Origin of the sequence: Pseudomonas sp. SH10-3B, from assembly GCF_019891415.1 — a bacterium.
Classification (GTDB): Bacteria; Pseudomonadota; Gammaproteobacteria; order Pseudomonadales; family Pseudomonadaceae; genus Aquipseudomonas.
The window spans coordinates 1-57671 of sequence record NZ_JAFLXD010000026.1 but is presented as its reverse complement, the minus strand read 5'-3'; the positions used below and the strand labels follow the sequence as shown (position 1 = coordinate 57671).

At 60.4% G+C, this 57671-nt stretch carries 47 protein-coding genes and 1 tRNA gene (1 of these 48 running past the window's edge); 10 read left to right on the top strand and 38 right to left on the bottom strand.

What is annotated here, in order from left to right; translation table 11 throughout:
• Nucleotides 1–3274, top strand: the 3' portion of a protein-coding gene (locus J1G35_RS19345; RefSeq protein ID WP_223015750.1) for a membrane-targeted effector domain-containing toxin. It extends 2465 nt beyond the left edge of the window; the window shows 3274 of its 5739 coding nt (coding positions 2466–5739); its start codon lies beyond the left edge, outside the window; the stop codon is at nucleotides 3272–3274.
• 86 nt (nucleotides 3275–3360) lie between these two features.
• Here the strand turns inward: J1G35_RS19345 and J1G35_RS19340 are convergent, their stop codons facing one another.
• Together J1G35_RS19340 and purL are read right to left on the bottom strand one after the other, a co-directional pair.
• A complete protein-coding gene (locus tag J1G35_RS19340; RefSeq protein ID WP_223015749.1) occupies nucleotides 3361–3672 on the bottom strand; it encodes an NGG1p interacting factor NIF3 in 312 nt (103 codons plus the stop codon).
• 4 nt (nucleotides 3673–3676) lie between these two features.
• The gene (gene purL / locus J1G35_RS19335; RefSeq protein WP_223015748.1) at nucleotides 3677–7573 is read right to left on the bottom strand and encodes a phosphoribosylformylglycinamidine synthase; all 3897 of its coding nucleotides are present in this window, start codon (nucleotides 7571–7573) and stop codon (nucleotides 3677–3679) included.
• A gap of 286 nt (nucleotides 7574–7859) precedes the next feature.
• Between purL and mltF the strand changes: the two genes are divergently transcribed.
• A complete protein-coding gene (gene mltF / locus J1G35_RS19330; protein WP_053135563.1) occupies nucleotides 7860–9320 on the top strand; it encodes a membrane-bound lytic murein transglycosylase MltF in 1461 nt (486 codons plus the stop codon).
• A gap of 178 nt (nucleotides 9321–9498) precedes the next feature.
• Here the strand turns inward: mltF and J1G35_RS19325 are convergent, their stop codons facing one another.
• The 5 genes from J1G35_RS19325 to treP all read right to left on the bottom strand — a co-directional run bounded on the left by J1G35_RS19325 (nucleotide 9499) and on the right by treP (nucleotide 16920).
• Entirely contained in the window at nucleotides 9499–9786 is a 288-nt protein-coding gene (locus tag J1G35_RS19325) for a PTS transporter subunit EIIB (protein ID WP_223015747.1), read from the bottom strand.
• A 2-nt stretch (nucleotides 9787–9788) separates the two neighbouring features.
• On the bottom strand, nucleotides 9789–12314 hold the full coding sequence (gene ptsP, locus J1G35_RS19320; RefSeq protein WP_223015746.1) for a phosphoenolpyruvate--protein phosphotransferase: 2526 nt from the start codon (nucleotides 12312–12314) through the stop codon (nucleotides 9789–9791).
• Nucleotides 12315–12375: 61 nt separating this feature from the next.
• A complete protein-coding gene (locus J1G35_RS19315) occupies nucleotides 12376–13596 on the bottom strand; it encodes a carbohydrate porin (RefSeq protein ID WP_223015745.1) in 1221 nt (406 codons plus the stop codon).
• Nucleotides 13597–13760: 164 nt separating this feature from the next.
• On the bottom strand, nucleotides 13761–15407 hold the full coding sequence (gene treC, locus J1G35_RS19310; protein WP_223015744.1) for an alpha,alpha-phosphotrehalase: 1647 nt from the start codon (nucleotides 15405–15407) through the stop codon (nucleotides 13761–13763).
• A 70-nt stretch (nucleotides 15408–15477) separates the two neighbouring features.
• The gene (treP, locus tag J1G35_RS19305; protein ID WP_223015743.1) at nucleotides 15478–16920 is read right to left on the bottom strand and encodes a PTS system trehalose-specific EIIBC component; all 1443 of its coding nucleotides are present in this window, start codon (nucleotides 16918–16920) and stop codon (nucleotides 15478–15480) included.
• A 238-nt stretch (nucleotides 16921–17158) separates the two neighbouring features.
• Here treP and treR point away from each other — a divergent pair, with 238 nt between their 5' ends.
• Nucleotides 17159–17863: a trehalose operon repressor gene (treR, locus tag J1G35_RS19300; RefSeq protein ID WP_053135545.1), complete on the top strand. Its 705-nt coding sequence runs from the start codon at nucleotides 17159–17161 to the stop codon at nucleotides 17861–17863.
• 65 nt (nucleotides 17864–17928) lie between these two features.
• Complete coding sequence (locus J1G35_RS19295; protein WP_223015742.1) at nucleotides 17929–20970, top strand: membrane-targeted effector domain-containing toxin; 3042 nt, start codon at nucleotides 17929–17931, stop codon at nucleotides 20968–20970.
• 69 nt (nucleotides 20971–21039) lie between these two features.
• On the opposite strand, the gene guaA is transcribed toward J1G35_RS19295, so the two are convergent.
• From guaA to J1G35_RS19275, 4 genes are all read right to left on the bottom strand, one after another.
• On the bottom strand, nucleotides 21040–22617 hold the full coding sequence (guaA, locus tag J1G35_RS19290) for a glutamine-hydrolyzing GMP synthase (protein ID WP_053135539.1): 1578 nt from the start codon (nucleotides 22615–22617) through the stop codon (nucleotides 21040–21042).
• 81 nt (nucleotides 22618–22698) lie between these two features.
• The gene (gene guaB / locus J1G35_RS19285) at nucleotides 22699–24168 is read right to left on the bottom strand and encodes an IMP dehydrogenase (RefSeq protein WP_003209646.1); all 1470 of its coding nucleotides are present in this window, start codon (nucleotides 24166–24168) and stop codon (nucleotides 22699–22701) included.
• 104 nt (nucleotides 24169–24272) lie between these two features.
• Nucleotides 24273–24821: a hypothetical protein gene (locus tag J1G35_RS19280; protein ID WP_027605429.1), complete on the bottom strand. Its 549-nt coding sequence runs from the start codon at nucleotides 24819–24821 to the stop codon at nucleotides 24273–24275.
• A 75-nt stretch (nucleotides 24822–24896) separates the two neighbouring features.
• Nucleotides 24897–25664: a sulfite exporter TauE/SafE family protein gene (locus tag J1G35_RS19275; protein ID WP_223015760.1), complete on the bottom strand. Its 768-nt coding sequence runs from the start codon at nucleotides 25662–25664 to the stop codon at nucleotides 24897–24899.
• Nucleotides 25665–25763: 99 nt separating this feature from the next.
• Between J1G35_RS19275 and J1G35_RS19270 the strand changes: the two genes are divergently transcribed.
• From J1G35_RS19270 to leuA, 4 genes are all read left to right on the top strand, one after another.
• Nucleotides 25764–26654 (top strand): LysR family transcriptional regulator, encoded by an 891-nt coding sequence (locus tag J1G35_RS19270; RefSeq protein WP_223015741.1) that lies wholly within the window; start codon nucleotides 25764–25766, stop codon nucleotides 26652–26654.
• A gap of 10 nt (nucleotides 26655–26664) precedes the next feature.
• Nucleotides 26665–28044, top strand: a complete 1380-nt coding sequence (gene xseA, locus J1G35_RS19265) for an exodeoxyribonuclease VII large subunit (RefSeq protein ID WP_053135528.1) — start codon at nucleotides 26665–26667, stop codon at nucleotides 28042–28044.
• 3 nt (nucleotides 28045–28047) lie between these two features.
• A complete protein-coding gene (locus tag J1G35_RS19260; protein WP_223015740.1) occupies nucleotides 28048–28869 on the top strand; it encodes a M23 family metallopeptidase in 822 nt (273 codons plus the stop codon).
• A gap of 324 nt (nucleotides 28870–29193) precedes the next feature.
• Entirely contained in the window at nucleotides 29194–30873 is a 1680-nt protein-coding gene (leuA, locus tag J1G35_RS19255; protein ID WP_053135522.1) for a 2-isopropylmalate synthase, read from the top strand.
• Nucleotides 30874–30989: 116 nt separating this feature from the next.
• Here leuA and J1G35_RS19250 read toward each other — a convergent pair whose 3' ends face one another.
• The 21 genes from J1G35_RS19250 to trmJ all read right to left on the bottom strand — a co-directional run bounded on the left by J1G35_RS19250 (nucleotide 30990) and on the right by trmJ (nucleotide 49769).
• Complete coding sequence (locus J1G35_RS19250; protein WP_223015739.1) at nucleotides 30990–31781, bottom strand: amidohydrolase; 792 nt, start codon at nucleotides 31779–31781, stop codon at nucleotides 30990–30992.
• On the bottom strand, nucleotides 31769–32917 hold the full coding sequence (locus tag J1G35_RS19245) for a pyridoxal phosphate-dependent aminotransferase (RefSeq protein WP_223015738.1): 1149 nt from the start codon (nucleotides 32915–32917) through the stop codon (nucleotides 31769–31771). Before J1G35_RS19245 ends, J1G35_RS19250 begins: the two co-directional genes overlap by 13 nt.
• Before the next feature lie 135 nt (nucleotides 32918–33052).
• A complete protein-coding gene (gene der / locus J1G35_RS19240) occupies nucleotides 33053–34522 on the bottom strand; it encodes a ribosome biogenesis GTPase Der (RefSeq protein ID WP_053135513.1) in 1470 nt (489 codons plus the stop codon).
• Nucleotides 34523–34661: 139 nt separating this feature from the next.
• Nucleotides 34662–35813 carry an outer membrane protein assembly factor BamB gene (gene bamB / locus J1G35_RS19235; protein ID WP_053135510.1) on the bottom strand — a complete coding sequence of 384 codons (1152 nt, stop codon included), beginning with the start codon at nucleotides 35811–35813 and terminating at the stop codon, nucleotides 34662–34664.
• Entirely contained in the window at nucleotides 35806–36447 is a 642-nt protein-coding gene (locus tag J1G35_RS19230) for a YfgM family protein (RefSeq protein WP_027605420.1), read from the bottom strand. Before J1G35_RS19230 ends, bamB begins: the two co-directional genes overlap by 8 nt.
• Before the next feature lie 41 nt (nucleotides 36448–36488).
• Nucleotides 36489–37778, bottom strand: coding sequence for a histidine--tRNA ligase (gene hisS, locus J1G35_RS19225; RefSeq protein WP_223015737.1), 1290 nt, complete (start codon nucleotides 37776–37778; stop codon nucleotides 36489–36491).
• A 23-nt stretch (nucleotides 37779–37801) separates the two neighbouring features.
• Entirely contained in the window at nucleotides 37802–38911 is a 1110-nt protein-coding gene (gene ispG / locus J1G35_RS19220) for a flavodoxin-dependent (E)-4-hydroxy-3-methylbut-2-enyl-diphosphate synthase (protein WP_034115889.1), read from the bottom strand.
• A gap of 2 nt (nucleotides 38912–38913) precedes the next feature.
• On the bottom strand, nucleotides 38914–39909 hold the full coding sequence (locus tag J1G35_RS19215; RefSeq protein ID WP_053135504.1) for a RodZ family helix-turn-helix domain-containing protein: 996 nt from the start codon (nucleotides 39907–39909) through the stop codon (nucleotides 38914–38916).
• Nucleotides 39909–40667, bottom strand: a complete 759-nt coding sequence (gene pilW, locus J1G35_RS19210; RefSeq protein WP_223015736.1) for a type IV pilus biogenesis/stability protein PilW — start codon at nucleotides 40665–40667, stop codon at nucleotides 39909–39911. Before pilW ends, J1G35_RS19215 begins: the two co-directional genes overlap by 1 nt.
• A 12-nt stretch (nucleotides 40668–40679) precedes the next feature.
• Nucleotides 40680–41828, bottom strand: coding sequence for a 23S rRNA (adenine(2503)-C(2))-methyltransferase RlmN (gene rlmN / locus J1G35_RS19205; protein WP_053135498.1), 1149 nt, complete (start codon nucleotides 41826–41828; stop codon nucleotides 40680–40682).
• A 29-nt stretch (nucleotides 41829–41857) separates the two neighbouring features.
• On the bottom strand, nucleotides 41858–42283 hold the full coding sequence (gene ndk, locus J1G35_RS19200) for a nucleoside-diphosphate kinase (RefSeq protein ID WP_017846179.1): 426 nt from the start codon (nucleotides 42281–42283) through the stop codon (nucleotides 41858–41860).
• 92 nt (nucleotides 42284–42375) lie between these two features.
• Nucleotides 42376–42576 (bottom strand): Fe-S cluster assembly protein IscX, encoded by a 201-nt coding sequence (gene iscX / locus J1G35_RS19195; protein ID WP_017846180.1) that lies wholly within the window; start codon nucleotides 42574–42576, stop codon nucleotides 42376–42378.
• 14 nt (nucleotides 42577–42590) lie between these two features.
• Nucleotides 42591–42932 (bottom strand): ISC system 2Fe-2S type ferredoxin, encoded by a 342-nt coding sequence (gene fdx, locus J1G35_RS19190; RefSeq protein WP_015885743.1) that lies wholly within the window; start codon nucleotides 42930–42932, stop codon nucleotides 42591–42593.
• 3 nt (nucleotides 42933–42935) lie between these two features.
• Nucleotides 42936–44798: a Fe-S protein assembly chaperone HscA gene (gene hscA, locus J1G35_RS19185; RefSeq protein ID WP_223015735.1), complete on the bottom strand. Its 1863-nt coding sequence runs from the start codon at nucleotides 44796–44798 to the stop codon at nucleotides 42936–42938.
• Between the two features lie 51 nt (nucleotides 44799–44849).
• Entirely contained in the window at nucleotides 44850–45371 is a 522-nt protein-coding gene (gene hscB / locus J1G35_RS19180; protein WP_027605413.1) for a co-chaperone HscB, read from the bottom strand.
• Between the two features lie 8 nt (nucleotides 45372–45379).
• Nucleotides 45380–45703 (bottom strand): iron-sulfur cluster assembly protein IscA, encoded by a 324-nt coding sequence (gene iscA, locus J1G35_RS19175; protein WP_048722793.1) that lies wholly within the window; start codon nucleotides 45701–45703, stop codon nucleotides 45380–45382.
• A 28-nt stretch (nucleotides 45704–45731) separates the two neighbouring features.
• On the bottom strand, nucleotides 45732–46118 hold the full coding sequence (iscU, locus tag J1G35_RS19170; protein ID WP_010565229.1) for a Fe-S cluster assembly scaffold IscU: 387 nt from the start codon (nucleotides 46116–46118) through the stop codon (nucleotides 45732–45734).
• A gap of 99 nt (nucleotides 46119–46217) precedes the next feature.
• The gene (locus J1G35_RS19165; protein WP_017530022.1) at nucleotides 46218–47432 is read right to left on the bottom strand and encodes an IscS subfamily cysteine desulfurase; all 1215 of its coding nucleotides are present in this window, start codon (nucleotides 47430–47432) and stop codon (nucleotides 46218–46220) included.
• A 50-nt stretch (nucleotides 47433–47482) separates the two neighbouring features.
• Nucleotides 47483–47974: a Fe-S cluster assembly transcriptional regulator IscR gene (iscR, locus tag J1G35_RS19160; protein ID WP_003194020.1), complete on the bottom strand. Its 492-nt coding sequence runs from the start codon at nucleotides 47972–47974 to the stop codon at nucleotides 47483–47485.
• Between the two features lie 239 nt (nucleotides 47975–48213).
• A complete protein-coding gene (gene cysE, locus J1G35_RS19155; protein ID WP_223015734.1) occupies nucleotides 48214–48996 on the bottom strand; it encodes a serine O-acetyltransferase in 783 nt (260 codons plus the stop codon).
• Nucleotides 48997–48998: 2 nt separating this feature from the next.
• On the bottom strand, nucleotides 48999–49769 hold the full coding sequence (trmJ, locus tag J1G35_RS19150) for a tRNA (cytosine(32)/uridine(32)-2'-O)-methyltransferase TrmJ (RefSeq protein ID WP_003210307.1): 771 nt from the start codon (nucleotides 49767–49769) through the stop codon (nucleotides 48999–49001).
• 145 nt (nucleotides 49770–49914) lie between these two features.
• On the opposite strand from trmJ, the gene suhB reads away from it, so the two are divergent.
• Nucleotides 49915–50730: an inositol-phosphate phosphatase gene (gene suhB, locus J1G35_RS19145; protein ID WP_003175971.1), complete on the top strand. Its 816-nt coding sequence runs from the start codon at nucleotides 49915–49917 to the stop codon at nucleotides 50728–50730.
• Between the two features lie 143 nt (nucleotides 50731–50873).
• Here the strand turns inward: suhB and J1G35_RS19140 are convergent, their stop codons facing one another.
• The 6 genes from J1G35_RS19140 to queA form a co-directional block, all read right to left on the bottom strand.
• Nucleotides 50874–51416: a glycine zipper 2TM domain-containing protein gene (locus tag J1G35_RS19140; protein ID WP_015885750.1), complete on the bottom strand. Its 543-nt coding sequence runs from the start codon at nucleotides 51414–51416 to the stop codon at nucleotides 50874–50876.
• A gap of 124 nt (nucleotides 51417–51540) precedes the next feature.
• Nucleotides 51541–52455, bottom strand: coding sequence for a protein translocase subunit SecF (secF, locus tag J1G35_RS19135; protein ID WP_223015733.1), 915 nt, complete (start codon nucleotides 52453–52455; stop codon nucleotides 51541–51543).
• 9 nt (nucleotides 52456–52464) lie between these two features.
• Complete coding sequence (secD, locus tag J1G35_RS19130; protein ID WP_223015732.1) at nucleotides 52465–54336, bottom strand: protein translocase subunit SecD; 1872 nt, start codon at nucleotides 54334–54336, stop codon at nucleotides 52465–52467.
• Nucleotides 54337–54398: 62 nt separating this feature from the next.
• The gene (yajC, locus tag J1G35_RS19125) at nucleotides 54399–54737 is read right to left on the bottom strand and encodes a preprotein translocase subunit YajC (protein ID WP_053135483.1); all 339 of its coding nucleotides are present in this window, start codon (nucleotides 54735–54737) and stop codon (nucleotides 54399–54401) included.
• A gap of 43 nt (nucleotides 54738–54780) precedes the next feature.
• Complete coding sequence (gene tgt / locus J1G35_RS19120; RefSeq protein ID WP_162303237.1) at nucleotides 54781–55896, bottom strand: tRNA guanosine(34) transglycosylase Tgt; 1116 nt, start codon at nucleotides 55894–55896, stop codon at nucleotides 54781–54783.
• 5 nt (nucleotides 55897–55901) lie between these two features.
• Nucleotides 55902–56951, bottom strand: a complete 1050-nt coding sequence (gene queA, locus J1G35_RS19115; RefSeq protein ID WP_223015731.1) for a tRNA preQ1(34) S-adenosylmethionine ribosyltransferase-isomerase QueA — start codon at nucleotides 56949–56951, stop codon at nucleotides 55902–55904.
• Between the two features lie 108 nt (nucleotides 56952–57059).
• Here queA and J1G35_RS19110 point away from each other — a divergent pair.
• Nucleotides 57060–57144 (top strand) — tRNA-Leu (locus J1G35_RS19110).
• The last annotated feature ends 527 nt before the right edge of the window (nucleotides 57145–57671 follow it).

Here is a 57671-nt window from a genome sequence, read left to right as displayed (position 1 = left end):
GCGACGCAATGCGACCCTGGCCATCACTCAGCTCCAGATGCAAAACGCCGGCCTTGAATGCCGCCTGCAGGGGGAGATCGCCGGGGTTGATTGGGCTTGGCTGGAGCGCAGTATCGCCAGCATGGGCGAGACCGCGCCCTCCACGCGCACCACTTATGCCATCCATCGTCTGATGCTGGACGGCGAATGGGTAATGGGCAATTTCCTCTTCAGTCACACCGATTTCCCGACATTGCTCTACACCCCCAATGCACCGGATGGCATCAGTTTTCGCGAGGCTCGGCAGTTCAACTACCTGCTGAAAAAAATCCCCGGCATGGTCGGTTATTTCACCCAGCGGGTGGGTATCCAATCCCAGGTCAGGGTGCGTGCCTTCCTGGATGCCGCCAAGGCACAGCTGCCCGAGGATCTGAACCGAACCGACATCAGCCCGCCACGCTATGACTCGACCCGCGAACAAACGCCGCTGCAGGATCTGCGCCGGGCCCTGTATGACATGCCATTGCAGCGCAAGATCGACGACGTTGAGGGCACCACGAACAACCGCACCCAAATGGTCACTGGCATTCTGTGGACTTGCGTGGAGTGGGTCACCTCCATCGCCACTGCGCCGTTCCCGACTCTCAGCCTGAGCCTGGGCATGCTGTTGGCATTCAAGGACAGCATGCTGGCTCTGCACGCTTATCAGCAGGGTGACAACCAAGCGGCCGTGCAGCACTTGATCGGTTACGTGCTCAACAGCGCCGGCGCGGCGTTCACCGACCTGCGCCCGGCCCTCGCGTCCCTCAAACAGCTTGCACGCCCGAGCTTGCGCCAGGCAGCTAAAAACAGCGCCTCGTCGAGCGAGCTGTTGGACCTGGTCGAGCCCCTGCAACCCAAGCCGCCGGCGCTGCAGAACATGCAGCCCGTGCTGTTCGACGGTGAGGCCCTGTGGGCGAAAAACACCCCGGATCCGATCGGCCGTTATTTGCTCTACCGGCTCGACCCGGCCACCGGCAAGCTGGTCTCCACCACGCGCGTGGCAGCCCCCGATGCGCAAGGCGTGTGGCGCCGTACCGGGGTTACCGGTGGCGCGCCCAAATATGAAAAATTGCCCGAGGCACCGGAACAGCTCATGCCTTATGAGGTTCCGACGAAGCACGCCAGCAAACTGGAGTTGGTCCTCAACCCGGAGGTGCGCGAAGGGATGCTGCTGCGGTCTGAATGGGATTTCGGCTCTCGGGACGTGATGATTGCCAGCGCAGCCAAAGACCTCCAACCCCTGCGCACAACCTACCTGCAGCACGCCAAACGCCTGGCTACCGACGCCGAGGATTTTTTCAAACACCTCGACCCGCTGCCGGCGCGTGCAGAACCCTCGGCCGTAGACGCCAGCACGCCATTCTCGCAACTCGTCGCCAGTGACACCTTCAGCGCCAACAAGAACCTGATGATTGGCGCGATACCCGGCTCCATTGCCAGCAAACAACTGCTGATCACCCAGATGGACACCCTGATCAGCAAAGGCTTCAAGCATCTCTATATCGAGTACCTGCCCACCGATGTCTTCCGCTCGAAACTGCAGAAGCTCAACAGCGGCAAATCCTGGCAACACATCGAAAAGCACCTCAAGGCTGTGGATAAAGCCTTGGGCTTTGCCGAGAACGCCGAGTATTCCTACGTCAGCCTGGTGCGCAAGGCCCAGGAGAAGGGTATGAAGGTCAGGGCCCTGGACGCCTCCACCTCTTACCTGCTGGACGATGCCCTGCAGATGGGCGACACCCCACCGACCCTGCCGCGCAGCAACAGTGTGAGGAATTTCTACTCTCACAAGGTCATCGAGGCCGATGCCCTCAACGAGCAGGGTGAACGCTGGGTAGCCCTGGTGGATCATTCCCGCCTGCGCACGTTCAAGGGCACCCCTGGCCTGGCAGACCTGCAGGACGCCGTCGCACTGCGCGTGGTGGATGTGGGCGCGGATCAGCCCGTCGGCCTGTGGCTCGACACACCGGGCGCCATTGCCGGTGACTCGCTGGCCAAGGGCGATTACCGCCTGACCCTGCAGACCCCGTACACAGCGCCCAAGGCTGCAGCGGTGTCCAGCGCGGTGGCGGACGCGGTGACGCACTACAGCGAATACGACATCGCCCCCGAGCTACATGACAGCATCACCCGCCAGGCGGCGGCGCCGCATGGGCTCGACACTCGCTATGTTCCACAGAATCCGGCCCATACCGAAGCGTTCCTGGCCTTCCAGAATGCCAGGCATCGCTTAAGTACGGATGCGCAAAATTACTTGGCCAACCACGTGCCGCCAACCAGGCCCGCCCCCTCCTCCCTGGCCACAGCAAAGACGCCGGAGGCGTTCCTGGAGAACATCCACCAGAGCGACTTTGCCGGGCTGGTACTCGGAGAAGGGCATAACGCTCAATCCAGCAAGCGATGGCTGCGCGACTTTATGAGGAACCTCAAGGCGCTGGAATTCAAGACGTTGTACGTGGAGCACCTGCTGACCGATATGCACCAGGCACAACTGGACCTGTTCTTGAGTACGCAACGGCTTCCGGACGACCTCAAGCGCTACCTCACACAGCTGGATCAAGGTCATATGCACGGCTACAAAGGCAGCGATACCTATACAGAAGTTGTCCAGGTGGCAGCCAGGCACGGCCTGCGCATCCGCGCCCTGGATTGCACCGCCAGTTACTACGTCAAGGGGCTCGGGGACACAGACGTGTCCCGCAACCAGATGTTCAGCTACTTTGCGTCCAAGGTCATCGCAGCCGATCAGGCGGCGCACGGACCTCATAAATGGGTCGCCTTCGTTGGCAGCGCCCACACCAACACGCACCTGGGGGTACCCGGCCTGGCGGAACTGCAAGGCGCGGTCAGCCTGCATGTCAGGGACACCGCCCCGGCACTGGCCCAGAACATTCGCCCGGGCACCTGGGAGTCATTTGCCGAGGGGATGAGCCCCTACAGGAGAGCCCTGCGCAGCGACTTCACCCTCGACGCCGGCGTCGCCGGTATCCAAGCGCCCGCGCCTTTCGTGCCGGTAGACAGGTCACGCCTGAATCGACCGGGCCTGTTCCTGATCGAACGCCCGTCGCCGTCACAGAACAACCTGCTGCATCGCTCCCGCAGTGGAGAGATCGTATCGACACCGATCAAGATCGATCACGATGGGCTGTTTTATGTCGACCGCTGGGCGCCGATGCAAGGCCAGCGCTTCAGCTACGAAAACACATTGATCGAAGCGTTGCGGGGTGAAGTGGGGTTAATTCCCGCACCGTAAGGCGCTGACCCTGTCTGATTGACCGCCCACAAAAAACCCGCTGGCCAACCTGGCCCAGCGGGTTTCTTGTTAGAACAGAAGGCCGATCAAAAATCCGCCAACTGCCACACTTCATAAGCCGGTGTTTCGTAGGGGTGGCTGAGTTTCAACGCGGCCACAACGGCCACAATCAATTCATCCGCCACCACCAACTCAACCTTCCACTCCTCAACCACTTCAACCTGGCCCACTTGCCCGATAAACGGCTGGCTGCCGTCCAACGCGCGAAACTGGCCCTGGCCCAGCACTTGCCAGGCGCAGCTGTCGTAGTCGCCGATGCGCCCGCCGCCAGCGGCGAAGATGGCGGTTTTCACCGTCTCCACATGGCTGTCGGGCACAAAGAAGGCAAGTTTGTACAAGGCCTTAGTTCACCCACACGCGGGCGTTGCGGAACATGCGCATCCACGCACCGTCTTCGTCCCACTCTTCCGGGCGCCACGAGTTCTGCACGGCGCGGAATACACGCTCCGGGTGCGGCATCATGATGGTGACGCGACCGTCGCGACTGGTGAGGCCGGTGATCCCGCGCGGCGAGCCGTTCGGGTTGGCCGGATAGCTTTCGGTGACCTTGCCGTGGTTGTCGACGAAACGCATGGCCACGCAACCGGACAAGTCGGCTTCGAGCAAGGCTTCTTCGCTTTCGAACTCGGCATGGCCTTCACCGTGGGCGATGGCGATTGGCATGCGCGAACCGGCCATGCCCTGCAGGAAGATCGAGTTGGATTCCTGCACCTGCACCATGGCGACACGGGCTTCGAACTGCTCGGAACGGTTACGCACAAAGTGCGGCCAGAACTCGCTGCCCGGGATCAGCTCGTGGAGGTTGGACATCATCTGGCAACCGTTGCACACACCCAGGGTAAAGCTGTCGTTGCGCTCGAAGAAGCCCTGGAACGCATCGCGGGCACGGCTGTTGAACAGGGCCGACTTGGCCCAGCCTTCGCCGGCACCCAGTACGTCGCCGTAGGAGAAACCGCCGCAGGCCACCAGGCCTTTGAACTCGTTGAGGTCAACGCGACCGGCGAGGATGTCGCTCATGTGCACGTCGATCGCATTGAAGCCGGCGCGGTCGAACGCGGCCGCCATTTCCACCTGGCCGTTGACGCCCTGCTCACGCAGCACGGCAACTTGTGGGCGGATGCCTTTCTTGATGTACGGCGCGGCGATGTCCTGGTTGACGTCGAAGCTGAGCTTGGTGCTCAGGCCTGGGTTGTCTTCTTCCAGGATCACGTCGAATTCCTGCTCGGCGCAGTCGGCGTTGTCACGCAGGCGTTGGATCTGATAGCTGGTTTCGGCCCACTGGCGTTGCAGCAAGCGGCGCTGGCCGGCAAACACGGTGTCGCCGTTGAAGGAGATATTGATCTCGCCGTTGTTGATCGGCTGGCCGATCACCGCGACGCAGTCGTCCAGGCCAGCGGCGCTGAACTGTGCGAGTACGTCTGGGGTAGCATCCTGGCGAACCTGGATGACGGCGCCCAACTCTTCGTTGAAGAGGATGCCGTTGATTTCAGAGGCGTCCTCGGCAACGCTGTCGAGCACGATGTTCAGGCCGCAGTGACCGGCAAACGCCATCTCGACAACGCTGGTCAGCAAACCACCGTCGGAACGGTCGTGGTAAGCCAGCAGGTGGCCGTCGGCGTTGAGGCCCTGGATCACGGCGAAGAAGGCTTTCAGGTCTTCGGCGTCATCCACGTCCGGCGCGTGCTTGCCGAGCTTGCCGTGGGTTTGCGCGAGGATCGAAGCGCCCATGCGGTTCTGGCCACGGCCCAGGTCGATCAGGATCAGGTCGGTGGTGCCCTTGTCCATGCGCAGTTGCGGGGTCAGGGTCTGGCGGATGTCGGTGACCGGCGCAAAGCCGGTGACGATCAACGACAGCGGCGAGGTGACGCTCTTGTCCACGCCTTCATCGTTCCAACGGGTGGCCATGGACATGGAGTCCTTGCCCACCGGAATGGTGATGCCCAGCTCCGGGCACAGCTCCATGCCGACCGCTTTTACGGTGTCGTACAGACGCGCGTCTTCACCGGGGTGACCGGCAGCGGACATCCAGTTGGCCGACAGCTTGATGTCGGACAGCTTGCCGATACGCGACGCGGCGATGTTGGTGAGGGTTTCACCAATGGCCATGCGGCCCGACGCCGGGGCGTCCAGCAGGGCCAGCGGCGTACGCTCGCCCATGGCCATGGCTTCACCGGTGTAGACGTCGAAGCTGGTGGCGGTGACGGCAACGTCGGCCACCGGAACCTGCCATGGGCCGACCATTTGGTCACGGGCAACAAGGCCGGTGATGGTGCGGTCGCCGATGGTGATCAGGAAGCTTTTGCTCGCCACGGCCGGGTGGTGCAGCACGCGTTCAATGCTGTCAGTCAGGTCCAGCGTGCTTGGGTCGAAATCATCGCCCAGCTCGGTTTCACGAACCGCAGAGCGGTGCATGCGCGGGGCTTTGCCCAGCAGCACTTCAAGGGGCATGTCCACCGGGCTGTTGCCGAAGTGGCTGTCGGTGACCGTCAGTTGCGGCTCGGCAGTGGCTTCGCCGACCACGGCAAACGGGCAACGCTCGCGTTCGCAGATGGCCTGGAAGCGCGCGAAGTCTTCAGGGCCGACCGCCAGTACGTAACGTTCCTGGGATTCGTTGCTCCAGATTTCGTGCGGGGCCATGCCCGGCTCGTCGTTTGGAATGTTGCGCAGTTCGAAGCGGCCACCGCGGTCGCCATCGTTGACCAGTTCCGGGAAGGCGTTGGACAAACCGCCGGCGCCGACGTCGTGGATGAAGCTGATCGGGTTCTTGTCACCCAACTGCCAGCAACGGTCGATGACTTCCTGGCAGCGGCGTTCCATCTCAGGGTTTTCGCGCTGTACGGAAGCGAAGTCGAGGTCTGCCGAGCTGGTGCCGGTGGCCATGGAGGAAGCAGCGCCGCCGCCGAGGCCGATCAACATCGCCGGGCCGCCGAGGACGATCAGCTTGGAGCCGACCAGGATCTCGCCTTTCTTGACGTGTTCTTCACGGATGTTGCCCATGCCGCCAGCCAGCATGATTGGCTTGTGGTAGCCGCGCACTTCATCGCCACGCGGGGTGGTGATGGACTGTTCGAAGGTACGGAAATAACCGGTCAGCGCCGGACGCCCGAACTCGTTGTTGAACGCGGCGCCGCCCAGCGGGCCTTCGATCATGATGTCGAGCGCAGTCACGATGCGCTCAGGCTTGCCGTATGGCACTTCCCATGGCTGTTCGAAGCCAGGGATCTGCAGGTTGGACACGGTGAAACCGGTCAGGCCGGCCTTTGGCTTGGCGCCACGGCCGGTGGCACCTTCGTCGCGGATCTCGCCGCCGGAACCGGTGGCTGCGCCCGGGAACGGGGCAATCGCGGTCGGGTGGTTGTGGGTCTCGACCTTCATCAGGATGTGCACCGGTTCCTGCACCGCGCCGTACTGGCGGGTTTCAGGGTCCGGGAAGAAACGGCCGGCAACCGAGCCGACGATTACCGAGGCGTTGTCCTTGTAAGCCGACAGAACGCCTTCGCTGTGCATCACGTAGGTGTTCTTGATCATGCCGAACAGGCTTTTTTCCTGGCTCTCGCCGTCGATGTCCCAACTGGCGTTGAAGATCTTGTGACGGCAGTGCTCGGAGTTGGCCTGGGCGAACATCATCAGTTCGATGTCGTGCGGGTTGCGCGCAAGGCCGGTGAAGGCGTTGACCAGGTAGTCGATCTCGTCTTCGGCCAGGGCCAGGCCCAGTTCGGTATTGGCCTTCTCCAGCGCAGCGCGGCCACCGCCCAGCACGTCAATCGCGGTCAGCGGCTTGGGCTCGGCGTGGCTGAACAGGCCGGCAGCCTGTTCCAGCTGGCTGACGATGATCTGGGTCATGCGGTCGTGCAGGCTGCTGGCGATCAGCTCGGCCTCGGCATCGCTGAACTGCCCTGCTACATAGAAGGCGATGCCGCGTTCCAGGCGCTGGATTTTTTCCAGGCCGCAGTTACGGGCGATGTCGCTGGCCTTGCTCGACCAGGGCGAGATGGTGCCGAACCGTGGCAGAACCAGGAACAAGCGGCCGGTCGGCTCTTGAACGGGAACGCTGGGGCCGTACTTCAGAAGGCGTGCGAGCACTTGCTGTTCGTCGGCGGTCAAGACGCCGGTAACGTCGGCGAAGTGAGCAAATTCAGCATACAGGCCTGTAACCGCTGGAACCTTCTGGCTCAGTTGTTCAAGGAGTTTGCTGTGGCGAAAGGCAGAAAGGGCAGGAGCGCCGCGCAGGATCAACATCTTCGGGACAGCCTCGGGAAGGGGTGTGCTTTGAGGCCGTGCATTCTAGCGTAAACCATCGCCAACGGCACCCGAAACGGCACCGCTGGCTGCTGCCGAACGTCAGTTGGCACGGTTTGCACGGTATCGGGGCACTATCCCAGGCAATCCGTGCAGTTATTTTAACCGTCACAATCGGTCCCCAGGCCACGTTTCTGCGGGCTGCAGCACAGTTTTGGCGGCGCTAGCAGACAAGTCCGCCGCTGTCGAGATATGGCGCCGTGGGCCGTTTGCGTATACTGCGCAGATGTTCTCCCCAACTGCTTTGCGCCCGCGATGCGCCAGATGGCTCATCGCAACCGGACTCTTCCTGATGCTCAGCGCCTGTGTTGATAAACCCAGCACGCTCGAGCGAATCAAGGAGGATGGCGTATTGCGGGTGATTACCCGAAACAGCCCGGCGACTTATTTCCAGGACCGCAACGGTGAAACCGGTTTCGAATACGAACTGGTCAAGCGCTTTGCCGATGACCTGGGGGTGAAGCTGGAGATCGAGACCGCCGACAACCTCGACGACCTGTTCGGCCAGTTGGGCAAACCCAATGGACCGGTGCTCGCCGCCGCCGGCCTGGTCAGCAGCGAGCAGCGCCAGCAGCAGGTGCGTTTCTCCCATCCTTATCTTGAAGTCACCCCGCAGGTCATCTACCGCAACGGCCAGTCACGCCCGACGAACGCGGCGGACCTGGTCGGCAAGAAGATCATGGTGCTCAAGGGCAGCACCCACGCCGAACAACTGGCGGCGCTTAAACAGCAGAACCCTGCAATTGAATACGAAGAATCCGACGCCGTTGAGGTGGTTGACCTGCTGCGCATGGTGGACGAGGGGCAAATCGACCTGACCCTGGTGGACTCCAACGAAGTGGCGATGAACCAGGTGTATTTCCCAAACGTGCGCGTGGCGTTCGATCTTGGCAATGCCAGCAACCAGAGCTGGGCCGTGGCCGCCGGCGACGACAACAGCCTGCTCAACGAAATCAACAGCTACCTGGACAAGGTAGAAAAGAACGGCACCCTGCAACGCCTCAAAGACCGTTATTACGGGCACGTCGATGTACTCGGCTACGTCGGCGCCTACACCTTCGCCCAGCATTTGCAGCAGCGGCTACCCAAATACGAGAAGCACTTTCGCGCTTACGCCAAGGAAGAAAAAGTCGATTGGCGCCTGCTCGCGGCCATCGGCTATCAGGAATCGCTGTGGCAACCGGCGGTCACGTCCAAGACCGGCGTGCGCGGCCTGATGATGCTGACCCAGAACACCGCCCAGGCCATGGGCGTGTCCAATCGCCTGGATGCCAAGCAAAGCATCATGGGCGGCGCCAAGTACCTGGCCAAGATCAAGGACGAGCTGGACGACAAGATCGCCGAGCCCGACCGCACCTGGTTCGCCCTCGCCGCTTATAACGTCGGCACCGGCCACTTGGACGACGCGCGCATTCTGGCGAAGAAGGAAGGCCTGAACCCGAACAAGTGGCTGGACGTGAAGAAGATGCTGCCGCGCCTGTCGCAGAAGCAGTGGTACAGCAAGACCCGCTACGGCTACGCCCGAGGCGGCGAGCCGGTGCACTTTGTGGCGAACATCCGGCGTTACTACGACATCCTGACGTGGGTGACCCAGCCGCAGCTGGAAGGCAACCAGGTGGTGGAAGGCAATTTGCATGTGCCGGGCGTGGACAAGACCAAGCCGCCGGAAGACACCCCGCAGCTGTAAAACTGATCGTCCCAACACCACAAAACCAATGTGGGCGGGGGCTTGCCCTAATGCCAGTCAGTTAAGGCTTTTTGTAGGAGCGAGCTTGCTCGCGAAAAACTCACAGGCGCCGCGTTCATTCAGGAAGCACGCGTTATCGTTGACGTTTTTCGCGAGCAAGCTCGCTCCTACAGGATATCTACTTGGCTTCGAGCCCGATGAGCAAATGGACCACCCCACCCGTCAATACCATCACCCCAGAGACCCCCGCGGCCTTTAACGCCGCAGCATCAAACTTCTCAGCATCCTGCAATTGCACCCTCACCCGCGTCAGCGCCACACGCTGTTGCGACTTGAGGTTATCCGCACCTCCCAACGCACTCAGCACATCGGCCGACAAAAGCCCCTGTGTCGGCACCGCCACCGTCTCGGCAATCAAATCCGGGGTCAGGGCTTTCCAGAACGCCCGCTGCATTTTCTCGAACATGCTCAGTGCTCCACGACAGGTGAGGTTTCAACAGTAGCCGCGTGGTACAGGCGCAAGGCCTCGCGCACCTGGGCAGCTTCTTCCAGGCCCAGTACCTGGCGGGCGATGGTCTGGCAGTCGGCCAGGTCCAGCTCGCGCACAGTGGCTTTGATGGTGGGGATCAGCGGCACACTGACCGACAACTCATCCACGCCCAGCCCGATCAACACCGGCACCGCCAGCGCTTCGGACGCCAGTGCACCGCACACTCCGACCCACTTGCCATGGGCGTGGGCGGCCTTGACGGTGGTGGCGATCAGCCGCAATACCGCCGGGTGAAAGCTGTCGGCCTGGCTGGCCAGCCGTGGGTGATCCCGGTCCATGGCCAGGGTGTATTGGGTCAGGTCGTTGGTGCCGATGGAGAAGAAGTCCACATGGGGCGCAAACACATCCGCCATCAACGCCGCTGACGGTACCTCGATCATGATGCCCAGCTTGGGCAACTCGCTGAGCCCAAGGGCCTGGGCTTCTTCTTCCAGAATCTTGCGCGCCAGATGCAGCTCCGACAGCAGGCTGACCATCGGCAACATGATATGCAGGCGCGCCAGCCCGGCACTCGCAAGGATCGCGCGCAACTGTTCACGCAACAGCTCCGGGCGCTCCAGGCACAGGCGTATCCCGCGCAGGCCCAGGAACGGGTTGGTTTCAGTGTCCATCGGCACATACGCCAGGGGTTTATCGCCGCCGACGTCCAGGGTCCGCACCACCAGATTGCGCTCGGTCCCCAGAGCGCGGGCGATGGCGCTATAGGTAGCGGCCTGCTCATCCACGCTTGGCGCGCGATTGCGATCCAGGTAGAGGAACTCCGAACGCAGCAGGCCGACACCTTCGCCCCCCAGGGTCAGGGATTGCTCCACTTCCTGCAACGACGCGACGTTGGCGGTCACCTCGACGTGATGGCCGTCACGGGTAATCGCAGGCACTGAAGCCTGCGCCACGTCACGCTGACGTCGCAGCACCTGCTGCTTACGCGCAGCTTCCAGCTGTTCGATCTCGGCCAGGTTGGGGTCCAGGTGCAACTCGCCCTTGTCGGCATCGAGCAGGACCTGTTTGCCGTTGGCCAGTGCCAACACCTCAGGCCCAACCCCGCACATGGCAGGCAGGCCAAGGGCACGCGCCAGGATCGCGACATGACTGGTCGCCCCGCCGCCGACGGTGACAAACCCCAGCACCTTTTGGGTGTCGAGGCTGGCGGTTTGCGAAGGCGTCAGTTGCTCGGCGACCAGGATCGCGCGGTCGGGCAGATCCCAGGCGCGGTCTTGAATACCAAGGATCAGTTTCAGCACGCGCTGACCGACATCCGCCAGGTCCGCCGCACGTTCGGCCAACAGGGCATTGCCCAGGCCCTGGAACAGTTGGGCGGTGGCAACCGTGGCGCTGTTCCAGGCAAATGCCGCGCTCTTGCCTTCGGCCAGCAGGCCGTGGGCTTGTTCCAGCAGCGTCGGGTCTTCGAGCAATTCCTGATGGGCGCGGAAAATCTCCGCCTGGGCACTGCCTGCCGCCTGGGTTTGCAGGGCTTGCAGCGCTTCGTTTGCAGCCAACAGGCCACGCGCCAAAGCAGCGCGTTCGAAGGTTTCTCCCTCCCCCTGTTCAGTCACCTTCAGCTCGGGCTCAGCAACCTGAACCACTTGGCCAAACGCCGACCCCGGCGATGCGCAAACGCCTCGCAGCAGCGCCGCCGACGACGCCGGCACGCGCGCTTCAACCTGTGCAGCCGGCGCCGCGATTGCCTCGCCGCAGCCTTCAATTAACAGCGCGACCAGCGCCTTGATCGCTGCATCGGCATCGTCACCGGCCGCACTCACTTGCAAGGTATCGCCCTGTACGGTTTGCAGCGCCATGATCGCCACCAGCGACTTGGCGTTAGCACTCTGGGTCTGCTTGTGCAGGTAAATGCTCGCGTTAAAACCTTTCGCTGCCTGGGCAAATACCGCTGCCGGGCGCGCGTGCAAACCGTTGGCGTTGGGCAAGATCAACGGCTTGGAGAAGCATGCATCGCCCTCCTCCTCATCGGCCTCCTCTACCCGGTTGCCGGGCGTTACCTGCAACACCGGCTGGCCCCGTTCCACCAGGCCGCTTGCCAACGGCGTGAACGACTCGCCGCTGACCACCAGCATCAAGGTCAGCAAACTGCGCGCGTGGAGCGCCACGTAGTCGGCGTCGAATTCGATCAGCGCTTGCCCGGCCTCGACCCGCTGGCCTTCCTCGACCAGGCGGGTGAAGCCCTTGCCCGCCAGGCTCACGGTGTCCAGGCCGATATGCATCAGCACCTGTACGCCATTGTCGTCGGTGACGCTGACCGCATGCCCACTGTCCTGGATATTGCTGATTACGCCGGCCAGCGGCGCACACAGGGTCTGCGAGGTCGGATCGATGCACAGGCCGTCGCCGATCATGCGGCTGGAGAACACCGGGTCAGGCACCTTGTCCAGTGCGAGCAGCACGCCGGATAAAGGCGCCAGCAGTTCCAGGGGTTGAGTTGCGGTCATGACGTCACCTGCTGTTTTGTTCTGTAAAAATCCTTGGGTGGATGCCTATCCCACGGATGACTTATTTCCACCAGTATTCAACCTGCACGCCAACGTTCGACCCATGCCGCGCGGTGCCGTAGGCGCCGGTATCGGACAGTGCCGAGCCCGCCGCCATCTCATTCGCTGCACGTTTGGCCGCTTCGTTCCAGCTCGCATAGGTGTAGTACAAGCGCACTTCCGGCCGCGCCCAGAAATCCGGGCCCTTGGGCGACCAGGTCGGGGCGAAGGTAAATTTGCTCAGCTTGCGCGTGCCGCCGGTGGCATCGACCTGATCATGCCCAAGTTCGGTGACCAGTTTGAATTGTTCGCTGATCGCATACGCGGGGCGTACGCCGATGGACATCCAGGTCTGGTCCTGGCTGCCGGGACGAATATCCTTCTGGTACACCGCCTCGATCTGCCCGCCAAAGCGCGGGGTCACTTGCCAGTCGAAGAACTCCACGGCGCGATAACTTTTGCTGCTGTTGTCCAGGAAGGTATTGCCGGTGTAGCCCAGGCCGGTGCCGGGGCCTTCGCCGTACTGCAGGGCGAATTTGTTCTTGCCGCCCAGAAAAGGTTTTTGCACATGCTGCGCGGTCAGCGCCCAACCGCTGTTGGTGTCGCGCCCGCCGGCCTTTTCGATGTAGCTCAAGCCCAGCTCCAGCTCGCCGCCGGGGTTGGTCTTGAAGCCCGCGACGTTGAAGTCATGACGGGTGGCGTATTCCTTCTGGTACAGGTTGTCCTTGCGCGAAAGGGCGTAGCTGTATTTCAGGTCGCCGATCAGCACGTCCTCAATACCGCCGCCGGTGGCGCTCTGGTTCCAGTAGTAGAAGTCGGAAATATGGATGTCATTACGTTTGTAGTAACGCCGACCGGCCCACAGTGAACCGCCATTGAGGGCCGGCAGGTTGGACCACTGCGCATACATCTGCGGCATGCGCGCCGAGCCGTTGTCTTCGCCCTGGAATTTAAGGGCGCGGTCGTATTTGTTGTACAGCGATGCCATCGCATCGACGCTGAGTACCGAACCGTCGTCGAGGGTCAGCAGGTCTTGTCGCAACTCCAGTTCAGCATATTGCTCGCACTCGTTACCCAAACGGTATTTGGATTGCGCCCCCGGCAGTTGGAAACATTGCTGCTTGCCACTGCCTGTCGATGTTCCCGCGCCGCTGCGCAAGTAACCGGCAAATTCCAGGGCCTGCGCACCGAATGGCAGGCTCAGGCAGGATGCAACGAGGCCCAGCTTTATTGTTGTTTTCATGAATGCTCCTTCTATTTTTATTGTTTTATTACTGTCCTTGCACGACACGATTCCCTGTAGGCGCGAGCTTGCTCGCGAAGAACGTTAACGATTACGCAGCGAGACTGGTTTAACGCGGCGCTCTCAGGTTTTTCGCGAGCAAGCTCGCGCCTACAGGGGGCGTATCAATCGATCAGATGCAGCACGAACGATTCGTAGGGACGCAAGACGACCGTGGCCGTGCGTTGCGGGCAGTCGGGGTAGTTGCTGATCAGCAGGCGTTGCTCGGTCGCCGCGTCGATCACGTCGTCAGGCAGTTGGATCTCACAGGGCTGGCCGTAGAAGTTGTTCAGCACCAGCAGGCGCTCGCCGTGGCCTTCGCGCAGGTACGCCCAGACCTGCAAATGGTCCTGCAGCAGTTGGCGGTACACCCCCTCTTGAATCAGCGGTTCGTGACGACGCAAGGCGATCAGCGCGCGGTAGTGATGCAGCACGGAGTCGGGATCATCGAGTTGGTGTTCAACGTTGATCTGCGCGGCATTCGCCGGGATGCCGATCCACGGCTCGCCGGTGCTGAAACCTGCATGGGGTTGCGCGTTCCACTGCATCGGCGTGCGGCCGTTGTCACGGGACTTCTGCATGATCGCCGCCATGCTCGCCACTTCGGATTCACCGGCATCGCGCTTGAGGCGGAAGATGTTCAGGGTCTCCACATCGCGGTACTGGTCGATGCTGTCGAAGCCCGGATTGGTCATGCCCAACTCTTCGCCCTGGTACACAAACGGCGTGCCCTGGAGGAAGTGCAGCGCGGTGGCGAGCATCTTGGCCGAGACCACGCGGTACTCACCGTCGTCACCAAACCGCGAGACCACTCGGGGCTGATCGTGGTTACACCAGAACAGCGCGTTCCAGCCGCCACCGGCCTGCATACCCAGTTGCCAGTCGGAGAGGATCTGCTTGAGTTGCAGGAAATCGAAGTCAGCCTTCACCCACTTCTGCAGGTTCGGGTAATCGACTTTCAGGTGATGAAAGTTGAAGGTCATCGACAGCTCTTTCGACTCCGGCCGCGAGTAGCGGATGCAGTGTTCCAGGCTGGTGGACGACATCTCGCCGACGTTGATCAGGTTGTGGCCTTCGAAGACTTCGCGGTGCATCTCCTGCAGGTATTCATGCACGTTGGGGCCGTCGGTGTAGAAGCGGCGGCCGTCGCTGTTGTCTTCGGGGAAATCGGCGGGTTTGGAGATCAGGTTGATCACGTCCAGGCGGAAACCGCCCACGCCCTTGTCACGCCAGAAGCGCATCAGCTTGAACACCTCGGCACGTACCTGGGGGTTGTCCCAATTGAGGTCGGCCTGGGTGTGGTCGAACAGGTGCAGGAAGTATTGGCCGGTTTGCGCCTCGTATTCCCAGGCCGAACCGCCGAACTTGGATTCCCAGTTGTTGGGCTGGTCGCGCCAGATGTAGAAGTCGCGGTAGGGGTTGTCGAGGCTGCTGCGCGCCTGCTGGAACCACTCGTGCTCGATGGAGGTGTGGTTGACCACAATGTCGAGCATCAGCTTGATGCCGCGCTTGGCCGCTTCGCTGATCAGCAGGTCGCAGTCGGCCATGGTTCCGTAGCTGGGGTCGATGGCGTAGTAGTCGCTGATGTCGTAGCCGTTGTCGCGTTGCGGCGAGCGCAGGAATGGGGTGATCCACAGGCAATCCACGCCCAGCCATTTGAGGTAGTCGAGTTTGTCCACGATACCCAGCAGGTCACCGGTGGCGTTACCCGCGTGGCTGTGGAAGCTTTTGGGGTAGATCTGGTAGATCACCGAGTGTTGCCAGTCTTGCATGGTGGGTTCCTTCAGTAGAATTGTGAGCGCGGTCGAATGTGGGAGGGGGCTTGCCCCCGATAGCGGTCGATCAGGCGACGCGATAACCCGGCCGAACAATCTTCATGCTCAACGCACAGGTCAGAACAAACGGCACCACCATCGCGACCACCATCCCAATCACAAACATCGGAATGGCACTCGGCACGATCGAAATAAACCCAGGCAAGCCACCCACCCCGATGGCCGACGCCTGCACCTTGTTCAGCGACAGGAAAATGCTGCCCAGCGCCGAGCCCACCAGGGCCGCATAAAACGGAAACTTGAAGCGCAGGTTCACCCCGAACATCGCCGGCTCAGTGATACCGAAGTACGCGGAAATCGCCGAAGTCGAAGCCATGCTTTTATCCCGCGCATTGCGGGTGGTGTAGAACACCGCGAGCGCGGCGCTGCCCTGGGCCAGGTTGGACATGACGATCATCGGCCAGATAAACGTGCCGCCCTGGGTGGAGATCAATTGCAGGTCCACCGCGAGGAACATGTGGTGCATGCCGGTGATCACCAGCGGCGCGTACAGCAGGCCGAAAATCGCGCCGCCGACCATCGGCGCCAGGTCAAACAGGGTGACCACGCCTTCGGTAATCAGGATGCCGAGGTGACGGGTCACCGGGCCGATAATTGCCAACGCCAGCACGCCGGTAACGACGATGGTGGTGATCGGCACGACCAGCAGTTGAATGGCATTGGGCACGCGAGCGCGCAGCCATTTCTCGATGACGCTCATCACATACGCCGCCATCAGGATCGGCAGGATCTGCCCCTGGTAGCCGACTTTCTCGATCTTGAACCAACCGAAAATATCGAAGTAAGGCAGGCTCTGGCCGTCGAGCCCGGCGACCGCCTTGCCGTAGTTCCAGGCGTTGAGCAGATCGGGATGCACCAGCATCAGGCCGAGCACAATGCCGAGGATTTCACTGCCGCCAAAACGCTTGGCCGCCGACCAGCCCACCAACGCCGGCAGGAACACGAACGAGGTGTTGGCCATCAGGTTGATCAGGCTCCACAGGCCATCCAGGTTCGGATACGCCTCCAGCAGCGTCAGGCCCTCGATGAACATGCCCTTGGCGCCCATCAGGTTGTTCACGCCCATCAGCAGACCGGCGATGATCAGCGCAGGCAGGATCGGCATGAACACATCGGAGAACACCCGCACCAGACGCTGCATGGCGTTGGTCTTGTCGGCACCCTTCTTCTTCACGTCGGCGATGGTGGCGGCGGCGAGGCCGGTCTGTTCGCGCAGGGCAGCGTAGACCTTTTCCACTTCGCCAGGGCCGATCACCACCTGGAACAAACCGCCGGTGAAGAACGAGCCCTTGACCAGATCGACCTGGTTCAACGCGCTGTTGTTGACCAGGCTCGGGTCCTTGAGCGCCAGGCGCAGGCGGGTCACACAGTGGGCAGCTTGCTCAAGGTTGTCGCGGCCTCCGAGGTGCTCAAGAATCTCGCGGGCAATGTTCGAATAGTCGTGGCTCATGCTTGGTTTCCACTTTGATTTTTTTTATTGGGGGCAGTCATTGGCAGCACGCCGAAGCCAAAAGTACTCGTACAGACGAGTTAAAGCAATAACTCGTCTGTACGAGTTACAATTTGTTTAATTCCTGTAGGACACCACACCGCTGCAAGCCGCAGTAATCCAAGGGTCTAATGGACAAACCCCCTCTCTGCCTCTAAGGTTCCTGCCTTGAACGCCAACACGGCACAGAGCCCTATCCATGAGCAAATACAACCAGATCTATACCGATCTGCTTGCCAGCATCACCACCGAACGCCTGCAACGCGGCACGCGCTTGCCCTCCGAAACCGAATTGATGGACAGCTACCAGGCCAGCCGGGGCACCGTGCGTCGCGCCATCGAGCAGTTGCAGGAGCGTGGGTTCGCGCAAAAGATCCACGGCAAGGGCACCTTCGTGCTCTCGCCCAACCCGATCGAGTTCCAACTCGGTGGCATCGTCAGCTTCCACGAAACCCACGCCGACCTGGGCGATGACGTACGTACCGAAGTGGTCGAATTCACCCAGTTCCCGCTGGAAGGCCCGCTGTTGCAACACATCGAAGCCGAGCCCGGCAGCCTCATCACGCGCATCAAACGGGTACGGCGCATCGGCGGCAAACGGGTGATCCTCGACATCAACCACTTCGTCGCCGACCTGATCCCCGGTCTGGACCAGGCGATTGCCGAACAGTCGATCTACGCCTTCATCGAGCAGACCCTGCAACTGCAGATCAGCTACGCCCAGCGCACCATCGAAGCGCTGCCCCGCAGCAAGGACGACCAGGCACACCTGGACCTCGACGGCCAAAGCCATGTGATCGTGGTGAGCAACCAGACGTTTTTGCAGGATGGGCGGCAGTTCGAGTACACCGAGTCGCGGCACACGTTGGATAAGTTTTACTTCTCCGATATCGCCAGGCGTTAATTATCTACCCGCTGTCCCTCTGAAGCGCTTGGCATGCTCGGCTCTCCCCCTTCAAGGAGAGCAACATGCCGCTGACCGACACCTCCCCCGCCGCCCAGCAAAAACTCCGCGCCCTGGCCCCTGTGGTGCTGGATGCCTGTCCGAATATGCAGACGATGGCGATCAAGGCTGCGCGTGAGATTCTGACCAAGCATGGCCTGCCAGACCTGGATCCCGATCATGTCTACTGGCACCGCTTCGACAGTGGCATCGGTGACCCTGCGACCTTTACCGGCTGGAGCCACAACCAAAAACCCCAGCAGTCGATGACGCTGACGCAGTTGGTCATTCACCGCTTCGAGGTGCACGACCAGGACAATGCCGACTTGCTCGATGGCGACGGTGGTTTTTATCGCGAGGGTGCCGAAGCACGGTTATTCGATCGACACAACGAAGTGCAGCTGTCCGCCAGCGCGGTGCTCAACGACTTCTGGAGCATCGATTTCAGCGACCGCTATACCACCCGCATGGAGAAGTTCTGGAGCGCCCACTTCGACGACTTCCGCACCCTGGCCAAAGTCAACTGCCTGGCCCAGGCCCTGCAGGCGCGACAGGCCGGGCACCTCACCGAGCCCCAGTTGCACACGGTGCTGCAAGCCCTCGCCAGCAATCTGTCCTGGCCCCCAAGCCTGTCCAACCTGCAAGCCAAGGCCACTTCCGCCGACGGACTGCGTGTGGCGGCGCTGGATATCGGTGGGCATATCGCCACGGATATCCTGCGCATCATCGACGGCGATGGCCGGCAAATCCTCTATGTGCCAGGCGAGTCCCAGACCTTCTATGGTTTCGAGACCCCCGCCGACCTGCATTTCTGGCTGCTGAACCAGACCAACCATGCGGATAACCGCGCCCGCTTCATGGCCCACTTCCCGCTGTCGGCTCAGGTCCAACAGGACGACACCGACGCTGTCACCTGGAAGCAGATGCTGCTCACCCCCGTGCTGATCTACCGCAGCGCCCAGGCCCTGGCGGGCACCCTGCCGCCGGACTGGGTGGACAAGGGCCTGTGCCACCAACTCGACCAGCTGTTTATCGACTGGGGCACCTGGGACCACCATCTGATCAATCAGACCGACCACACCCTCGAACACGATGCCTTCACCTGGCTGGCGCAATCGAGCCAGGCGCGCATGCACAACGATGCCGACTTCGCCCTGCGCAGCAATGGCGACCTGCGCAAGAAACTCTGGATCGGCTACCTGAACGCCTTTGGCAAAACCTTCGGCCCGATGGCGGTGGCCGGCTGGCCGGTGGCCCTGGTGGTGGTAGGCGCCAGCGTGGCCAATCTAGGCCTGAATATCGACCAGGCGATCAACGGCAAAACCCTGGCCGAACGCCGAGCCGGGGAGCTGGGTGCGATTCTCAGTGCCATCGACACGCTGTTTAACCTGGCGCTGCTGAAAGCCGATGGGGTTGTGCCCGACATCGCCGAAGCGGCCGATACCGTGGCGGTTGAAACCCAGGTACCGGTTGTCACACCCGCAGTGCCTGAACCGGTGGTGCCCCTTGCCTACCAGACCAACCTGATACTGGAGGGCGAAACCCTCAACACGGCTCCCGGAAAGTTTCACCAGGTGTATTCCCTCAGGACCTCCGACGGCATGCCACAACATGCCATCCTGCTGAACGATGAGGCGTATTACGTGCGCTACGAAGGCGATCCCAACGGCAGGGGTTATTGGGCCATTGTCGACCCTAACAACCCCCACAGTTTCTGCGGCTCGCTGCCGGTGCGCCTGGACGAGTTCAACCAATGGCAACGAGTTTACGCCGGTAAAGGCCTGAAGGGCGGCGGTGGTAACTCCAGTAAAGCCGCGAGGGGAACAGCGCCCTTACCTCTCACGCCTCCACCGCAACCCAGGATTGCGCCGACCAACCCAGTGCGCAGGGTCACCACACCTTTCGATACCCCACCCTCGACCCGTGCGGAAACAAAACGCTGGGCAATGGGGCTCACCGAAACCCATGTTCACAGTCGGTTCGGCCGCATAGACCGCTTCAACTACTACTACGGCGACACCCACCGCAGGCTGCTGCAATCGGCGCAAGACTTTTACAACGAACTGTCCTGGGCCCGCTTGCCCCCTCGCCCGGATATCCCGGCGTTTGAGCCTGCCACACCATTCGCCGACGCTCTCGAACGCCTGCCCGAAGACCTGCCGGGCTACGTCATCGGTGAAACCCTGGACCGCGTCACCAGCACCCGCCTGGTGATCGAAAACATGCCCGTCTTCGCGCGCAAGGGCGTAAAAACCCTGTACATGCGCCGCCTGCTCAACGATTTCGCCCAGGATGATCTGAACCGCTACTTCCAGACCGGTGAGATGTCCGAGGACCTGGAAAGCTACCTTGGCAAGCTGGGCACCGATCCATCCGGGCAATTCAACGAACTGGAACTGATCAAGACCGCCAGGGCCAACGGCATACGCGTGCAGGCCACCGACTGCGCGGCTCACTTCATATACCCCAGCCCTATCGCCGACCTTTCAGAACAGGCGATGAGCAATTATCTCACCCATAGCGTTATCCAGGCCGACAGGGCCCTGAATGGTGGCGGTAAATGGCTGGTGCTGACCGGCGCAAGGAACATCAACACCTTCAAGGGTTTCGCCGGGATCAGTGAACTGGAAGGTGGCATCGGGTTGCGCATCGAAGAGGTGCTACCTGGGCAAGGCAACGAGGTACGCCTGGACCCCGGCATCGCCATTGATCGCGACAGCGCCCCCTCCGATCAAGACGTCGGCGACAGCTTCGATATCTTTCATGCCGACCTGCAGGTGCAAGTGGAGGCCCCGCGGGTACACCGCACGCTGGAGCAACAGCAGCGACTGCTGACGCGCAAGGGCATGTACCTGATCGACGCAAGCCAGGGCCGCTATACCCTGCTGCATCACAGCCGCGCCATGGGGATCGTCACCACGCCCATCAATCGGCTGGCCGATGGCAGTTTTTACATCGACCGCCCCGCCTGGGCAGGCGTGCATGAGGTGCACTTCCCCACTCTGGAAAGACTCTCCAGCGCCCTTACCAATATGGGCATGAGCCTGCAAAGCCGGCTTCCCGTTTAACAGGCAATAAAAAACCTGGCCGAGGCCAGGTTTTTTAGGATTCAACGCAGGCCTTGCGACCGGGGTTGCTTATTCCCACTCAATCGTCGCCGGCGGCTTGCTCGACACGTCATAAGTAACGCGCGAAATACCTTCGATCTCATTGATGATACGGCCGCTGACGGTTTCCAGCAGTTCGTACGGCAGGTGCGCCCAACGGGCAGTCATGAAGTCGATGGTCTCTACGGCACGCAGGGCCACGACCCAGGCGTAACGACGGCCGTCGCCGACCACGCCAACCGATTTCACCGGTTGGAACACCACGAAAGCCTGGCTGACTTTGTGGTACCAGTCGGCCTTGCGCAGTTCTTCAATGAAGATGTGGTCGGCACGACGCAGCAGGTCGGCGTATTCCTTCTTCACTTCACCGAGGATGCGCACGCCCAGGCCCGGGCCTGGGAATGGGTGGCGGTAGACCATGTCGTACGGCAGGCCCAGTTCCAGGCCCAGACGGCGGACTTCGTCCTTGAACAGTTCGCGCAGTGGTTCTACCAGCTTGAGGTTCATCTCCTCAGGCAGGCCACCCACGTTGTGGTGGGACTTGATCACGTGGGCCTTGCCGCTCTTGGCGCCGGCCGACTCGATCACGTCGGGGTAGATGGTGCCCTGGGCGAGGTACTTGATGTTGTCCAGTTTGTTGGACTGGGCATCGAATACGTCGATGAAGGTACGACCGATGATCTTGCGCTTCTTCTCCGGGTCGGACTCGCCGGCCAGGTTGTTCAGGAACTGTTCTTCGGCGTTGGCGCGGATCACCTTGACGCCCATGTTCTCGGCGAACATGGCCATCACTTGCTCGCCTTCGTGCAGGCGCAGCAGGCCGTTGTCGACGAACACGCAGGTCAGCTGGTCGCCAATGGCCTTGTGCAGCAATGCCGCGACCACGGAGGAGTCAACGCCGCCGGACAGGCCGAGCAGGACGTTGTCGGTGCCGACCTGGGCGCGCACGTTGGCGATGGCGTCTTCAGCGATTTTCGACGGGGTCCACAGGGCTTCACACTCGCAGATATCGAGGATGAAGCGCGACAGGATGCGCCCGCCTTGCTTGGTGTGGGTCACTTCCGGGTGGAACTGCACACCGTAGTAACGACGCTCGTCGCTGAACATGCCGGCGATCGGGCAGCTTGGGGTGCTGGCCAGGATGTGGAAGTCTTCCGGCATCCTGGTGACCTTGTCACCGTGGCTCATCCATACATCGAGGCCGAACAGGCCGTCGGCGTCGACGTGGTCTTCGATGCCGTCCAGCAGGCGGCTCTTGCCGACCACGTCGACACGGGCATAACCGAATTCACGCAGTTCGGAACCTTCAACCTTGCCGCCCAGTTGCTCGGCCATGGTCTGCATGCCGTAGCAGATACCAAAGACAGGAACACCCAGGTCGAACACGGCTTGCGGGCAACGCGGGCTGTTGGCTTCGTGCACGGACTCGGGGCCACCGGCGAGGATGACGCCTTTCGGTGCGAATTCGCGAATCGCTTCGTCATCCATGTCGAACGGGTGCAGTTCGCAGTACACGCCGATTTCACGCACGCGGCGGGCGATCAGTTGGGTGTACTGGGAACCGAAGTCGAGGATCAGGATGCGGTGGGCGTGAATGTCGAGGGCCATGAAGTCAGTCTCGTCTAATGAATCAGAAACAACTCGGGGCTGAAAGAACAGCCCCGGTTACTTAACGTTTTGCTGGAAGCCTCAACCTACGCGGTAGTTTGGCGCTTCCTTGGTGATCTGCACGTCGTGGACATGGGATTCAGCCATGCCGGCGCCGGTGATCCGTACGAACTCTGGCTTGGTGCGCATTTCTTCGATGTCGGCGCTGCCGGTGTAGCCCATCGAGGAACGCAGGCCGCCCATCAGTTGATGGATGATGGCGCTCAGGGTGCCCTTGTACGGCACACGGCCTTCGATGCCTTCCGGTACGAGCTTCTCGGCGCCTGCCGAGGAGTCCTGGAAGTAACGGTCGGAAGAGCCTTGCGCCTGGGACATGGCGCCCAGCGAACCCATGCCGCGGTAAGCCTTGTAGGAACGACCCTGGAACAGTTCGATCTCGCCCGGCGCTTCTTCAGTACCGGCGAACATCGAGCCCATCATCACGCAGGAAGCACCGGCAACGATGGCCTTGGACAGGTCACCTGAGAAACGGATGCCGCCGTCAGCGATCAACGGAACGCCGGTGCCTTCAAGGGCAGCGGCGACGTTGGCGATGGCGCTGATTTGCGGCACGCCCACACCGGCAACGATACGCGTGGTGCAGATCGAGCCAGGGCCGATACCGACCTTGACCGCATCGGCACCGGCTTCGGCCAGGGCCTTGGCGGCAGCGCCGGTGGCAATGTTGCCGCCGATCACCTGCACGTCAGGGAAGTTCTGCTTGACCCAGCGAACGCGGTCGATCACGCCTTTGGAGTGACCGTGGGCAGTGTCGACCACTACCACGTCAACGCCGGCAGCCACCAGGGCCGCTACGCGGTCGCCAGTGTCTTTGCCGGTACCGACCGCAGCGCCGACGCGCAGACGACCTTGGTCGTCCTTGCTGGCCAGCGGGTAAGCCTTGGCTTTTTCGATGTCATTGACGGTCATCATGCCTTTGAGGGCGAATTTGTCGTCGACGATCAGCACGCGCTCGATGCGGTGCTTGTGCAGCAGTTCGCGCACATCGTTCTTGTCGGCGCCTTCCTTGACAGTCACGAGGCGCTCTTTAGGCGTCATCACTTCGCGGACGGTGACTTCAAGACGGTTCTCGAAACGCACGTCACGGGAAGTGACGATGCCGACCAGGTCGCCATCGTGCAGTACCGGAACGCCGGAGATGTTGTGCAGGCGGGTCAGGTCGAACAGATCACGCACGGTAGCGTCGGCTTCGATGGTGATCGGATCTTTCACCACACCGGCTTCGTAACGCTTGACCTTGCGCACTTCGGCAGCTTGCTGCTCGATGGTCATGTTCTTGTGGATGATGCCGATGCCGCCTTCCTGAGCCATGGCGATTGCCAAACGGGCTTCAGTGACGGTGTCCATGGCAGCGGAAACCAGGGGAATATTCAGCTCGATGCCACGGGTTAGGCGGGTCTTGAGACTGACTTCGTTAGGAAGCACCTCGGAATAACCGGGCACTAGGAGAATGTCGTCGAATGTCAGAGCTTCTTGGCTGATACGCAGCATCGCGGGGGCTCCCGAGCGGGAAAATGGAAGCGCGCCATTATACTCAGACACCCCCCAGGTCTCAATGTAAAACTCTGACATATTTGGGAATAGTGATAGAAGGGCTACAGCTCGACTTTGACCCAGCTGATCTTCTGGTCCAGCCAATCGGCGAATTCGTCGATAAAGCTCTGCTTGAACCCCGCCTCCGCCCAGTTGTTGAAGATGAACCCCAGGTTGGAAAACCCGCACTCCTGCAAGAACAGAAACCCATTGATGTCATCTTCATGCCCACACAGCGGGCAGGTGAAGTTGTCGGTGTGGCCGGGCATCCAGTCTTCCAGGCTTTCGAACAACGCCTCGCCGACTTCCTTGAGGCATTCCGGGCAGCCGGCTTCTTCGAGAAAGCCCTTGGCCGGGGTGTAGATGCAGCGCTTGTAGATGATCTCCAGGCCATTGACCGGCTCGTTGAACGGCAGCGCTTCGGGGTGCAGCACCACGGCGCGGGCGCCATCGGCCAGGGCGTAGGCCATGCGGTTGCCGGTGCGGCCACAGGTGGTCAGTTCTTCCTTGATGATGTTCTTGCGCACCAGCCAACGCACGATCGCCCGGGCGCGGGGTTCGTGGACAGGCAAGGTGGAGATTTTCGGGACAAGGATGCTTTGGGAATTCATGAGAGTCCTGCGGTGTGGCTTCTGGCCCCATCGCGGGCCCGGGAGGACGGCAGCTTAATCCCTGAAGAAATCAGGTCAAGTGCTCAAGTACCGCCCAATCAATGCAATGCCACTGGCCAATACCAGCCAGGTCACCAACCGAACGAAGGCCTCACGAGACATGCGCATCGTCAGCCTGCGCCCACACCACAGCCCCAGGATCATTGCGGGCAACAGGCAGAGTGCCAACATCAGCAGCGGCAAATCAGCATACACCCCGGCGATCAGGAACAGGCTCAGGCGCACCACCGTACTGCAACTGATCAGCGCGCTTTGGGTGGCGCGTGCCGCGTCCTTGGGCAAGCGGCTGTTCAGATAGATTGCATATAAAAAGCCACCACTGCCGAACAACGCCCCAAACAGCCCGCCCACGGTGCCCATCGGGATCGACCACCCCGCCGCCATTTGCGTGGGCCGGGTTTTCACCGCCAGGCTGTAAATCGCATAGGCGCTGATAAACAGCCCCATCAACAGCAGCAACAGATCCGAATGCAGATTGAGCAAAAACACCACGCCGAGGGTGCAGCCAATCGCCATGCACGGCAGCAATCGCAGCAGCTCCGGCTTGTTCACCTCTCGTCGCGTTTGCAGCAGGCCACCAAACGCCGCGACAAAATCCAGCAGCACCAGCAGCGGGATGATTTTCGACAGGGGCATAAACACAAGCAGGACCGGCCCGGCCACCAACGCCGTGCCGAATCCCGCGATGCCAAACACGATATAGGCCACGACGATGCCCAGGCCGATCACCAGCCAATCGACACCGCCAAACGACCACTGACTCATCAGCTCAACCGGGCTCATGGGGTATTCCTTGTAGGAGATAGCCATCACTTTAGCCAGCGGCGAGGGTTGCGACTAATATCTTCAAAGCCCTCCACCCATCTCGAAAAGGCATGACGCGTGATTTCCACCCGCCAACTGCGTTACTTCGTCGAAATCGCCGACAGCGGCAGCTTCAGCGCTGCCGCCGAACGTTTGTTTGTCGCGCAGTCGGCCCTGAGCCGGCAGATCAAGGAGCTGGAAATCCAACTGCAAACCCCGCTGTTTGAACGCACCGCGCGCCAGCCCCGGCTGACCGCTGCCGGCGAAGCCTTTTATCCTCGGGCGCGCAACCTGCTGGGTGAGCTGCACAAGGCCAGTGAAATGGCGACCCAGGTCGGCAATGGCCAACTAGGCACCCTGCGCCTGAGCCATTCGAGCACCGTGCCGATGAGCGGCCCGTTACTGCAAGGCATCAGCACTTGGCTGGAACGCTGTCCCGGCGTGTCGATGGATATCGCCAAACTGTCCTCCGAAGCGCAGTTGGAAGAAATTACCGACGGTCGCCTGGATGTCGGGGTGCTGCGCTTGCCCGTGTTGCGCCAGCGCGACGGTGTGCGGGTCATGCCCTTATACAGTGAGCAACTGCTGCTGGCCGTGCCTGCGAATCATGCGCTGGCACGCAACCGGGCTCCCGTCGAACTGGGGCAATTGAGGGACGAGGTGTTTATCTCTATCCCCCATCCCCAGCGCGGCGGCCTGAGTTATCTGTCGGCCGAGCTGTGCATGCGTGCGGGATTTTTCCCCAAGGCCGCGCGGGTGATGTCACGCAAGACTACACAGTTGCAGTTGATCCAGGCCGGCTTCGGTATAGCCTTGCTGCCAACGTCCATGCAGGACATCGCCCCGGCCGACGTGCACTTTTTGCCCCTGGCCGACCCGGACTGCCTGAGCACCGTGGCCCTGGCCTGCCCGCCATCACCGAGCGCGCTGGTGGAGCAATTCTGTCAAACCTTGCGCGAATGCCTATAAACTGCCGCCCATGATTAAAGATCCTTTTGCCCGCTTGGGCCTCGACCGCGAAGTCCTGACTGTCAGCCAACTCAACGGCCGCGCGCGGGTGTTGCTGGAAGACGTGTTCACCAATATCTGGGTCGAAGGCGAGATCTCCAACCTCGCCCGCCCGGCCTCCGGCCACGTGTACTTCACCCTCAAGGACAGCGGCGCCCAGGTGCGGTGTGCGTTGTTTCGCAACAATGCCGCTCGGGTGCGCCAGGCGCTGAAGGATGGCCTGGCGGTGAAGGTGCGCGGCAAGGTCTCGCTGTTCGAGGGCCGGGGCGACTACCAGTTGATCCTCGATACCGTCGAACCCGCCGGCGATGGTGCGCTGCGCCTGGCCTTCGATGCCCTGAAGGAAAAGCTCAGCGCCGAAGGCCTGTTCAGCGCCGAGCGCAAGGTGCCGCTGCCGGCCCACCCGCGCCGCATCGGCATTATCAGTTCGCCCACGGGTGCGGTGATCCGCGACATCATCAGCGTGTTCCGTCGTCGCGCGCCGAACGTCGAGCTGACATTGATCCCTACCGCCGTGCAAGGCCGCGAAGCGATCCCGCAGATTGTGCGGGCGTTGAAGCTGGCGGACGCCCGAGGCTTTGACGCGCTGATCCTGGCCCGTGGCGGTGGCTCCCTGGAGGACCTCTGGTGCTTCAACGAAGAGGCCGTGGCCCGTGCGGTGGACGCTTGCGTGACGCCGATCGTCAGCGCCGTCGGCCATGAGACCGATGTGTCCATCAGCGACTTTGTGGCGGACGTGCGCGCGCCTACCCCGTCTGCCGCCGCCGAGTTGCTGGCACCGGACGCCAGCCACCTGGTGCGCCAGGTGGAAAACCTGCATCGCCGCCTGGTGATGCTGATGCGCAATCGCCTGACCCACGACCGCCTGCGCCTGGAAGGCATGGCCCGGCGCCTGCGGCACCCCGGCGAACGTCTGCGCCAGCAGGCCCAGCGCCTGGATGACCTGGATATGCGCCTGCGCCGCGCCTTCGAGCGCAGCCTCAATACCCGTCGCGAACGCCTGATCCGCCTGGAAACCCGCCTCGCCGGCCAGCATCCAGGCCGCCAGTTGGCCCTGCTGCGCCAGCGCCTCGACAGCCTCGCCGAACGCCTGCCGCGTGCCATGCGCGAAGGCCTCAAGGCGCGTCGCCTGCAACTGCAAAGCCAAGTGCAGACGTTGCAGGTGGTCAGCCCGCTGGCGACCCTGGGCCGTGGCTACAGCATTTTGCTCGACGAACGTGGCCAGGCCATCCGCAACGCCGCGCAAACCCACACCGGCCAACGCCTCACCGCGCGCCTCGGTGAAGGTCAATTGCAAGTGCGGGTGGAAGACAACCACCTGACACCCGTTACCCTTTCGCTACTGGATTGATCGATGCCACGTTTATTCAGCCTGTTGATGCTGCTATGCCTTGCCTTTAATGCCCATGCCGACAGCTACATCACCCGCACCCTCAACAAACCCGTGCCGGGTGGTGTTGCCGTGGTCGAACTGGGACCCGCCGCCGCAGCGCCGAAAGCCACGTACCAAGGCAAACCGGTGCTGGTGGTGAAGGAGCAAGACAACTGGCTGGCGATTGTCGGTATTCCGCTGACGGTCAAGCCGGGCAACGAGCGCATCAGCAGCGGCGGGCGCACCCTGCCGTTTATCGTTGGTTACAAGAAGTACCCCGAGCAACGCATCACCTTGAAGAACAAGAGCCAGGTCAACCCGGACCCGGCGCAACTCAAGCGCATCGAGGGCGAGTTGGCCGTGCAGCTCAAGGCCTATCGCAGTTTCAGCCCGAACGTGCCGAGCAACCTGGTGCTGGACAAACCGGTGAACGGACCGCTGTCGAGCAAGTTCGGCGTGCGTCGCTTCTTCAACGGTGAAGAGCGCAATCCCCATTCGGGCCTGGACTTCGCAGTGCCGGCCGGCACGCCGATCAAGACGCCGGCGAACGGTAAGGTGATTCTGGTAGGCAACTATTTCTTTAACGGCAACACCGTGTTCGTCGACCATGGCCAGGGCTTTATCAGCATGTTCTGCCACATGTCGAAGATCGACGTGAAGGTCGGCCAGCAACTGGCGCGCGGTGCTGTGGTGGGCAAGGTCGGCGCGACCGGCCGCGCGACCGGGCCGCATATGCATTGGAATGTCAGCCTGAACGATGCGCGAGTCGACCCGGCGATTTTCATCGGGGCCTTCCAACCGTGAATGAAGCGATTGCGCGCCCGATAACGGTCGCGCAATTTAATCTAGCCCTGGCGCAATTCCCAAGCATAAAATCCCGTTTCATACACAGATAAAAGAACTTCTCTCAATTTTTAGCGACTGCTTGCCATCTTTCACCCCGGCGGTTAGGGTTGAGCTTATGAAAACCTCTCACACCCTCATTCAGCTCCGCCAGCACCGCAGCCTGTGCCTTGTCAGCGCACGACTGCCAGGCTGAATCGATCTGCCTCGTCTTTAAGCTTTATCCCTAAAAACAGTTCTACGGCAGGCCGCCTTTTCTCGGCCCCTACAACAAAGGATTTCCCGATGAGCATGCTCAAAGACCCGTCTTCGAAGTACCGCGCGTTTCCGACCATTGATATCCCGGATCGCACCTGGCCTTCCAAAACCATCACCAGCGCGCCGATCTGGTGCAGCTCCGACCTGCGTGATGGCAACCAATCGCTGATCGAGCCCATGGACGCGGTGAAAAAGCTGCGCTTCTGGAAGACCCTGGTCGCCGTCGGCGTGAAAGAGATCGAGGCCTCGTTCCCGGCCGCATCGCAAACCGATTTCGACTTCGTGCGTACCCTGATCGAAGACAACCACATCCCCGAGGACACCACCATCCAGGTGCTGACCCAGGGTCGTGAAGACCTGATCGCACGTACCTTCGAATCCCTGCGCGGCGCCAAAAAGGCCATCGTGCATCTGTACAACGCCACCTCGCCGTCGTTCCGCCGCATCGTGTTCAACCAGGACAAGGACGGGATCAAGGCCATCGCGGTCAATGCGGCCAAGCTGTTCGTCAAATACGCCGCCCAGCAGCCCGAAACCCAGTGGACCTTCGAGTACTCGCCGGAGACCTTCAGCGCTACCGAATTGGAGTTCGCCAAGGAAGTCTGCGATGCGGTGATCGAGGTGTGGAACCCGACGCCTGAGCACAAGATGATCCTCAACCTGCCAGCCACCGTCGAGTGCGCTACGCCGAACATCTATGCCGACCAGATCGAGTGGTTCGGTCGCCATATCAATCGTCGTGACAGCGTGATCATCAGCCTGCACACCCACAACGACCGTGGCACCGGTGTAGCCGCCACTGAACTGGGCCTGATGGCCGGCGCAGACCGTGTCGAAGGTTGCCTGTTCGGCAACGGCGAGCGCACCGGTAACGTCGACCTCGTCACCGTGGCGTTGAACATGTACACCCAGGGCCTCGACCCGCAACTGGATTTCTCCGATATTGACGGCGTGCGTAAAGTCGTCGAGGAGTGCAACCAGATCCAGGTACATCCACGTCATCCATACGTCGGCGACCTGGTGCACACCGCTTTCTCCGGTTCTCACCAGGACGCGATCCGCAAAGGCTTCTCCCAACAGAAAGATGATGCGCTGTGGGAAGTGCCGTACTTGCCGATCGACCCAGCCGATATCGGTCGCAGCTACGAGGCGGTGATTCGGGTGAACAGCCAGTCGGGCAAAGGCGGCATCGCCTACTTGCTGGAGCAGGAATACGACATCAGCTTGCCACGCCGCATGCAGATCGAGTTCAGCCAGGTGGTCCAGGCCGAAACCGACCGCGTGGGCCTGGAAATGACTGCACCGCAGATCTACGCCTTGCTGCAGCGCGAATACCTGCAGGCCAACACCCCGTACGCGCTGGTCAGCCATCGCCTGCAGGAAGAAAACGGCAACAGCTTTGTCGAAGTGGAAGTCTCGGGCAAGGGCCAGGGCGAAACCAACCTGCACTGGAAAGGCAAAGGCAATGGCGCGCTGGAAGCCCTGGTGGCCGGCCTGCCGATTGGTGTGGAAATCATGGACTACAACGAACATGCGATCGGCGCGGGCACCAATGCCAAGGCAGCGGCCTATATCGAACTGCGTGTGAACGGTGAACGTCCGGTGCATGGTGTGGGCATTGATGAAAACATCACCACGGCGAGCTTCAAGGCACTGTTCAGTGCACTGAACCGTTCGTTGAGCCAGCAGGAAGCGAAAGCGGCGTAACCTTCGCCGTCATACAGAAGGCCCCTGGGTGAGAACCCAGGGGCCTTTTTTATTGAGTTTCAGATTTGGGTTGCCTGTCAGGGACTCATCGGGGGCTTGTCCCCGATAGCGGTGTGTCAGACAAACTGAAAGCTATCTGCATCCAGGTTCGCCGGAAACTTAGTGCGATACGCCGCCAGTTCAGCCGCGCCCAGGCACACCTGGAACACGCCGTCGGCCTCCCCCGCACTCAGCAGGCTCTCGCCCTGGAAATCCAGCACCTGGCTATCGCCGGTGTAGGCAAAGCCCTTACCGTCGGTGCCTACTCGATTCACCGCTGCCACGTAGCACAGGTTCTCGATAGCCCGCGCCGGCAACAACCGGTTCCAATGTTGGCGCCGCGCTCCCGGCCAATTGGCGGTGTACAGCAGCAAGTCCGTGTCCTGGGCATCCCGACTCCACACCGGGAAGCGCAGGTCGTAGCAAATCAGCGGACGAATACGCCAGCCCTTCAACTCAAACTGCACCTGACGCTCGCCGGGCGTGTAGTGATCGTGCTCACCGGCCATGCGGAACAGGTGGCGCTTGTCGTAATGCCACACCTCACCATCCGGTCGCGCCCAGAGCAAGCGGTTGCGGTGGCTGCCGTCGGCGGCCTGGATGATCACGCTGCCGGTGATCACCGCGTCGTACTTCGCCGCCTGAGTTTGCAGCCAACGATGGGTCACACCGTTTTCCGGCTCGGCGAGGGTTTGCGACTCCATGGAAAAACCAGTGGTGAACATCTCCGGCAGCACGATCAGATCGGCGCCGCGGGCTTGTTCCAGCAGGCCTTCGAAATGCTCAAGGTTGGCCTGGCGGTCATGCCAGGCCAGGGTGGTCTGGACCAGGGCGATCGTCAGGTCAGGCAATGCAGTCAGATCACGCATAGTTTTTCCGCTGCTTGTCGCAGCGTCTCCTCACGCTTGGCAAAACACAGCCGCACCAGGCGCTGGCCTTGCGGTGGGCTCTGGTAGAACACTGAGACAGGGATGGTCGCCACGCCGTGTTCGCGGGTCATCCACAGGGACATGGCGACGTCATCCAGGTCCGGGCGTATTTGTGAGTAGTCGACCAACTGGAAGTAGGTTCCGGTCACCCGGGTAAAGTGGAAGCGCGACGGCGCCAGCAGGTCGCAGAACAGGTCGCGTTTGGCCTGGTAGAACGCCGGTAGTTCGTCGACGTGTTCCGGGTGTTCGGCCATAAAGTCAGCCAACGCGAACTGCAACGGGGTCACGCCACAGAAGTTGACGTACTGATGCACCTTGCGCAGTTCCGCCGTCAGGGCCGGTGGCGCGACGACGTAACCGGTTTTCCAGCCGGTGACATGGTAGGTCTTGCCGAAGGAACTGACCACGAACGCCCGCTGGTACAGCTCTTCGTGCGCCAACACGCTGACGTGGGACACACCGTCGAATACCAGGTGCTCGTAGACCTCGTCGCTGACCAGGTAGATATCGCGGTCGCGGATCAATGCCGCCAATTGATCGAGCTCGGCACGACTGATCAGCGCGCCGGTTGGGTTGTGCGGGGTGTTAAGGATGATCATGCGCGTGCGTGGCGACAGCGCGGCCTTGATCTTCTCGAAGTCCAATGCAAAGCCCTGCAGGCTCAGTTGCACATGCACGCAGCGACCACCGGCCAACTCGACCGAGGGCTCATAGCTGTCGTAGCAGGGGTCAAACACAATGACTTCATCGCCACTGCGAATCACTGCCTGGATGGCGCAGAAGATCGCAGCAGTGGCACCGGGGGTGATGGTCACTTCACTGTCAGGGCTGAGCGCGGCGCCATAGCTGCGGGCAATCTTGGCCGCCACTTGCTGACGCAGGGCCGGCAGGCCGGTCATGGGGGAATATTGGTTATGCCCGCTGGCAACATGTTTGCCCACGGCATCGAGCAACGCCTGAGGGCCGTTGAAGTCGGGAAACCCCTGGGACAGGTTGAGCGCGCCGGTTTCGGCAGCGAGTTGCGACATGGTGGTGAAAATGGTCGTGCCGACATTTGGCAGCTTGCTGGTGATCATCGGAGGCCCCTGCAGGTGAGCTGCAAGTTTTAAGCTGCAAGCTGCAAGCAGGTCAAGCGACAAACCGCCAGGCACAAAAAAGGGCTCCAAAGGAGCCCTCTCTTGCGGCTTGTAGCTTACAACGTGAAGCGGCTGCTATTTCTTGTCGCGGCGCTTCTTGTCGGCCTTCTTGTGGTGAGTCATCAAACGACGCTTCTTGTTCACCTGACGGTCCGTCAGCGTGTTCTTGTTGCCTTCGTATGGGTTCTCGCCACCCTTGAACTCGATGCGGATCGGCGTACCGACCAGTTTCAAGACACGGCGGTAGGTGTTTTCCAGGTAACGCACGTAGGACTTGGGCACCTTCTCGATCTGGTTACCGTGGATCACGATAATCGGCGGGTTGGCACCACCCAAGTGGGCGTAACGCAGTTTGATCCGACGGTTGTTGACCATCGGCGGCGCGTGCTCGCCAACGGCGTCTTCGAGGATCTGGGTCAGACGGTTGGTCGGCCAGCGGGTCACGGCAGACTTGAACGAGTTCTGTACGGAGGCGTAGAGGTTGCCCACACCCGTGCCGTGCAGGGCCGAGATAAAGTGAATATCGGCGAATTCGACGAAGAACAGGCGGCGCTGCAGCTCGATCTTGACGAAATCGCGCTCGCTCGGCGTCATGCCGTCCCACTTGTTGATCGCGATGACCAGGGCACGACCCGCTTCGAGGGCAAAGCCCAGCAGGTTGAGATCGTGGTCCACCACGCCTTCGCGGGCGTCCATCACGAAGATCACCACGTTGGCGTCTTTGATCGCCTGCAGGGTTTTCACCACGGAGAACTTTTCAACTTCCTCGTGGATCTTGCCGCGCTTGCGCACACCGGCGGTGTCGATCAGCGTGTACTTCTCGTCGTTACGCTCAAACGGGATGTAGATACTGTCGCGGGTGGTGCCGGGCTGGTCGTAGACGATTACACGGTCTTCACCGAGCATACGGTTGACCAGGGTCGACTTGCCCACGTTCGGGCGACCGATGATCGCGATCTTGATACCGTCTTTTTCACTAGGGCCAGGAATGCGCTTGGCTTCCTCGCCTTCGGCAACGATCTCTTCTTCGCCTTCTTCTTCCTCGGCGTCATCCTTAGGGAAGTCGCGCAGGGCGATTTCCAGCATCTGGGTGATGCCGCGACCGTGGGCACCCGCGACCGGGATCGCGTCGCCAAGGCCCATCGGGCTGAATTCGGCACGGGCCGCCTCAGGATCGATGTTGTCGATCTTGTTGGCGACCAGATAGGAACGCTTGTTGCGCTTGCGCAGGTGCTCGCCAATCATCTGGTCGGCAGCGGTGTAGCCCGCGCGGGCGTCCACCAGGAACAACACGACATCGGCTTCTTCAATGGCCAGCAGAGACTGCTCGGCCATCTTTTCGTCCATGCCATGCTCATCACCGGAGATACCACCGGTGTCGACAATAATGTAGGAGCGCCCTTGCCACTTTGCCTCACCGTATTGGCGATCACGGGTCAAACCGGACAAGTCGCCGACAATGGCGTCGCGAGTCCTGGTCAGGCGGTTGAACAAGGTGGACTTGCCGACGTTAGGTCGGCCCACCAGGGCGATTACGGGAACCATGCGGCTCTCCACTTCGTTATTTCAGAAAATACAAAAGCCGCTGCAAGGCAGCGGCTGGTGCTCGGGGCAGCATATTCAAATGCCGCATGCCCCGCCGAAGCGGGGCCGCCTGGGTTTTACCCCAAGCATAGTCAAACCTTTACTTGATGGTCAGGGCTTCCAGCTTGCCGCTGTTGCCAAACACATAAAGCATGTTACCCACGACCAGCGGACGGGCACGCAGGCCATCGCTGTCGATACGCTCACGACCTACAAAACGACCATCCACCTGGCTCAGCAGGTGCAGGTAGCCTTCGAAGTCGCCGACCGCTACGTAGCTGGAGAACACTTCCGGGGCCGACAGTTGACGACGGGCCAGGGAGTCGTTGCTCCACAGTGCAGTGGTGGAACGCTCGTCGACACTTTCAACGGTGCCGGACGATAGGCTTACGTAGACGCTGCCAAACCCTTGGGCGACACCCGCATAACTGGAAGCATCACGCTGCCAGTTAACACGGCCGCTCTGCAGGTCCAGCGCGGCAACGCGGCCCTGGTAAGTCGCGACGTAGAGGGTTTCACCCGACAGCAGCAAGCCACCGTCGATGTCCACTACGCGATCCAGCTCGGAACGACCTTGTGGGATGGCCACACGGGTTTCCCAAGCCGGCACGCCGTTCTTGGTGTCAAGGGCGACCACTTTACCGGTCGACAGGCCTGCAACGGCCAGATTGTTGGTCACAACCGGACCACTGGTACCGCGCAGGGTCAGCACCGCAGGGGTGCTGTCGTACAACCAACGCTGCTCGCCAGTGCTGGCGTCCAGGCCGATCACACGGTCGTCCTGGGTTTGCACCACGACGATATCGCCGTTGGTGGCAGGCGGTGCGAGGACTTCACTGGTCACGCGAGCGCGCCATTTCTCTTCACCGGTGCTGGAGTCCAGCGCCACGACTTCACCCTTGAGCGTGCCGAGCATGACCATGCCGTACCCCACGCCTACGGCGCCGGACACTGGCAATTCAAGGTCTTTCTTCCACTTCACGTCGCCGTTCATGCGATCCATGGAGATCACTACGCCGGTCACGTCAGCGGCCACAATGTTGTCACCGTCGATTGCCGGCACCAACATGTTGTAGGTCTCGCCCTGGCCGTCACCGATGGAGCGGCTCCATTGCTTTTGCAGGACGACTTCTTCCTTGAAGCTGGTCAGCTCGGCCGGAGGCAGTTCTTTTTTACTGTTGCTGCTGCAACCCGCGGCCAGAACGGCCAGAGCCAGCAATGCTGCATGTTTCCAACGGATCACGTCACGCATCCCCTTTGGCCAAGTCGTCCAGCTTGATTTGTAAGCCACCGACCGCCGCTTCATCAGACAGCGCCGCCTTGGCTTTCTTGTACGCAGCATTGGCTTCGTCGGTACGACCCAATTGGACCAACAGGTCGCCCTTGAGCTCTTCGCGAGTGGCTACAAATGCCTTGTCCGCATCGCCGTCGAGCAGTTTGAGTGCTTCGTCAGCCTTGTTCTGTGCCGCCAGGACCTGTGCCAGGCGCTGACGTGCGATTTCACCCAGGGTCGGGTTGGTCGGTTTGTCGGCGATGGCCTTCAGTTCTGCAGCGGCGTCATCCAGCTTGCCGGTATCGACCGCGACTTTCGCGACGAACAGGCTGCCGTATTGGGCGTAGGTGCTGCCGCCGAATTCGTTCTTCAGTTTGCCAGCCAGGTCCGCCACTTGCGCAGGATCAGGCTTGCCGTCCGGCGTCAGGGTGGTTTCCAGCAATTGCTGATAAACGATCGAGGCGCCTTGGGATTGGTTGGCCTGATACTTGGTCCAGGCTTGCCAGCCGAACACCACCACTAAAGCCAGCAGGCCGCCGGTAACCAGAGGCTTGCCGTTACGCTGCCACCAGTCCTTGAACTCGGCCAGTTGCTCATCATCAGTACTCGACACCCCAATACTCCTTAATCGCTAAATTCGGCTGTTCGACAGCTTCAACCCTGCACGACGCAGGTGGCCAAGTGTGCGGCGAGCGCATCAAAGGCAATGTTCTGTTGCTCGCCCTGACCACGCAGGGGTTTGAAACCTATCACTTGCTGGGCCAACTCGTCATCGCCGAGGATCAGCGCGTACAGCGCACCGCTCTTGTCGGCCTTTTTGAACTGGCTCTTGAAGCTGCCTGCGCCGGCATTGATCTGCAGGCGCAGGTTGGGCAACTGGTCACGTACTTTTTCGCTCAGGGCCAGGGCGGCCAGTTCGGCGGCCTCGCCAAAGGCGCACAGGTACACATCCACCTGACGGGAGATTTCTTCCGGAACCTGCTCCAGGGTTTCCAGCAGCAGGATCAGCCGCTCGATGCCCATGGCAAAACCTACGCCGGTGGTCGGCTTGCCGCCCATTTGCTCGACCAAGCCGTCGTAACGGCCGCCTGCACACACAGTGCCCTGGGCGCCGAGTTTGTCGGTGACCCACTCGAACACGGTCTTGCTGTAGTAATCGAGACCACGCACCAGCTTCGGGTTGATCACGTAGGGAATACCGGCCGCATCCAGGCGGGCCTTGAGGCCCTCGAAGTGCGTGCGGGACTCGTCGTCCAGGTAGTCGGCCATTTTCGGCGCGTCGACCAGTACGGCTTGCGTGTCGGCGTTCTTGGTGTCCAGCACGCGCAACGGGTTGGTTTTCAGACGGCGCTGGCTGTCTTCGTCCAACTTGTCCAGGTGGGCGGACAGGAATTCCACCAGGGCTTCGCGGTAGCGGCCCCGGGATTCGCTGGTGCCCAGGCTGTTGAGCTCAAGCTTGACCGCATCGCGGATACCCAGCATGCCCCACAGGCGCCAGGTCAGCACGATCAACTCGGCATCGATGTCCGGGCCGTCGAGATTGAAGACTTCCAGGCCGATCTGGTGGAACTGGCGATAACGGCCTTTCTGTGGGCGCTCGTGACGGAACATCGGACCGATGTACCACAGCTTCTGCGGCTGGCCGCCACCGGTGAGGCCATGTTCGAGCAAGGCGCGCACGCACGCGGCGGTACCTTCCGGACGCAAGGTCAGGGAGTCGCCGTTACGGTCTTCAAAGGTGTACATCTCTTTTTCGACGATGTCGGTCACTTCACCGATGGAGCGCTTGAACAGCTCGGTGAATTCGACGATCGGCATGCGGATCTGCTTGTAACCGTAGTTATCCAGCAGGCGCGCGACCGTGCTCTCGAAGTAGCGCCACAGCGGCGTTTGCTCCGGCAGGATGTCGTTCATGCCACGAATGGCTTGCAGAGACTTGCTCACATCAAATCCTTAAATTCGTTCAATCAGCCGCGAGCGATCAGCGCTGCGTCAGCGGCGACCTTTTCGGCCGCTTTCTCGCGGATCAGCTTTTCCAGCTGATCCACCAGATTGTCATTCGTTAACTTCTGCGACGGCTTACCGTCGATGTAAATCAGGTTCGGTGTGCCGCCGGTCAAGCCCACATGGGCTTCCTTGGCTTCACCCGGGCCATTGACCACACAGCCGATCACTGCAACATCCAGCGGGACCAGCAGGTCTTCGAGTCGCAACTCCAGGTCGTTCATGGTTTTCACCACGTCGAAGTTCTGCCGCGAGCAGCTCGGACAGGCAATGAAGTTGATACCGCGGGAACGCAAGCGCAGGGATTTGAGAATGTCGTAGCCGACTTTCACTTCCTCTACCGGGTCTGCCGCCAACGAGATGCGGATAGTATCGCCAATCCCTTCGGCGAGCAGCATACCGAGACCCACCGCAGATTTCACTGTGCCTGAGCGCAAACCGCCGGCTTCGGTGATGCCCAGGTGCAACGGTTGCACGATTTCCTTGGCCAGCAGGCGGTAGGCTTCGACCGCCATGAACACGTCGGAGGCCTTTACGCTGACCTTGAAGTCCTGGAAGTTCAGGCGTTCCAGGTGTTCAACGTGGCGCAGTGCCGACTCAACCAGCGCTGCCGGAGTGGGTTCGCCGTACTTCTTTTGCAGGTCTTTTTCCAGGGAACCGGCGTTGACGCCGATACGGATCGGGATCCCGCGATCACGGGCCGCATCCACCACGGCGCGCACACGGTCTTCACGACCGATGTTGCCCGGGTTGATACGCAGGCAATCGACACCCAGTTCGGCCACGCGCAGGGCGATCTTGTAGTCGAAGTGAATGTCGGCGACCAGCGGCACCTTGACCAACTGCTTGATGCGACCGAAAGCTTCGGCAGCATCCATGTCCGGGACGGATACCCGCACGATGTCTACCCCGGCCGCTTCCAGACGATTGATCTGGGCAACGGTGGCGGCGACATCATTGGTGTCGCTGTTGGTCATGCTCTGTACCGCGATGGGGGCATCACCACCCACCGGCACCGAACCGACCCAGATCTTGCGCGATACGCGACGTTTGATTGGAGATTCGCCGTGCATGACTATTGTCCCAACTTCAGGCGAGCAGTCTCGCCACTGGTGAACGGCGCCACGTCCACAGGCTGGCCGTTGTAGGCCACTTGCGCGCCACGGGCAAAGCCCAGACGCAGCGTCAAAGGAGGCTTGCCGCCCAGATCGAGCGTATCTCCCTTACGCTTGAGACCACTGACCAGCACTTTGCCGTTGCCATCGGTGACTTGCGTCCAGCAGTCAGCAACGAAGGTAACTTGTACACGCCCGTCACCGGCGATCAACGCAGGGGTGGTGGGCGGTGAAATAGTCGAGGCTGCCGGGGCGGCTGGCGCTGTAGTCACTGGGGCCGGGGCCGGAGCGGCTGGTGTGTGAGCCTGGGCAACCGGAGCCGCTGGCGCGGCCGGTGTGACTGGGGCCGGTACGGCAGCGATAGGGGCCTGAGCGGTTTCAGGTTCGGACTGCTCGGTGGTGGCCGGGGCTTCAGGAGCCGTCTGGGATTGGGCCACGGCCTGGTCTTCCGGCTCGTCCAACGGATGAATCTGGGTTGTGCCGTCGGCGCTCTCGACTTCGACGTGCTCCATCGCGTTGCTGGTCAGGTCCTTGCTGCGCTGGGAAGCCTGGTCTTGCCACCAGACAAAACCGCCGCCGATCACGGCGATCAGCAGCAAGAGGCTGACAATACGTAGGATCGTGTGGGAAACCCGCACCGGTTCTTCAATACGACCCAAGCCATGGACATTGCTACCCTGGGAGTCGGTACCGGTGAATTGATCGAATTGCTGGACCAATATGGCTTGGTCAATGCCCAGCAATTTGGCGTAGGCGCGAATGTAGCCGCGGGCGAAGGTATGCCCAGGCAGCTTGTCGAATGCGCCGGCCTCAAGGTTGCCCAGGGACGTGGTGGTCAAATTGAGCTTGAGGGCCACTTCCGCCAGCGACCAACCATTGCTTTCGCGGGCCTGACGCAAGGTGTCGCCTGGGTTTACGCGATTAGCTGCTACAACTTCCGGGTGCGCCGCTTTCATCATTGCTCCGACAGGTATTGCTGATATTCCGGCGTACCGGGATAGAGTCGTTCGAGTTGCTGGCCAAAACGTGCGGCCGTGTCGCGTTCTTCATGAACCGTCGCCAGGCGCACACCGAGCAATAGACTACGTGCATTTTGCCCGCTGAGCAGGCTAAAACGCTCGTAATAGTCACGTGCCGGCACATAATGCCTGTCTTCGTAAGACAACTCAGCCATTTCGAGCAGCGCTCGTGGCTGATGACCGTTCAAATGCAGGGCTTTTTCCAGTTGCTGGCGTGCGCTGTCGCGCTGGCCGAGGCGCATCGAGGTCACCCCAAGGTTCTCGAACACCCGCGAACGCTCTGGGTAGAGGACGTCGGAGGATGCTTGCTGGAAATAGCGGGAAGCCTGGTCATAACGCTTCTGCTCGAACAGGAAGCTGCCGTAATTGTTCAGCAGCCGCGGGTCGGCAGGCTTTGCGGCCAAGGCTTTATTGAAATAACGGTCGGCCAGTTCAGGCTCGGCCTGGGCCTGGAACACCAGCGCCAGTGCGGCATTGGCGTCGGCATCGTCACTGTCCAGCTCAAGCGCCTTTTTCAACGGCACCTTGGCCTGTTCGCTCATGCCTTGCCGCAGGTAACCCAGCCCCAGTTGCACATAGGCAACTCGCGCCTCGTCACGGCTCTTGCCGGTTTGCATAGGGCTGTCATGGCCCGATGAAATACACCCGGCCAGGAGACCGGTAACAAGCAGGAGCAGCGCAAGGCGCAAGGGCATAGAGATCCTCTCTCAGGTTCGATTCACAGCGCTTTGCGGCATATCGTCGGCAGCGCTCAGTTCGCGCACCGCAATATAACGTTCGCTGCGACGGGTGCGATCCAGCACCTGTCCTACCAATTGGCCACAGGCAGCGTCGATGTCTTCACCACGGGTGGTGCGCACGGTGACGTTGTAGCCAGCCTGGTGCAGTTGATCCTGGAAACGGCGGATGGCGTTGTTGCTCGGACGCTCGTAGCCAGAATGTGGAAACGGGTTGAACGGAATCAGGTTGATCTTGCACGGGGTGTTCTTGAGCAACTCGATCATCTCGACCGCGTGTTCGACCTTGTCGTTGATGTCCTTGAGCATGGTGTACTCAATGGTCAGCACGCGTTTCTCGCCCAAGGTCGCCATGTAACGCTGGCAGGATTCGAGCAGCATCTTAAGCGGATACTTCTTGTTGATCGGCACCAATTGGTTACGCAATGCGTCATTGGGTGCGTGCAGCGACAACGCCAGGGAGACGTCGATGTGCTTGGCCAGCTCATCGATCATCGGTACCACGCCGGAGGTCGACAGGGTCACACGGCGCTTGGAGATGCCGTAGCCCAGGTCGTCCATCATCAGGTGCATGGCCGCAATCACGTTGTCGAAGTTCAGCAGCGGCTCACCCATGCCCATCATCACCACGTTGGTGATGGCACGGTCGACGGTCGCCGGGACGCTGCCAAAAGATTTGTTGGCAATCCACACCTGGCCGATCACTTCGGCGGCGGTAAGGTTGCTATTGAAGCCTTGCTTGCCGGTGGAGCAGAAACTGCAATCCAGGGCACAGCCTGCCTGGGACGAAACGCACAAGGTGCCGCGCTTGCCCTGGGGAATGTACACGGTCTCGACGCAGCTGCCGGACGCCACGCGCACCACCCATTTACGGGTGCCGTCGCTGGAGATGTCCTCGCTGACCACTTCGGGGCCACGCACTTCAGCAATGGCCTTGAGCTTGTCGCGCAGGGCCTTGCTGACGTTCGTCATGGCGTCGAAATCATCGACGCCAAAGTGGTGAATCCATTTCATTACCTGACCGGCACGGAAACGCTTCTCCCCGATTGAGTCGAAGAATTTTTCCATTTCCTGTTGAGTCAGACCCAGCAGGTTGGTTTTTACAGTCGATGTCGTCATGGATTCACCCTCACTCTTTAAGCCGATGCTTAGCGAGTGGTTACTTCAGTAGCTGCGAAGAAGTACGAGATTTCGCGAGCAGCAGCGGCTTCGGAGTCCGAACCGTGTACAGCGTTGGCGTCGATGGAGTCAGCGAAATCAGCACGGATGGTGCCGGCAGCTGCTTCTTTAGGGTTGGTAGCGCCCATCAGCTCACGGTTCAGAGCGATAGCGTTTTCGCCTTCCAGAACCTGAACAACAACAGGACCGGAGATCATGAAGGCAACCAGGTCGCCGAAGAAGCCACGAGCGCTGTGCTCAGCGTAGAAGCCTTCAGCTTCAGCCTTGGACAGTTGCTTGAGTTTCGAAGCTACAACCTTCAGGCCGGCTTTTTCGAAACGAGTGGTGATCTCGCCGATGACGTTTTTTGCAACAGCGTCAGGCTTGATGATGGAGAAAGTACGTTGAACAGCCATGGTGTAACTCCAGAAACGGTAATTTACGAAAAATTAAACCCGCGAATTATACGCGGGTTCTTGGGTATTGCCTAACCTGCGTAAGGGCGGCGTCAGTCCTGTTCTTCTTTCCAGGCAGTCTGGATAGCTTCCAGAACCTTTTCGCCACCGCGATCGCGCTCATCATCAAAGCCTGGCAAGGCCATGACCATGTCACGCAAAGCAACAAAATTCAGGGAATAGGGATCCATATCCGGGTTGCCGTCGGCCAACAGGATAGCGATCTCTTGCACATCAACCCATTTAAGACTCATGACACTTCCTTGAATCAGTGCGGCGCTTCGGCAGCATGGTTGAGCGAATATTTCGGAATTTCGACGGTGATGTCTTCAGTCCCGACCTTTGCCTGACAGCTTAGGCGAGAAGTGGCCTCCAGGCCCCAGGCCCGGTCAAGAAAGTCCTCTTCCAGCTCATCGGCTTCTTCCAGGCTATTGAAGCCCTCGCGAATTACACAATGGCAGGTGGTGCAGGCGCACACACCACCACAGGCACTTTCGATCTCGATGTGGTTGTCATGGGCAACTTCGAGGATGGACTTGCCGGTCTCAGCCTCAACAACCATACCGTCCGGGCAATGCTCGGCGTGTGGCAGAAAAATGACCTGCGGCATTAATTATTCCTCGATTTCATTCAGGTTGCGCCCGGCCAGTGCGGCTTTCACCGTCTGATCCATGCGGCGGGCGGCAAAGGCGTCAGTGACCTGCGACAAGCGCTTGGTCTGTTGCTCGATGGCATAACCATCGTTGCCTTTCATCAGTTCGGCCAGCTCCTGCATCTGCAGGTCGATAACCATGCGTTCTTCGGCATCCAGCAGACGCTCGCCGTCGGCGTCAAGGGCGCCCTGCACCGCTTCGAGCAGGCGCTGGGCATCCACTTGCTGCTCACGCAGCACGCGCGCGACCTTGTCGTCACCGGCGTATTGGAACGAGTCCTTGAGCATCTTGGCAATTTCGCCGTCAGTCAGACCGTAGGACGGCTTGACCTGGATGCTCGCTTCCACGCCCGAACCCAATTCACGCGCCGCGACACTGAGCAGGCCGTCGGCGTCGACCTGGAAGGTCACGCGAATCTTAGCCGCACCCGCGACCATGGCCGGGATACCGCGCAATTCAAAGCGCGCCAGGGAACGGCAGTCGCTGATCAGCTCGCGCTCACCTTGCAGCACATGAATCATCATGGCCGTCTGGCCATCTTTGTAGGTGGTGAAATCTTGGGCGCGGGCAACGGGGATGGTGGTGTTACGTGGAATCACCTTCTCCATCAGCCCGCCCATGGTTTCCAGCCCCAGGGACAGCGGGATCACGTCGAGCAGCAGCAGCTCGCCGCCATCGCGCTTGTTGCCGGCCAGGGTATCGGCCTGGATGGCAGCGCCGATGGCAACCACTTGGTCCGGGTCGATTTCTGTCAGCGGCTGACGGCCAAAGGCTTCGGCAACGGCTTCGCGAACGCGCGGAACGCGGGTGGAACCACCGACCATGACCACGGCACCGACATCCTCCAGCTCGATACCGGAATCACGCACGGCGCGACGGCAGGCTTTCAGGCTGCGGGCAACCATCGGCTCGATCAACGAATCGAAGGCTTCACGAGTCAGCTGGGCGCACCAACTGCCATAGGAAACTTCAACAGAAGCAGCGTCAGTCAGCGCCTCTTTAGCTGCACAGGCAGCTTGCAGCAAGTTACGCTGCTCGCCCGGATCCAGATCAGCCGACAAGCCGGCGCTGCTGATGATCCAACCCGCGATGGCGTGGTCTAAGTCATCGCCGCCCAGTGCCGTATCGCCACCGGTAGCCAGTACTTCGAACACACCGCCGATCAGGCGCAGGATCGAAATATCAAAGGTTCCGCCGCCCAAGTCGTAGATGGCGACGAGGCCTTCCGCGTGTTGGTCCAGGCCATAGGCCACGGCGGCCGCGGTCGGCTCGTTGAGCAGGCGCAGCACGTTCAGGCCGGCGAGCTTCGCCGCGTCCTTGGTGGCTTGGCGTTGCGCATCATCGAAATAAGCCGGGACGGTGATCACAGCACCGACCAGTTCGCCACCCAAGGTGGTTTCCGCGCGCTGGCGCAGCACCTTGAGGATATCCGCCGACACTTCCACCGGGCTTTTCGGCCCCTGGACCGTGTCGATGAACGGCATGTGGGATTCGCCGCCCACAAAGCGGTACGGCAGTTGGTCACCCAATTGCTTGACGTCGGACAGACCACGACCCATCAAGCGCTTGACCGACAGCACGGTGTTCAAAGGATCGGTAGACGCCGCCAACTTGGCTGACTCACCGACTTCCGTGCGGTCAGCGTGATAGCGCACGGCGGACGGCAGGATCACCTGGCCATCAGCGTCGGGCAGCGGCTCGGACAGGCCGCTGCGCAAGGCAGCAACCAGGGAATTGGTGGTGCCCAGGTCAATCCCCACCGCCAGACGACGCTGGTGCGGTTGAGGGCTTTGGCCGGGTTCGGCGATTTGCAGTAGAGCCATGGTAATCAGGTCTTATCTGTCTATCAGGCGTGCATCACGGGCAGCACTGGGTTAATCGTCGAGGCGCTCTTCTAGCTGGCGCACTTCGTAGGTGAGCTTGTCGAGGAACTGCATGCGCCGCATCAGGCGCTCGGCCTGTTCACGCTGCGCTGCATCGTCCCAACAAGCTGCGAAGCTTTCGTTGAGCTCATCCTGGGCAACTTTCAGACGACGCTTGAACACTGCGACACCTGCCACATCGGCTTCGTCCTGCAGGTCTTCGAGCTCTTCGCGCCACTGCATCTGCTGCATCAGGAAGTCGGGGTCGTGCACCGTGACTTCCAGCGGCAGCTCACCACCGTTCATCGCGAGCAGGTAACGCGCGCGCTTCGGAGGACTTTTAAGGGTCTGATAGGCTTCGTTGAGGCTGGCCGATTGCTCCAGCGCCAGGCGTTGCTCACGCTCGGAAGCGTCAGCGAAGCGGTCCGGATGCACCCCACGCGCCAATTCTCGGTAGCGCGTGGCAAGCTGCTCGAGGTCCAGCCGAAAACTCGGCTGCAGCTCGAATAAAGCGAAATGACAAGGAGTACCCACGAATAGCCTCAGATGTTGAAGCTTTCGCCGCAGCCACACTCACCGCGTACGTTGGGGTTGTTGAACTTGAAGCCTTCGTTCAACCCTTCCTTGACGAAATCGAGCTCGGTGCCGTCCAGGTAGGTCAGGCTTTTAGGGTCGATGATCACTTTCTCGCCGTGACTTTCGAACACCTGGTCTTCCTCAACCACCTCGTCGACGAACTCCAGCACATAGGCAAGGCCGGAACAGCCCGTGGTGCGCACACCCAGACGAATCCCCTCACCTTTACCGCGCCCATCCAGGGAGCGTCGCACGTGCCGCGCAGCCGCTTCTGTCATGCTGATAGCCATCGTTGACTCCTTACTCGTCGCCAAATGCTTAGATCAAGCCTTTCTTCTGCTTGTAGTCGCGAACGGCCGCCTTGATGGCGTCTTCAGCGAGTACGGAGCAGTGAATTTTCACTGGCGGCAGGGCCAGCTCTTCGGCCAGCTGGGTGTTGCTGATAGTCACAGCCTCATCCAGGGTCTTGCCTTTCATCCATTCGGTCGCCAGGGAGCTGGAGGCGATGGCCGAACCGCAGCCGTAAGTCTTGAACTTGGCGTCTTCGATAACGCCAGCTTCGTTGACCTTGATCTGCAGGCGCATCACATCGCCGCACGCCGGAGCGCCAACCATGCCGGTGCCGACATCAGGGTCTTCCGCATCCATCTTGCCGACGTTGCGCGGGTTTTCGTAGTGGTCGATGACCTTTTCGCTGTAAGCCATGGTACTGAATCCTCACTCATCAGGGCCGCTCTGGAACCCTGTAAAAACGCCTGCGTTTTCCGCCACGTTCCTACAGAGCTTGGGTGGCGGCTTCTATAGTTAGTGTGCCGCCCACTCGATCTTGGAAATATCGACACCGTCTTTGTACATGTCCCACAGCGGCGACAGAACGCGCAGCTTGTTGACGGCTTCGCAGACTTTCTGCGCGGCGTAGTCGACTTGCTCTTCGGTGGTGAAACGGCCAAACGTAAAGCGGATCGAGCTGTGTGCCAGTTCGTCGTTGCGGCCCAGGGCGCGCAGTACGTACGAAGGCTCAAGGGACGCCGAGGTGCAGGCCGAACCGGACGACACCGCCAGATCCTTGAGCGCCATGATCAGCGACTCGCCTTCGACGTAGTTGAAGCTCAAATTCAGGTTGTGCGGTACACGAGCAGTCATGCTGCCGTTGATGTACAGCTCTTCAAGGTTCTCGACCTGCTTGTAGAAGCGATCGCTCAGAGCCTTGATACGTACGTTTTCGGCAGCCATGTCTTCCTTGGCTACACGGAAAGCTTCGCCCATGCCGACGATCTGATGGGTCGCCAAGGTGCCTGAACGCATGCCGCGCTCGTGACCGCCGCCGTGCATGGTGGCTTCGATGCGCACGCGTGGCTTACGGCTCACGTACAGCGCGCCGATACCTTTAGGGCCATAGGTCTTGTGGGCCGAGAACGACATCAGGTCGACTTTCAGCTTGGACAGGTCGATGTCGACCTTGCCGGTGGACTGAGCAGCGTCGACGTGCAGCAGAATGCCCTTGGAGCGAGTCAGCTCGCCGATGGCCGCGATGTCGTTGATGGTGCCGATTTCGTTGTTCACGTGGATCACGGAAACCAGGATGGTGTCTTCACGCAGCGCGGCTTCGATCATGGCCGGGGTGACGATACCGTCGGTGGTTGGCTCGAGGTAAGTGACCTCGAAACCTTCACGCTCCAGTTGGCGCATGGTGTCGAGGACAGCCTTGTGCTCAATCTTGGTGGTGATCAGGTGCTTGCCTTTGGTCGCGTAGAAATGCGCCGCGCCCTTGATAGCCAGGTTGTCGGATTCGGTGGCACCGGAGGTCCAGACGATTTCACGCGGGTCTGCACCGACCAGGTCAGCAACCTGGCGACGAGCGTTCTCGACCGCTTCCTCGGCTTTCCAGCCGAAAACGTGGGAACGGGAGGCCGGGTTGCCGAAGTTTCCGTCGACCAGCAGGCATTCGCTCATCTTTTGCGCGACACGCGGATCAACCGGGGTGGTCGCTGAGTAATCAAGGTAAATCGGCAATTTCATGGACTTTCTCCTAAATCAGGCTGGCTGGCGTGCCGTTAGCTCTGCGGCTGTCACTCGACGGCGGACGCTTCGATCTTGTCCAGACGCGGCGCCTTGGTATTGCAACGGCGCTGGTCCTGACGCTGGGCTACTTCTTGCACCTCACGGCGAGTCACAAGATCAGCCAAGCTGATACCACTCAAAAACTCATGGATCTGCAGGCTCAGGTCACACCACAAGTGGTGTGTCAGGCAGGTGTCGCCGGCGTGGCAGTCACCCAGGCCCTGGCATTTGGTCGCATCGACGGATTCGTTGACCGCGTCGATCACCTGGGCTACCTGAATGCCCTGCATGTCGCGGGACAGTTGATAGCCACCGCCCGGCCCACGCACGCTGGAGACCAGATTGCTACGACGCAATTTGGCGAACAGCTGCTCAAGGTAGGACAGGGAAATGCCTTGGCGCTCGGAGATATCGGCCAGGGACACCGGCCCAGTTTGCGCGTGCAAGGCCAGGTCAAGCATGGCAGTCACCGCGTATCGGCCTTTTGTAGTCAGTCTCATGGACAAGTACCAAGGTGTTTCAGAATGGGAGCAAGTATGCGATTCCCGAGTATTTAAGTCAACTATAAGACCTAGTACTTTAGTCAGGATTACCCGTAAAAAGGGCGCGCGAATCATAGCAGGATGGGGTCGCAACGAACAGCGGGAACAGGGCCAAGCAGGAATTCCGAGACTAATGGAGATCAAAAGTGGGAGGGACAAGCCCCCTCCCACAGGGGTTTTGTGGTGGTGATGAGACTTCAGCCGGCCTTGGTTGCAACTTCGTCCTTGATCTGCGCGAAGTCTTCTTCGCGCAACTCAGGCAGATCTTTCGCACAGTAGCTGCTGCCCAGCTCTTTCAGCGCTCCACACATACCGTCCAGCTTGCCGTCCACCGCTTGCAGGTGGTCAAGCAACTGACCGATGGCGCGCGCCACCGGATCAGGCATGTCTTCGCTGACACCGTAGGCGTCGAAACCGATTTTCTCGGCCATGGCCTTGCGCTTGGCCTCCTGCTCTTCGCCGACCTCCGGCTTGACGATGATTCGGCCAGGAATACCCACCACGGTTGCGCCAGGCGGCACAGCCTTGGTCACGACAGCATTGGAGCCAACCTTGGCACCCGCGCCGACAGTGAACGGACCAAGCACCTTGGCGCCCGCGCCCACCACTACGCCATCCTCCAGCGTCGGATGGCGCTTACCCTTGTTCCAACTGGTGCCGCCCAACGTCACGCCCTGGTACAGGGTCACGTCATCACCGATCTCGGCAGTCTCACCAATGACGATGCCCATACCGTGATCGATAAAGAAGCGACGCCCCACCTTGGCACCCGGGTGGATCTCAATCCCGGTCAACCAACGACCGAAGTTCGACACCAGCCGCGCCAGCCATTTCCAGCCCATATTCCACAAGGCACCAGACAGGCGATGGATCCAGATCGCGTGCATGCCCGGATAGCAGGTCAGCACTTCAAAGGCGTTGCGCGCCGCCGGGTCACGGTGGAAAACACTTTGGATATCTTCTCGCAAACGCTCGAACATTTTTAATCCTTCCGCTTAAGAAGCTCACCACGGGCCGCTTTCTGGGTTTCCGTGAGGATGCCACGCAATATATTCATTTCCGCTCGGCTGACCGAGCTGCGCCCGTACAGGCGGCGCAAGCGCGCCATTAAGTGGCGTGGTTTTTCCGGATCAAGGAATTCGATGGCCACCAGGGTTTGCTCCAGGTGTTCATAGAATCGCTCCAGCTCGTCCATGGTGGCCAGCTCGCCACTTTTGGTCGATGCCACTTCATCCTTTTCAACCTTGCTCGGCTGCCCTTCTGCGGCCAGCCAGGCCATGCGCACTTCGTAACTTAACACCTGCACCGCAGCCCCGAGGTTCAGCGAGCTGAACTCGGGGTCTGATGGAATGTGCACGTGGTAATGACATCGCTGCAGCTCTTCGTTGGTCAGGCCGGAGTCTTCACGGCCAAACACCAGGGCGATTTCAGCTCCACCGGCCGCCTCCTCCACCACTTTGGTCCCGCACTCGCGTGGGTCCAGCAGCGGCCAGGGAATACGGCGGTCACGGGCGCTGGTGCCGAGCACGAGATTGCAGCCGACCAAGGCGTCTTCCAGGGTGGCGACGACCTGGGCTTTTTCCAGGATGTCATTGGCGCCGGATGCGCGGGCATCGGCCTCGTGGTGCGGGAACACGCGCGGTTCGACCAGCACCAGACGCGTCAACCCCATGTTTTTCATGGCTCGCGCCACCCCACCGATATTGCCGGGATGACTGGTATTGACCAAGACGACACGAATGTTTTGCAGCAAGGGAGGCGCTCTCGGACACGGGAAAGGGGAGCAAATCTTACAGAACAGCCTAAGGTTATGCCATGAAAGCTAACGTCGTCCTTCACCTGAAGAAAGTTTCTGCTAGAATGCTCGGCTTTCTTTAACAACCTTAGGTGACACATCCATGCAGCCCATGCTGAATATCGCGCTGCGCGCCGCCCGCAGCGCCAGTGAATTGATCTTCCGCTCCATCGAGCGCCTGGATACCATCAAGGTCGACGAAAAAGACGCCAAGGATTACGTATCCGAGGTGGACCGCGCCGCCGAACAGAAAATCATCGACGCGCTGCGCAAGGCCTACCCTACCCACGGCATCCTCGGCGAAGAAACCGGCCTGCACAAAGGCAGCGGCGAAGGCGAAGACTACCTGTGGATCATCGACCCACTGGATGGCACCACCAACTTCCTGCGCGGCATCCCGCACTTTGCCGTGAGCATTGCCTGCAAATACCGTGGCCGCCTGGAACACGCTGTCGTGCTTGACCCGGTTCGCCAGGAAGAATTCACCGCCAGCCGTGGCCGTGGCGCCCAACTGAACGGTCGTCGCCTGCGCGTCAGCGGTCGCACCAGCCTGGACGGCGCCCTGCTGGGTACCGGGTTCCCGTTCCGTGACGACCAGATGGACAACCTGGAAAACTACCTGGGCATGTTCCGCGCCCTGGTTGGCCAGACCGCCGGCATCCGTCGCGCTGGCGCGGCAAGCCTGGACCTGGCTTACGTGGCGGCCGGTCGTTTTGATGCGTTCTGGGAGTCGGGCCTGTCCGAGTGGGACATGGCTGCAGGCGCCCTGCTGATCCAAGAGGCCGGCGGCCTGGTGAGCGACTTCACCGGCGGTCATGACTTCCTGGAAAAAGGCCACGTGGTTGCCGGCAACACCAAATGCTTCAAGGCAGTACTGACGGCGATCCAGCCGCACCTGCCGGCTTCGCTGAAGCGCTAAGCGAGCGAGCACAAAAAAGCACCCTACGGGGTGCTTTTTTTATGCCTGTGATTTGGTGCGGGCTTAAATACCAGCAGCACCACAAATCAAATGTGGGAGGGGGCGTGCCCCTCCCACACTTTGAACTGAACCAGGCTTTGGGATTACTGCTGGTTCTGACCCAGGACGAGACGCCCTTCCTTGTCGACCGGGATCTGACCACCTGGATCACGATCCATACGCACCGAACCTTCCTTGCCGTCCAGGGTGTAACGCACGTCGTAACCGACTACTTTGTCGCTGATGTCGTTGACGGTGTTACAGCGAGTCTGGGTAGTGGTGTAGGTATCGCGGTTCTGCATGCCTTCCTGAACCTTGTTACCAGCGTAACCACCACCGACCGCACCGGCTACGGTGGCCAGCTTCTTGCCGTTACCGCCACCGACCTGGTTACCCAACAGGCCACCGGCCAGCGCACCAACCACGGTACCGACGATCTGATGTTGATCCTGCACCGGCTTCTGCCGGGTCACCGCGACGTCCTTGCAGACCTCGCGAGGCGTTTTAATCTGGGTTTTCACCGGCTGCACCGCCAGCACTTGCGCATACTCAGGGCCGCTTTTTACCAGGCTGTAGGTGGCAACAGCACCCCCGGCAGTCACACCGACAGCACCCAATACCGCACCAACCAGTAACGACTTGTTCACATTGAACCTCCTGACCATCACAAACGGACCGAAAGATCCGCGCTATACCCAGCCTTGGAGCAAAAAAAAAGGCACGAGTTCAATACTCGTGCCTTTTTTGTAACAGCAGATCAACAAGCGCCCATCAAGGACGGTCGTCGACCTCCTTGCCCGTGGCGGCAGGAGGGATCAGGTCTTCGCTGTTGAGGTTCAGCCAGATCAGCACCACGTTGGCGATGTAGATCGACGAGTAGGTACCCGCCAGAACGCCTATGAACAGTGCCAGGGAGAAGCCCCACAGGTTGTCACCACCGAAGATCATCAGCGCCGCGATCGCCAGCAAAGTGGAAATCGACGTCGCCATGGTCCGCAGCAGGGTCTGGGTGGTCGAGATGTTGATGTTCTCGATCAGCGACGCCTTGCGCAGTACGCGGAAGTTCTCACGAACCCGGTCGAATACCACGATGGTGTCGTTGAGGGAGTAACCAATGATCGCCAGCACGGCCGCCAGTACGGTCAGGTCGAAGGTGATCTGGAAGTACGCCAGGATACCCACGGTCACGATCACGTCGTGGATCAGCGACACAATGGCGCCGACACCGAACTTCCACTGAAAACGGAATGCCAGGTAGATCATGATGCCGACCAGCGCCATCAGCATGCCGAGGCCGCCTTGGTCGCGCAGCTCTTCACCCACTTGCGGGCCCACGAACTCGACGCGCTTGACCGACGCAGGGTTGTCGCCACCGACCTTCTGCAAGGCTTCGGCTACCTGATGACCCAGCTGCGGGTCTTCGCCAGGCATACGCACCAGCAGGTCGGTGGTCGCACCGAAGCTCTGCACGATGGCTTCGTGATAGCCGGCTTTGACCAGCTCAGTGCGCACCAGGGTGACGTCGGCCGGCTTCTCGTAGGTCAGCTCGATGAGCGTACCGCCGGTGAAGTCCAGACCGTAGTTCAGGCCCTTATGGAACCAGCTGAACAACGCCAGAACGGTAAGGAGCACGGTGACGCCGAACGCAACGTTGCGAACGCCCATGAAGTTGATTGTACGTAACATGGCAGCCCCTTAAATCCACAACTTCTTGAAGTCACGCCCGCCAAAGATCAGGTTGACCATTGCGCGGGTCACCATGATGGCCGTGAACATCGAGGTAAAGATACCGAGGGACATGGTTACCGCAAAACCCTTGACCGGGCCGGTGCCCATGGCAAAGAGAATCCCGCCGACCAGCAATGTGGTCAGGTTGGAGTCGAGGATCGCGGTAAATGCCCGGCCGAAGCCTTCGTTGATTGCACGCTGTACGGTCATGCCCGCGGCGATCTCTTCACGAATCCGCGAGAAGATCAGCACGTTGGCGTCCACCGCCATACCCATGGTGAGAACGATACCGGCGATACCTGGCAGGGTCAGCGTAGCGCCCAGCAGCGACATCAGGGCCAGCAGCATCACCATGTTGCCCGCCAGGGCCACTGTGGCAATGATGCCGAAGAAGCGGTAGATGGCGATGATGAACAGCGAGACGAACAGCATGCCCCACAAGGCCGCGTCGATACCCTTGGTGATGTTGTCGGCACCCAGGCTCGGGCCGATGGTACGTTCTTCAGCGAAGTACATCGGTGCAGCCAGGCCACCGGCACGCAGCAACAGGGCCAGCTCCGAGGATTCGCCCTGGCCGTTCAGGCCGGTGATGCGGAATTGAGCACCCAGCGGCGACTGGATGGTCGCCAGGCTGATGATCTTCTTCTCTTCCTTGAAGGTTTGCACCGGAACGTCTTTCTCGACGCCGTTGACCATTTGCTTGGTGTAAGTGGTCACCGGGCGCTGCTCGATGAAGATCACAGCCATGCTGCGACCTACGTTGCTGCGCGTGGCGCGGCTCATCAGTTCGCCACCATGACCATCCAGGCGGATGTTCACTTCAGGACTACCGTGCTGCGAGTCGAAACCAGCCTTGGCGTCAGTTACCTGGTCACCGGTAATGATCAAGCCACGCTCGATCAGCGCTGGAGGACGGTTGCCTTCACGGAACTCGAACTCTTCGGAAGTCGCACGGGAAGCACCCGGCTCAGCCGCGAGACGGAACTCCAGGTTGGCGGTTTTACCCAGGATACGCTTGGCTTCAGCGGTGTCCTGCACGCCCGGCAGCTCAACTACGATGCGGTTGGCACCTTGGCGCTGAACGATCGGCTCGGCCACACCCAGCTCGTTGACGCGGTTACGTACCGTGGTCAAGTTCTGCTTGATGGAGTATTCGCGAATTTCTGCGATTTTGGCCGGGCTCATCGCCAGACGCAGTACAGCCTGACCATTCAGGTCGGCCGGTACGATGTCGAAATCGTTGAAGTTCTTGCGGATCAGCGCACGGGCCTGTTCGCGCGAGGCTTCATCAGAGAAGCCCAGCTGGATTGCACCGTTGAGCTGCGGCAGGCTGCGATAACGTAGCTTCTCTTTACGCAGCAGGCTCTTCACGTCGCCTTCATAGACTTTCAGGCGTGCGTCGAGGGCTTTGTCCATGTCGACTTCCAGCAGGAAGTGCACACCACCGGACAAGTCCAGACCCAGCTTCATCGGGTGCGCGCCAATGCTGCGCAACCACTGTGGCGTGGTCTGTGCCAGGTTCAGCGCAACGACGTAGTCGTCACCCATGGCCTTGCGTACGACATCTTTTGCCGGCAATTGGTCTTCTTGCTTGGTCAGGCGCAACAAGCCGCCCTTCGCACCAGCTGCCAATGTTGCCGCTTTAACCTGGATACCCGCGTCGGTCAGTGCCTTGCTCGCGCGTTCCAGATCAGCCTGGTTGACCTGCAGCGAAGTGCTGGCGCCAGTGATCTGGATCGCCGGGTCATCAGGGTAAAGATTGGGAGCGGAATAAATAAAACCGATCGCCAGCACCGCCAGGATCAGTACGTATTTCCACAGAGGGTATTTGTTCAGCATCACGCCGCCCGCTTATAACGCGGGGCGCCTTGCGCGCCCCGTCGATTGGTAAAGGTTGGAACTTAGATCGCTTTGAGCGTGCCTTTTGGCAGCGTGGCGGCGATGGCGCCCTTCTGGAACTTCATTTCTACGGTGTCGGAGACTTCCAGAATCACGAAAGCGTCGGAAACCTTGGTGATCTTGCCGGCGATACCGCCGGTGGTCACAACTTCGTCACCTTTCTGCAGGCTGCCCAGCAGGTTCTTCTGCTCTTTGGCACGCTTGGCCTGTGGACGCCAGATCATCAGGTAGAAGATGACCAGGAAGCCGACCAGGAAAATCCACTCGAAACCACCGCCCATAGGGCCGGCAGCAGCAGGCGCAGCGGCGTCAGCCATGGCGTTAGAGATAAAAAAGCTCATTTAGCACTCCAGTTGCAAATAGTGAATCTTAGGGTCGGAAAACTCAGTCCAAGGGCGGCACAGGGAGGCCGCGCTTGGCATAGAAGGCATCGACGAAGGCGGCCAATGTACCCTGTTGAATAGCCTCGCGCAAACCAGCCATCAGGACTTGGTAGTGACGCAAATTGTGGATGGTATTCAACATGCTACCCAGCATTTCCCCACACTTGTCCAGATGGTGCAGATAAGCACGGGAGAAGTTCTGGCAGGTGTAGCAATCACAGGTCGGATCCAGCGGCGAATCATCATGGCGATGGAACGCGTTACGGATCTTCAGCACGCCTGTATCAATGAACAGATGCCCATTGCGGGCATTACGGGTTGGCATCACGCAATCGAACATGTCCACACCGCGGCGCACACCCTCTACGAGATCCTCGGGTTTGCCAACACCCATAAGGTAACGAGGTTTTTCAGCAGGCATCAGGCCCGGCAGGTAATCCAGCACCTTGATCATCTCGTGCTTGGGCTCACCTACCGACAAACCGCCGATGGCGAGGCCGTCAAAGCCGATCTTGTCGAGGCCTTCCAGCGAGCGTTTGCGCAGGCTTTCATGCATGCCGCCCTGGACGATACCAAACAGCGCCGCGGTGTTGTCGCCGTGAGCGTTTTTCGAACGCTGGGCCCAACGCAGCGACAGCTCCATGGAGATGCGCGCGACGTCTTCATCAGCCGGATACGGCGTGCACTCGTCAAAAATCATCACGATGTCGGAGCCCAGGTCGCGCTGCACCTGCATCGACTCTTCCGGGCCCATGAACACTTTGGAACCGTCCACCGGCGAGGCGAAGGTCACGCCCTCTTCCTTGATCTTGCGCATGGCGCCCAGGCTGAACACCTGGAAACCACCCGAGTCAGTGAGGATCGGGCCTTGCCACTTCATGAAGTCATGCAGGTCGCCATGCTTCTTGATCACTTCCGTGCCTGGGCGCAGCCACAGGTGAAAGGTGTTGCCGAGAATGATCTCGGCGCCGGTGGCGACGATGTCACGGGGCAGCATGCCCTTGACGGTGCCGTAGGTGCCCACAGGCATGAATGCCGGAGTCTCGACGGTGCCGCGTGGAAAAGTCAGGCGGCCGCGACGGGCCTTGCCGTCGGTGGCCAATAATTCAAACGACATACGACTCATAAGGTTTCCTCTGGGCCGCGCGGCGCCGGATTGCGGGTGATAAACATCGCATCACCGTAGCTGAAAAAACGGTATCCATTGTCGATGGCGGCTTTATACGCTGCCATTGTTTCGGGATAACCCGCAAAGGCCGATACCAGCATCAACAGCGTGGATTCCGGCAAATGAAAGTTGGTGACCAGGCAATCGACCACATGGAACGGCCGGCCTGGGTAAATAAAGATATCGGTGTCGCCACTGAACGGTTTGAGCACGCCGTCGCGTGCCGCACTCTCCAGCGAACGCACGCTGGTGGTACCCACCGCTATCACCCGACCGCCGCGCGCCTTGCACGCCTCAACAGCGTCCACAACGTCTTGGCTGACTTCCAGCCATTCGCTGTGCATATGGTGATCTTCGATGTTCTCCACACGCACCGGCTGAAACGTACCGGCCCCCACGTGCAGGGTCACATAGGCAGTCTCGACCCCCTTGGCAGCAATCGCATCCAGCAGCGGCTGGTCAAAATGCAGCCCGGCAGTCGGCGCGGCGACCGCACCGAGGCGCTGGGAATACACCGTCTGATAGCGCTCGCGATCTGAGTCTTCATCAGGACGGTCGATATAAGGAGGCAATGGCATATGGCCGACGCGCTCCAACAGCGGCAAAACCTCTTCGGCAAACCGGAGCTCGAACAGCGCATCATGGCGCGCCACCATCTCAGCTTCACCCCCCCCTTCTATGAGGATGCTCGAACCCGGTTTCGGTGACTTGCTGGAGCGTACATGAGCCAGCACTCGATGGCTGTCCAGCACGCGCTCCACCAGAATTTCCAGCTTGCCGCCGGATGCTTTCTGGCCAAACAGCCGCGCCGGAATCACCCGGGTATTGTTGAACACCATCAGATCGCCCGGGCGTAAATGCTCAAGCAAATCAGTGAATTGACGGTGTGCGAGGGCACCGCTCACCCCGTCCAGGGTCAGCAGTCGACTGGCGCGACGCTCGGCCAAAGGGTGGCGAGCGATCAGCGAATCAGGGAGTTCAAAAGTAAAGTCAGCAACGCGCATGATGGGGTTCGTCTAGCAGGGCCGGGAAGTCTAGCGGAAATAGTGAAAATAGACCATGAAACGTGATTGACCAACGGTAATCTCATCTCTATACTTCGCCGCCATTGAGCCCTGATGGCGGAATTGGTAGACGCGGCGGATTCAAAATCCGTTTTCGAAAGGAGTGGGAGTTCGAGTCTCCCTCGGGGCACCATCTTAAAGAAAGACCTTGAATTTCAAGGTCTTTTTTTTCGCCTGCAGAAAAGTGAGGACTTGAAGCCCTGAGGCTGCAATGGCGCTCAGAGAGCGAGATAACGCGATACCCACCCCACCCAGCATAAAATCCAGCAAAGCCTCTCAGGGGCACTCTAAGGACGCCGAAAACACCTCTACTCATTATCAATGAGCCCATACGGACCATAGCTCGTACTTCGAGCTGGAATAGTGCTTTTCCTAATCCTCGCAAAGGGTCCATAAAGATTCAGGAGGGTGTTAGCACGTCCATTGATAGATGCTGACTCTAGATAGATCCGATGCCTGCCAGGGGAGAAGTAATGGGACGACCGCAGCAATTTTATCGCCGAGAACAGTCGAGAACTCACCCTAGAAATTTTTAGCGCACTTTTCGACCGATCAAAACAAAACCCCATCTGCTTTCGCAAATGGGGTTTCGGAATTTAATCTTGACGATGACCTACTCTCACATGGGGAAACCCCACACTACCATCGGCGATGCATCGT

What these genes read in the sequence shown, in the direction of transcription:
- purL (WP_223015748.1), bottom strand. Translation starts at nt 7,573, where the DNA reads ATGTTGATCCTGCGCGGCGCTCCTGCCCTTTCTGCCTTTCGCCACAGC.
- mltF (WP_053135563.1), top strand. Translation starts at nt 7,860, where the DNA reads ATGTTCTCCCCAACTGCTTTGCGCCCGCGATGCGCCAGATGGCTCATC.
- J1G35_RS19325 (WP_223015747.1), bottom strand. Translation starts at nt 9,786, where the DNA reads ATGTTCGAGAAAATGCAGCGGGCGTTCTGGAAAGCCCTGACCCCGGAT.
- ptsP (WP_223015746.1), bottom strand. Translation starts at nt 12,314, where the DNA reads ATGACCGCAACTCAACCCCTGGAACTGCTGGCGCCTTTATCCGGCGTG.
- J1G35_RS19315 (WP_223015745.1), bottom strand. Translation starts at nt 13,596, where the DNA reads ATGAAAACAACAATAAAGCTGGGCCTCGTTGCATCCTGCCTGAGCCTG.
- treC (WP_223015744.1), bottom strand. Translation starts at nt 15,407, where the DNA reads ATGCAAGACTGGCAACACTCGGTGATCTACCAGATCTACCCCAAAAGC.
- treP (WP_223015743.1), bottom strand. Translation starts at nt 16,920, where the DNA reads ATGAGCCACGACTATTCGAACATTGCCCGCGAGATTCTTGAGCACCTC.
- treR (WP_053135545.1), top strand. Translation starts at nt 17,159, where the DNA reads ATGAGCAAATACAACCAGATCTATACCGATCTGCTTGCCAGCATCACC.
- J1G35_RS19295 (WP_223015742.1), top strand. Translation starts at nt 17,929, where the DNA reads ATGCCGCTGACCGACACCTCCCCCGCCGCCCAGCAAAAACTCCGCGCC.
- guaA (WP_053135539.1), bottom strand. Translation starts at nt 22,617, where the DNA reads ATGGCCCTCGACATTCACGCCCACCGCATCCTGATCCTCGACTTCGGT.
- guaB (WP_003209646.1), bottom strand. Translation starts at nt 24,168, where the DNA reads ATGCTGCGTATCAGCCAAGAAGCTCTGACATTCGACGACATTCTCCTA.
- J1G35_RS19280 (WP_027605429.1), bottom strand. Translation starts at nt 24,821, where the DNA reads ATGAATTCCCAAAGCATCCTTGTCCCGAAAATCTCCACCTTGCCTGTC.
- J1G35_RS19275 (WP_223015760.1), bottom strand. Translation starts at nt 25,664, where the DNA reads ATGAGCCCGGTTGAGCTGATGAGTCAGTGGTCGTTTGGCGGTGTCGAT.
- xseA (WP_053135528.1), top strand. Translation starts at nt 26,665, where the DNA reads ATGATTAAAGATCCTTTTGCCCGCTTGGGCCTCGACCGCGAAGTCCTG.
- J1G35_RS19260 (WP_223015740.1), top strand. Translation starts at nt 28,048, where the DNA reads ATGCCACGTTTATTCAGCCTGTTGATGCTGCTATGCCTTGCCTTTAAT.
- leuA (WP_053135522.1), top strand. Translation starts at nt 29,194, where the DNA reads ATGAGCATGCTCAAAGACCCGTCTTCGAAGTACCGCGCGTTTCCGACC.
- J1G35_RS19250 (WP_223015739.1), bottom strand. Translation starts at nt 31,781, where the DNA reads ATGCGTGATCTGACTGCATTGCCTGACCTGACGATCGCCCTGGTCCAG.
- J1G35_RS19245 (WP_223015738.1), bottom strand. Translation starts at nt 32,917, where the DNA reads ATGATCACCAGCAAGCTGCCAAATGTCGGCACGACCATTTTCACCACC.
- der (WP_053135513.1), bottom strand. Translation starts at nt 34,522, where the DNA reads ATGGTTCCCGTAATCGCCCTGGTGGGCCGACCTAACGTCGGCAAGTCC.
- bamB (WP_053135510.1), bottom strand. Translation starts at nt 35,813, where the DNA reads ATGCGTGACGTGATCCGTTGGAAACATGCAGCATTGCTGGCTCTGGCC.
- ispG (WP_034115889.1), bottom strand. Translation starts at nt 38,911, where the DNA reads ATGCACGGCGAATCTCCAATCAAACGTCGCGTATCGCGCAAGATCTGG.
- J1G35_RS19215 (WP_053135504.1), bottom strand. Translation starts at nt 39,909, where the DNA reads ATGAAAGCGGCGCACCCGGAAGTTGTAGCAGCTAATCGCGTAAACCCA.
- pilW (WP_223015736.1), bottom strand. Translation starts at nt 40,667, where the DNA reads ATGCCCTTGCGCCTTGCGCTGCTCCTGCTTGTTACCGGTCTCCTGGCC.
- rlmN (WP_053135498.1), bottom strand. Translation starts at nt 41,828, where the DNA reads ATGACGACATCGACTGTAAAAACCAACCTGCTGGGTCTGACTCAACAG.
- ndk (WP_017846179.1), bottom strand. Translation starts at nt 42,283, where the DNA reads ATGGCTGTTCAACGTACTTTCTCCATCATCAAGCCTGACGCTGTTGCA.
- iscX (WP_017846180.1), bottom strand. Translation starts at nt 42,576, where the DNA reads ATGAGTCTTAAATGGGTTGATGTGCAAGAGATCGCTATCCTGTTGGCC.
- fdx (WP_015885743.1), bottom strand. Translation starts at nt 42,932, where the DNA reads ATGCCGCAGGTCATTTTTCTGCCACACGCCGAGCATTGCCCGGACGGT.
- hscA (WP_223015735.1), bottom strand. Translation starts at nt 44,798, where the DNA reads ATGGCTCTACTGCAAATCGCCGAACCCGGCCAAAGCCCTCAACCGCAC.
- iscA (WP_048722793.1), bottom strand. Translation starts at nt 45,703, where the DNA reads ATGGCTATCAGCATGACAGAAGCGGCTGCGCGGCACGTGCGACGCTCC.
- iscU (WP_010565229.1), bottom strand. Translation starts at nt 46,118, where the DNA reads ATGGCTTACAGCGAAAAGGTCATCGACCACTACGAAAACCCGCGCAAC.
- J1G35_RS19165 (WP_017530022.1), bottom strand. Translation starts at nt 47,432, where the DNA reads ATGAAATTGCCGATTTACCTTGATTACTCAGCGACCACCCCGGTTGAT.
- iscR (WP_003194020.1), bottom strand. Translation starts at nt 47,974, where the DNA reads ATGAGACTGACTACAAAAGGCCGATACGCGGTGACTGCCATGCTTGAC.
- cysE (WP_223015734.1), bottom strand. Translation starts at nt 48,996, where the DNA reads ATGTTCGAGCGTTTGCGAGAAGATATCCAAAGTGTTTTCCACCGTGAC.
- suhB (WP_003175971.1), top strand. Translation starts at nt 49,915, where the DNA reads ATGCAGCCCATGCTGAATATCGCGCTGCGCGCCGCCCGCAGCGCCAGT.
- secF (WP_223015733.1), bottom strand. Translation starts at nt 52,455, where the DNA reads ATGTTACGTACAATCAACTTCATGGGCGTTCGCAACGTTGCGTTCGGC.
- secD (WP_223015732.1), bottom strand. Translation starts at nt 54,336, where the DNA reads ATGCTGAACAAATACCCTCTGTGGAAATACGTACTGATCCTGGCGGTG.
- yajC (WP_053135483.1), bottom strand. Translation starts at nt 54,737, where the DNA reads ATGAGCTTTTTTATCTCTAACGCCATGGCTGACGCCGCTGCGCCTGCT.
- tgt (WP_162303237.1), bottom strand. Translation starts at nt 55,896, where the DNA reads ATGTCGTTTGAATTATTGGCCACCGACGGCAAGGCCCGTCGCGGCCGC.
- queA (WP_223015731.1), bottom strand. Translation starts at nt 56,951, where the DNA reads ATGCGCGTTGCTGACTTTACTTTTGAACTCCCTGATTCGCTGATCGCT.